Raw genomic sequence first — 55,199 nt, 5'->3', positions numbered from 1 at the left:
ACGAACCACGATTTGAATAGCGCCTGCGCCATCGCCTCCAGCGTCTCGTTCGTCCGCCGGTTCAACTCGATCTTGTCGTCGAGTGTGCCGAGGATGTGGGCGATAATCTCTTGTTCGTCCTTCGGGGGAAGGCAAACGTGAAACGCCTTCACTTCTGGGAAGTATATGGTCTGATGCGTGGTTCCGCTCGCAAACCGAAAGAATGACTCTCGCTCTGCTAACAGTACGTATTTCAGAAAATGATGGCTAATTGATTTGGAGCACACCCAGTTCACAAAATCTTGGCTGGTTGCCATAGGCCTCCCCATAACAACGACATAGCCAACAGAAGCAGTTCTTGAAAGGCACACAGTATTGGTCGGCAAAATACGGGCCGACGAATTTGAGATTCCCAGCGTATTGGTGTATTGGCTTGTGCTGTTGATTGTCCGGCCATGGTTTTCGGTCGCATCCTTGATGCCGACCCACGGAACGTCGCCGCCCCAATACTCGGGATGCTTTCGACTCGGCGTATGACCAGTTTCCAGTCGCGCCACATCGCTCAACAGCGTCCACGACCACCCGTCTGGCGCAAGTTTGTCAGGCAGCCCGACGCTGAGAGCATATTTGCCTTGAATTACTCCTGAACTCGCAGGACGCCCGCCGGTGCGCGTCATTTTTATTTCACCCGCCATACCCGAGTTCCTTCAGGTTGGCGGCAATTGCCGCGTCGAGAAACTTGGTCTCCTCCTGCTGCTCGCGCAGTGTCTTGGCGAGCCGGGCCATCTTCTCGGCGAACGGCTCGTCGTCCTCCTCGGCCGCGGCGGCGCCGACATAGCGGCCGGGCGTCAGCACATGTCCGTGCTTGCGGATTTCGTCGAGCTTGGCCGCCCTGCAGAAGCCCGGCACATCTTCATAGACGCCGGCGTCCTTGTCACCACGCCACGCATGGTAGGTCCCGGCGATCTTCTGGACGTCCGCGGCGGTCAGCTCGCGGTGTACGCGGTCGACCAGCGTTCCCAACTTCCGGGCATCGATGAACAGCGTCTCACCGCGGCGATCACGGAAGCGGCCGTTCTTCTTGGCGCGGGCCAGGAACCACAGGCAAACCGGGATCTGGGTCGAGTAGAAGAGCTGGCCCGGCAGCGCCACCATGCAGTCGACGAGGTCGGCCTCGACAATCGCCTTGCGGATCTCGCCCTCGCCGGACTGGTTCGACGACATGGAGCCGTTGGCGAGCACAAAGCCGGCGAGCCCGGTCGGCGCGAGGTGATGGATGAAGTGCTGCACCCAGGCGAAGTTTGCGTTGCCGGCCGGCGGTGTGCCGAACGCCCAGCGCTTGTCGTCCTTCAGGAGATCGCCGCGCCAGTCGGAATCATTGAACGGCGGGTTGGCCAGAACGTAGTCGGCCTTGAGGTCCGGATGCCGGTCGTTGTGGAACGTGTCGCCATGGGCGATCTGCGCTTCGATTCCGCGGATCGCGAGGTTCATCTTGGCGAGGCGCCAGGTCGTGTAGTTCGACTCCTGTCCCCACACCGAGATATCGGCGCGCGCCTTGCCGCCGTTGCCGTTCCCGTTCGCGTGCGCCCGGATGAAGGCCTCGCTCTGCACGAACATGCCGCCCGAGCCGCAGCACGGGTCGTAGACCCGCCCCTTGTAGGGCGCGAGCATCTCGACCAGCACCCGCACCACATGACCGGGTGTGTAGAACTGCCCGCCGCTCTTGCCCTCGGCGCTGGCGAAACGGGCGAGGAAATACTCGTAGACCCGGCCGAGCGTGTCCTTGGCACGGTCGGCTTCGCTGCCGAGCGCGATGTCGCTCACCAGATTGATGATCTGGCCGAGTCGCGTCTTGTCGAGCCCGGGGCGGGCGTAGTCCTTCGGCAGCACGCCCTTGAGCATCGGGTTGTCGCGCTCTATCGCCTCCATGGCGTCGTCCACGAGCTTGCCGATGGTCGGCTGCGGCGCCATGCCCTTGAGGTAGGGCCAGCGCGCCTCGGGTGGCACCCAGAAGATGGTGTCCGCGCGGTACTCGTCCGGGTCCTCGGGGTCGGCGCCCTGGTCGCGCTCCGCCTCCAGGGCCGCGTGCTTGGCCTCGAACGCATCCGAGATGTACTTCAGGAAGATCAGCCCGAGCACGATGTGCTTGTACTCGGCCGCATCCATGTTGTTGCGTAACGCATCGGCCATCTGCCAGAGCCTGGCCTCGTAGCCGAGATTCGCGCTGGTCGACTTGCCGCCGTTGGCGTTCGACGTCTTGTCCTTCTCGGACCCGTTCTTTTTCGGTCGCCCCCGCGCCATACGACTTCCGCTCCGTGTTGGAGGAGGTGGAGGCTCCATTAGGTCAGTAGCACTCCAGCTTCTTTGATCGCGCTCGAATCGGTTTCTTTCGAGCGCAAACTACCATTCAGGCGAAGTCGAGCGCCATCGCGCCTTCGAGTTGGTGATCGGCAAAGTCTAACGCTTCGGATGGAAAGAGTTGTCGCCGGCACGCTCTGCGCCGATGCGCCCGCCGCCGAGCCGCCGAGCCGCTGAGCGGACCGACGAACGAAGATGCGGCCCGTTACATGGAGGATGTTCAATGGCCGCTCGAAGCAGCGGGCTCGCGACCTGAGATCGCAATTGCCTACATCCTTGAAAACGCGAGGCATGAAGGCGATGGGCGAGTCCATCCTGGGATGGAGGATCGCGACCACGCCGGCCGGCGAGGGCGCCAGTCGTCACCTCCGGCGAAGACGATGCCTCAGCTCGGTAGCCATTGCGGATGCGGAGATGGTCGACCAATATCTCCCTCGAAGTGGAGTCCAACCCACTTCTCGGACTTCGCGCTTCCCCGGTTAGAGCTTCTTGGAGAGTGCAACCTCCATCGCCCCACCGCCACGGCCTCGCGAGAGGCTGTGGCGGGTTTGTTTGGTCGGCACGCGCGCGGTGCCGACGAGCGGGTCGGGGAGGGTGACAATCAGATGATGGACCATTGGACCGTCAACCGGGACGATGACCCGGGGCGGGTCGCACGGGGATGAGAACGACCTCCCGGGTCGACGCGACGGCCCGCATCCGAGCAGCGTGACCGTCCGAGCGACGGGGGCAGGGGAGGCGCTGCGGCACGTGCCAGACAGCCGGACCTTGCCGGCTCATCGCGTCATTGGAAGCCGTGGGGCGATGGATGATCGTCTGCCCACGTCTGCCTCGATCCACGCGCGTCTTATTTGACGGATATTACACAGGTCGCGAGCCGCCATCGATGGCGTCGGTCTAAGCTATTGTTTTTGCTGGGAAATCTGGCGCGCCCAAGGGGAATCGAACCCCTGTTTTCGCCGTGAAAGGGCGACGTCCTGGACCGCTAGACGATGGGCGCGGAGGCCGGCACGGGCGCCGACGCGGCGAGACGTATAGTGGCGTTTCGGCCGGCCGGCAAGCGAGCCGACGGGCCGTACAGGGCGCCCTGTTGCGCCCCCGGGTGCGGGCCGGCCGGCGCATCCCGGTTCGTGCCCGCTCTCTGCGCCGAGGTCTCCGCCCGCCGCACAGTGGTCCGCCGTACAGTGGTCCGTCCACGCTCAGCGAGCGGGTCGTTGCCGACCACGGCGCAGAGACGCTCCGGTCCTTGCACGGTCGCCGTCCCGGCGGCGGGCCGAGACGGCCGCGCCGCGCCGCCGAGGCGGTCCGGCAGCGCCGGGACGCGCCGCGTCGGAGACGCGCCGCGGCCGGACGACCTTACCAGTGCCCGGTGTTCGGCATCGCGCTCCACGGCTCCCGGGGCGGCTTGGCGGCACCCTTCTGCAGGAGCTCGACCGACTGCCGGTCGGGCGAGCGGACGAACGCCATCTGGCCGTCGCGCGGCGGCCGCAGGATGGTGATGCCGGCCGCCTGCAGGCGGGCGCAGGTCTCGTAGATGTCGTCGACCTCGAAGGCGAGGTGGCCGAAATAGCGCGCCTCGGCGTAGTCCTCGTCGCCGTCCCAGTTGTAGGTCAGCTCGAGCAGCGGCGCCGGACGGCCCTTGGCGCGGCTCGCGTCCACGTCGCCCTTGTCCTCGGGAGCCGCGAGGAACACCAGGGTGAAGCGGCCTTTGTCGCTCTCGGTCCGGTGCGTCTCGACCAGGCCGAGCTTGCCGCACCAGAAGTCGAGCGCGGCGTCGAGGTTGCGGACGCGGAGCATCGTGTGCAGATATCGCATGAAGTCCTCTTCGACAGACGGCGGCCGCGCGGTCGGCCCGGCCGCCCGAGCATGCATATATGATCACGACGGACGTCGAGACAGGTCGCCGCAGGCTCCTCGCGCTGATCGAGGAGGCGCGCGCCGTGCTGCCCTTCACGGGCGCCGGCATTTCCACCGAATGCGGGATCCCGGACTTCCGCTCGCCCGGCGGGGTGTGGACCAGGAACGCACCGATCGACTTCCGCGATTTCGTCGCGCGCCGCGACATGCGCGACGAGGCGTGGCGGCGCCGATTCGCGCTGGAGGAGCAGTTCGGCGCCGCACAGCCGGGGCGCGGGCACCATGCCCTCGCCAGCCTGTGGCGCGCCGGCAAGGCGCCCGCCGTCGTCACCCAGAACATCGACAACCTGCACCAGGACTCCGGCATCGCCGCGCCGGACGTCGTCGAGCTGCATGGCAACACCACCTACGCGCTCTGCCTGTCGTGTTCGGCCCGCTACGAGATCGCCTGGGTGAGGGAGCGGTTCGAGGCGACCGGCCACGCGCCGGACTGCCGATGCGGCGGGCACATCAAGACCGCGACGGTGTCGTTCGGCCAGGCGATGCCGGAGGCCGAGATGCGCCGCGCCGAGGAGCTGACGCTCGCCTGCGATCTCTTCCTCGCCATCGGCTCGTCGCTGGTGGTGTGGCCGGCGGCCGGATTCCCGCTGCTCGCCAAGCGCAACGGCGCCAAGCTGGTGATCCTCAACCGTGACGCGACCGAGTTCGACGAGATCGCCGACCTGGTCGTCCGCGCCGACATAGGAAACGTGCTAGCCCCGCTCGTTTCACATTGATTTGACTCGGCTTCCGTGCACGGTTGCCACGGTCGTGCACAGATTTAGCGCGCAGATTGCGACAAACTCATTTTCCTGTTTCCCATCCGGGGCGGCCTGGATATCTTTTGTTGAAGAGATTCGTTGAAGCGCTCCAGAAGAGGCGCCAAAAGCGGCGGCGTACGTCCTCATGGCCACGGACGAATTCGGTGCGAAGGGGCCTAGCGCGAGCTACGGCGTGAGCGAGGCGATCGGCGACTTCGTCGACGACGCGACGGCTGCGGTCGTGGAGATCAGCGGCGTCATCAAGTGGTTCGACGTCGCCAAGGGCTACGGCTTCATCGTCCCGGACAACGGCATGCCGGATGTCCTCCTGCACGTCACCTGCCTGCGGCGCGACGGCTTCCAGACCGCCTACGAAGGCGCCCGGGTGGTGTGCGAGGCGCTGGCCCGCCCGAAAGGCTTCCAGGCCTTCCGCATCGTCTCCATGGATGAATCCACGGCCGTGCATCCGGCCCAGATGCCGCCGCCCCGCACCCACGTCACGGTGACGCCGACCAGCGGGCTCGAGCGAGCCGTGGTGAAGTGGTTCAACCGGCTGCGCGGCTTCGGCTTCCTGACCCGCGGCGAGGGGACTGCCGACATCTTCGTCCACATGGAGACGCTGCGGCGGTATGGTCTCACCGAGCTGCGGCCCGGCCAGACCGTGCTGGTCCGGTTCGGACCCGGCCCGAAGGGCCTGATGGCCGCCGAGGTGCGGCCGGACGGCGGCACTCACGCGCTCGCCTCGCACTGATCCGACCACCGACACCGCGTCCGATCGATCCGACCACGGCACGAGTCTGCCTGGATGCTGATTTCGGATGGCGTGCGTTTTCGTTCCCACAGCACGACACCGAACGACAGCAGTCGTCGTACGTCGTCGCCGGTCTCGCGGGACGGGGCCCTTCAAATCCACGCACGATGAAGTAGGGTGACGCGCCGCCGGGCTGGCATGCGCATCGCGCCCGCACGGCGACGCTCGCCCGCCGGGACCCCGCGCCCCGCGGGGTGTCCGCACCAGCATGGCACATGGCCGCAAGGTTCCGCATGACCCGTCGTACCGTCCTGTCCGCCGCGCTCCGGCTCGTCGTCGCCGCGGTCGTCCCGATTCTTCTCGGCGCGCCGCTCGGCCTCTCCGGTGCCGCAGCCTTCGAGCGCCAGACGCTCGAGATCGCCACCAAGACCGGCGTTCACGTCTTCTCGGTCGAGGTCGCCACCACGGACGCCGAGCGGGCGCAGGGCCTGATGCACCGCAAGGAGCTGCCCGAGGGCACCGGCATGCTGTTCGACTTCAAACGCGACGAGCCGGTCGCGATGTGGATGAAGAACACCTATGTGTCGCTCGACATGATCTTCATCACGGCGGACGGGCGCATCCACCGCATCGCCGAGAACACGACGCCGATGTCGGAGCGCATCATCCCGTCGGGTGGCCCGGTGCGCGGCGTGCTCGAGGTGGTCGCCGGCACCGCGAAGAAGCTCGGCATCGCACCGGGCGACCGGATCGGCCACCCGATGTTCTCGGGCCGCTGACGAGACGGTCGGCGGGAGCTGCTTGCCGACGCAGAATCAGAACCGGGCTCCGCTCGTCTCCGCGAAGGCGGGGACCCAGGGCGGCTCGACGTGCGGCCCCTGGACTTACCGACTTCGCGGGAACGAGCGGCGGGTGGGCAGCGCGGCGGCAGTCGCGCTAGTCCGACAGCACGACGAGCCCGTCGGCGGCCGCGACGCCGTGTCCGGCCGGGCGGACGAACAGCGGGTTGATCTCGGCCTCCCGCAGCCGATCGCCGAGACGCATCACCATCGCAGCGAACGCCTCGATCGCGGCGACGAGCGCCGCCACGTCGGCTGCCGGTCGGCCGCGATAACCCTTCAGCAGCGGGGACAACGTGAGCTCGGCGATCATCGCCGCGGCATCGCCCGGCGCGAGCGGCAGGGGCCGCAGCGTCGTGTCTTTCAGAAGCTCGGCCGTGACGCCGCCGAAGCCGAGCAGCACGGCGGGGCCTAGCTGTGGATCGCGGGACAGGCCGAGAATCATCTCGACGCCGTCGGTGATGCGCTCCTGCACCAGGAAGCCGTCGAGCGTGCCCGCCGCGCAATCCGAAACGCGCGCCGCCATGGCGCGGCAGCAGTCGGCGACCGCTTCGGGTGCGACGCCGACCGCGACGCCGCCCAGCTCGCTCTTGTGCAGGATGTCGCGCGACAGGACCTTCACCACGACGGGCGCACCACCCAGCCGTTGTGCCGCGGCCGCGGCGTCCTCGGGCTTCGTTGCGACGATCTCGGCGACGGCCGGAATGCCGAAGCGGGCGAACAGCGCCTTGCTGTCGGCCTCGTTCAGGGCGCCGCCACCCGGAGGCGCGGCCGGCTCGCCGGCCGGCGATGCAGCCGCGGCCGTGGTTTCCATATAAGGCGCGGGCGGCGCGATCCGCAAGGCGGCGAGTGCCGCCACGCATCCTTCCGGATTGGCGAAAGCCGGGACGCCGGCGCGGTTGAGCGCGGCGACGATGTGGGGCGCCTCCGGGCTCACATAGGCGAGGATCGGCTTTTCGGTGGTATCGAGCGCCGCGATCAGCGGCTTGGCGACGAGGTCGGGCTGGCCGAGCGCGGACGAGCCGACGATCGTCACGATCGCATCGTAGCGCGGGCTCTTCGAGAGCAGTGCCAGGACGCGGGTGAACAGCTCGGGGCGCAGTCCGGCGAGCGTCACGTCCACGGGATTGCGGTCGAGTGTCGCGTCCGGAATGGCGAGTGCCGTCAGCCCCTCGGCGGTCGGCGGATCGGGATCGGGCAGCGTGAAGCCCGCGAGCCCGGCATTGTCGGCGATCAGGGTCGCGGCCCCGCCCGTGGTGGTGACGACGGCGAGTCGTGCGCCGTCGAGCCGGCGGCCGGTCGCGAGCGCGGCCGGGATGTCGAGCAGATCCGAGAAGGCGTTCGCCCGCACGATGCCGAGCTGGCGAAACAGCGCGTCGTACATCCGGTCAGAGCCGGCGAGCGCGCCGGTGTGGGACACGGCCGAGCGAGCACCGGTCTCCGACCGTCCCACCTTGTAGACGACGAGGCGCTTGCCGCGGCCGGTCGCCTTCGCGGCGGCGGCGCGGAACCGGTCGGGATGGCGCAGCCCCTCGATATAGAGCGCGATCACGGCGGTCGCGTCGTCGTCGGCCAGGTGCTCGATCATGTCGGCGATGTCGAGATCGGCCTCGTTGCCGGTGGCGACCAGCTTGGAGAATCCGATTCCTCGCGCGGCGCCGCGCGACAACAATGCGCCGAGGATGCCGCCGCTCTGCGAGACCAGTGCGACGCTGCCGGGCACGAAGCCGTCGAGCTCCATGGCGCCGCTCGCCGAGAGCATGATCCGCTCGCTGACATTGACGAGGCCGATGGTGTTGGGGCCGAGGAGCCGCATGCCGTCGGCCGCTTCGCGCAGCGCCTGCTGACGGCGACGGCCGTCCTCGCCGGCTTCGCCGAAGCCGCTCGCCAGCACCACGGCGGCGGCCGCGCCGGCGCGCGCGAGCTGCTCCACGGCGGCGACGGCGCGCTCGGCGCCGAGCAGCACGAGGCCGACATCGGGCACCTCGGGCAGCGCCGCGACGTCGGGGTAGCAGCGGCGGCTGCCGATCGTCTCGGCGCGCGGGTTCACCGGATAGATCGCACCGGCGTAGCCGTGCTTTTCCAGATAGGCGATCGGCCGGCCGGTCAGCTTGGTCGCGTCCGCCGAGGCGCCGATCACGGCGATGCTGCGTGGGCTGAACAGACGATCGAGGGTGGTCACCGCGTCGGCTCCTGCCGGTCGGTGCGCTTTCGGTCGGTGTCCTTGCGGTCGGCCTTGGACAGGAAGGCCTCGACCGACTCGCGATGCGCCGTCGTCGTGTAGCAGATCGCCTGCGCCTGACGGCCGAGCGCGAAGACCTGCTCCTCCGGCAGCTCGAAGGTGCGGTCGAGGATCGACTTGGTCAGCGCGAGCGCGACCGGCGAGCCGGCGCCGAGCTCGGCCGCCCAGTTTTGTGCGGTGGCGAGCAGCTCCGCGTCGCCCACCAGCCGGTCGGCGAGCCCGATGCGCAGCGCCTCCTCGGCCTTCACGCGCCGGCCCGAGAAGATCAGCTCCTTGGCGCGCGGCAGCCCGACCCGGCGCGGCAGGAAGTAGAGCCCGCCGCCGTCCGGCACCAGGCCGCGATGGATGAAGCTCATCGCGAACACGGCGCTGTCGGCGGCGACGATGAAGTCGCAGCACAGCGCGAGATCGCAGCCGAGCCCGACCGCAGGCCCCGCGACGGCCGCGATGGTCGGCTTGCCCATCTGATGGAGGCTCGCGATGCTGCGATGCGTCTTGCGCTGGCGGCGCCAGCCGTTGAAGGCGATCTCGCCGGCCGGCTCGGCGAGCCGCGTGCGCATGCCCGAGACGTCGCCGCCGGCGCAGAAGGCGCCCCCGTTGCCGGTGATCACCACGGCCCCCACGGCGGCGTCCTCGGCGACGCTGTCGAGCGCCGCGATCAGCTCGGCCCGCATGGCGTCGTTGATGGCATTGCGCACCTCGGGGCGGCACAGCGTCACGGTGGCGACGCCGTCATCGACCGCGAGGTCGACGAGCTGATGGGCAGGCGTGTCGGTCATCACTGGCGCTCCGTGCGGATGTTGGCGGCCTCGACCAGGCGCTTCCAGCGCTCCGCCTCGGCGCGCACGTAGCGGTCGAGGTCCGCGGGTGCGCCGGCCTCGATGGTGAGGCCCTCCATGTCCTTCAGCTTGGCGAAGGCCTCGCTCTCGGCGGCCCGCCGCGCCGCCTGGTTCAGCACCGCGACGATGTCGGGCGGCGTGCCGGCCGGCGCGTAGAGCCCGTACCAGCTCTCGGCGACGTAGCCGGCGACGCCCGCCTCGGCGACGGTCGGCAGGTCCGGATAGAGCGAGGCCCGCGCCGCCGACGTGACGGCGAGCGGCCGCAGGCGTCCGCTCTGGATGTGCGAGGCGACGCTCGCCGCGGTCGTGAACATCACCTGAATCTGGCCGCCCATCAGGTCCGTGATGGCGGGTGCGGCGCCCTGATAGGGCACGTGGGTGAGGTCGACCTGCGCGAGGTTCTTGAACAGCTCGCCGGCGAGATGCGCCGAGGTGCCGTTGCCGAACGAGCCGTAGTTGATCTTCCCGGGATCGCGCTTCGCCGCCGCGACGAGATCGGCGACCGAGCGCCACGGCAGGTCCGGATTGACGACCACGACGTTGAACGAGCGGGCGACCAGCGCCACCGGCGCGAACGCCTTGAAGGTGTCGTAGGGCAGCTTCGGGTTGAGGCTCGGATTGACGGCGTGCGCGAAGGTCGCCATCAGCAGCGTGTAGCCGTCGGGCGGGCTCGACGCGACCGCGGCCGAACCCAGGATGGTGCCGGCGCCGGGGCGGTTCTCGACGATGACGCGCTGGCCCAGGACCTTGCCCATCTCGTCGGCGAGGCGGCGGGCGATCAGATCGGTGCCGCCGCCGGCCGCGAACGGCACGACGATCCGCACCACGCGATCCGGAAACGCGGCGCGCGCCGGCGTGACGCCAGCGAGCGTGACCGCGATCAGGCCGAGAAGCGCGGCGTACAGCGTCGCCCGCAGGCTCTGGATGAATGTCGCCGCGGCGCGCGATCGCGACGTCGTGGCAGTCGTCCGGCCCGACCGATCGGCCATGGGCATGGAAGAGGGTTCGCCGTCCAGGGTGCGCATGGTTCCTCCGCGTGTTCCGGCCTTGTCGTTGCCCCCGTGAGGGGACCCGCTGACGTGGTCGCAGCGCGGCCGTGTGACGATGCTAGCCGGTGGCGGCGTTGACACAACGAAGCAAAAGGCCCAGCATCCATAACCAAATGTTGGGCAAAACCATGCGTGGCCGTCGCGTTCCCCTCAATCCGCTGCGTACCTTCGAGGTCGCGGCCCGCCATCTCAGCTTCACGGCGGCGGCCGCCGAGCTGGAGGTCACCCAGGTCGCGGTCAGCCGCCAGATCCGCGCGCTGGAAGAGTGGCTCGCGGTGTCGCTGTTCGAGCGCTCGCACCGCACGATCAGGCTGACCGAGGCCGGCCGGCGGCTGTTTCCGACCATCAATCGCGCGCTCGACGAGATCGACGGTGCCGTCGCCGGCGTCAGCGTGCGGGGGCGCCGTGACGTCCTCTCGGTGCACACCCACACGACCTTCGGCCAGCGCTGGCTGATCCCGCGGCTGCAGCGCTTCCATGATCGCTTCGCCGACATCGAGATCCGCCTCACCGCCTCGGCGCATCCGACCCTCGACGCGCGCGCCGACCGGGTCGTGATCAGGACCGGAACGGGGCACTTCGAAGGCTGCGAGGCGGAGCTTTTGGCGCCGGTCGAGCTGATGCCGGTGTGCACCGAGACGCTGGCACGCGGTTGGTCGGACCAGAGCGCGCCCGAGAACCTGGCGCGCCACACGCTGCTGCATTCGATGGCGCGGCCGAACGACTGGGCGTTGTGGCTCGCCTCCGCCGGCGTCACGGGGATCGACGCGACCCGCGGGCTGAAGTTCGAGAACTCGGTGCTGGCCTACGAGGCGGCCCTGCAGGGCATCGGGGTCGCGATGGGGGTGCGGGTGCTGGTCGCCCAGTATGTTCGGCTCGGCAGCCTCGTCGCGCCCTTCGGCCACGTGCTGCCGCTCGACCTCGGCTATTATCTGCTGGTGCCGGAGGGCCGCCGCATGAGCCGCGCCGTGAAGGCGTTTCGCGACTGGCTGCGCGACGAGATCGCCGGCGAGTTGCGGACGGGCTGAAAACGCCCGCGCGCGCCCGGCTCAGGCGCTGACGATCCGCCGATAGATCTCCTCCGCCACGCCGTCCCGCATCGGCACGATGGCGGCGACGCAGTCGTCCGGCCGCACCAGCACCACCGTGTCGGCGGGGCAGCCGAGACGCTCGAACAGGCGGTTGCCGACGTCGAGCAGGGCGCGGTCGCGCAGCCCGGAGTCGAGCGGCGCGTCCCACCGCGAGACGACGTAGTGCTTCAGGCCCGGCACGCCGGCGCGGGGGACCGCCGGCCGGCGGCGCGCGTCGGTGAAATAAAAGGCGACGAAGCTGTCGTCGATCAGGTCGTGCAGACGGTGCGGCCGTCCGTCCGGGCCGTGCAGCTCGGCGTCGGGCATGTGGTCGCCGACCTGCAGCGGACCGCGATCCATCTTCACCATCGACCACGGAGTCTTCTCGTCGACACCGATACGAATGCCGAGCAGGGTGCGGGTGGCGGCGAGCCCCCAGGCGCTGCCCGACATCAGGTCGGCGACCTCGCCTTCACCGCCCATGTACTTGCGGGCCTGCTCGGCCATCTCGCCGGAGCCGCCGACGGCGAGCGGCTGCTGCTCGCGCGCATAGCCGTCGAGGAGCGCGTCGCCGGCCCAGCCGCGCATCACCCAGGCGAGCCGCCAGGGCAGGCTGATCGCATCGAGAATGCCGGTGTTGAGACCGAGCGCCCACATCGGCGTGATCAGATGCGCGGCGTCGCCCATCAGGAACACCCGGTCGCGCCGCCATTCCGTCGCGATGCGATGATGGACCCGGTAGACGACCGTGTTGATCACCTCCATGTCGCGCACGTCGCCGATGAAGCGCCGGGCCTTGTCGGCGAGCACGTCGGGGCCGGGCGGCTCGGCGTCGGGCGGCAGCGGGAACAGCAGACGCCAGCAGTGCGGCTGCCGCACCAGGATCATCCACTCCTGCGGATCGGCGAAGTAGGCGAGATACGGGTAGTCGCGCGGGTTCGCGACGTCGAGATCGACCTTCAGGTCGACCAGCATGTAGCGCACGTCGTGCGACACGCCGTCCACCGGCACGCCGAGCTGCGTGCGCACGGTGCTGCGCCCGCCGTCGCAGGCGAGCAGATAGGCGCCCTCGACCTCGCGCTCGCCGTCGGGCGTCGCGAAGGTCGCCACGACGCCGTCGGCGGTCTGCCGGAACGACGTCAGGCGATGCCGCAGGCGGAGCGCGCCGGGGCAGCGCGCGTCGAGTTGGTCGCGTAGCACCGGTTCGAGGTGATGCTGCGGCAGGTTGATGACGAACGGATACCGGGTGTCCTCGGCCAGCACGGCGGTGCGCACCGACAGCGTCGGTGTGTTGGTCGCGCGGTCGAGCCCGCCGATCTCGTCGACCCGCAGCGCCTTCGCGAGCACCGGGTCGGCGACGCCGTAGCGGCGGAACGCCTCCAGCGTGCGGGTCAGGATCGTGCCGGCCTTGGTGTCGAGCGACAGCGAGTCGTCCTCTTCAAACACCCGCACGGGCAGGCCGTAGAAGTCGAGCCCGAGCGCGGTCGTCAGGCCGACCGGCCCGGCGCCGACGACGATGATCGGCTTTCTAATGTCGGCGCTGGTCATGTGTCGCTCGCGGCGTAGACGAAATCCCGGCTGACCAGCGAGGCCGTCATGGTCGCCGCGTCGGACAGGAGGAACATCAGCGGTCCCACGACGTCCTCGGGCGCCCCGACCCCGGTCGAGGCGCGCCAGCGCTCGTGGTCGGCGCCCTCGTTGGCGGCCCGGTATTGCGGCGTGTCGATCACGCCCGGCGCGATCAGGTTGAACTTCACCCGGTGCGGCGCGACCTCCTTGGCGGCGCTCTTCACGAAGGCGATCAGTGCGGCCTTGCTGGCCGCATAGGCCGAGGCTTCCGGCCAGCCCTGGTGCGCGAGGCCCGACGTGAAGGCGACGATGCTGCCGCGGCGCCGCCGGACCATGCCGGCGACCGCGGCCTGATAGCACCAGACGACGCCGTCGAGATTGACGCCGATGACGCGTCGCCACGCGACGGCATCCATGTCCTGAACTTGGACGCGCGGCTGCACGGCGGCGCCGCAGACCAGGCCGTCGATGCGGCCGTGCTCCGCCTCGATGGCGGTGAACGCGTCCATCACGGCATCGCGGTCGGACACGTCGAGCGAGCGCACCGCGATCGAGGGCGCTTCGCGTTGCAGGCTCGCCATCGCGTCGCGGTCGACGTCGCAGACCACGACGCGGGCGCCCGCCGCGGCGGCGGCGCGGGCGAGCGCCCGGCCGATTCCGCTCGCCCCGCCCGTGACGACGATCACGTCGCTGTCGGCCTCGAAACGCACTTTCATTCGCACAGTCTCCAGGGTGGATGCGGCGCCACCGAAACCGTCATTCGACGCGGATCTTCGCCGCCTCGACCACGCCCTTCCAGATCGTCGTCTCGGAGGCGATGCGGGCCGCGAGTGCCGCGGCGCCCGTGCCCGTCACCTCGACGCCGGCGGCGGCGAGCCGCGCCTTGGTGGCGGGATCGGCGAGCGCGGCGGCGACCGCCTTCTCGATCTCGGCGCGCCGCTCCGCCGGCACGGCCTTGCCGGTGAGGAGCGCGAACCACGCCGTCGCGGCGAAGCCCGGCAGACCCGACTCGGCGATGGTCGGCACGTCGGGCAGGCGCGGATCGCGCGCCGCCGTGGTCACGGCGATCGCCTTCAGCTTGCCGGCCTGGATCAGCGGCAGCGAGGCGGGGAGGTTGTCGAACATGAGCTGCACCTGGCCGGCGAGCAGATCGTTGAGAGCCGGGGCGCTGCCCTTGTAGGGCACGTGGAACAGCTCGATGCCGGTGCGCTGGCGGAACATCTCGCCGATCAGGTGGCCGTTGGAGCCGACGCCCTGCGAGGCGTAGCCGAGCGCGCCGGGCTTGGTCTTGGCGAGCGCGATCAGCTCGGGGACCGTCGAGGCGGCGACGCTCGGATGGGCGACCAGCACGTTCGCCACCTCGCCCGTGCCGGTGATCGGCGCGAGGTCGCGCGCGACGTCGTAGGACAGGTTCGCGTAAACGAGCGGATTGAGCGTCAGGCCGCTGGAGGCGATGGCGAGCAGCGTGTAGCCGTCCGGTGGTGCCCGCACCACCGTCATCACGCCGAGTGAGCCGTTGGCGCCGGGCTTGTTCTCCACCAGCACGGGCTGGCCCCAGATCTCCGCGAACTTCTGCGCGGTGGCGCGGGCGATGATGTCGCTCGTGCCGCCGGCCTGATAGGGCGACACGATGGTGACGGGCCGGGTCGGAAACGGCTCGGCCTCCGCCGGCGGCACGAGGACGAGAGCGAGCGCGGCGGCGAGCACGGGCAGGGCGGCGGCACGGACCATGACGTCACTCCATGTCGGGTGAGAACGACGGTGCAGCAAGACGTGTCAGTGGTGGCCCCACGGCATCAGCACGCGCTCGGCGACCACCACCAGGAAGAACAGCGCGATGCCGAGGATACTGAGCCACACCAGCGCGGCCCAGGCGAGCGGGCCGTCGAGCTGCGAGTTCGCGGACAGCAGCAGGTAGCCGAGCCCCTCGTTGGAGCCGACGAACTCGCCGATGACGGCGCCGATCACAGCGAGCGTCACGGCCACCTTGGCGCCCGAGATGATGAACGGCATGGCGGCCGGGAACTGAACCTTCCAGAAGGTCTGGCTCGGCGAGGCGCTGACCGAGCGGGCGAGCTCCAGGAGGCCGGGCGGCGTCGCCCGAAGGCCGGTCGCGGTGTCGACGACGATCGGGAAGAACGCCACCAGGAAGGCGATGACGAGCTTCGACTCCATGCCGGTGCCGAACCACACCAGGATGATCGGCGCGACCGCGACCTTGGGGATCGACTGGGTGGCGATCAGGATCGGGTAGAAGGTGAGGTTGAGGATGCGCGAGTTGGCGACGCAGACGGCGAGCGGCACGCCGATGACGACCGCGAGCGCGAAGCCGTAGACCGATTCCGCGAGCGTCGGCCAGGTCTGCTCGAGCAGCGTGTCGAAGTGGCGTATGCTCGCCTTGGTGATCGCCCACGGCCCCGGCAGCACGATGGGGTTGACTGCGAACACGGTGACATAGGCCTGCCACAGGCCGAGCACGACGACGATGCCGACGATCGGATAGGCGATCGCCTCGACGGTGCGGGCGGTGCTGCGCGGCTTCATCGCGTGATTCCTAATGCGATGCCCGCGCGGTGCTCGAACCCGGTGAAGGCCGCGTCGTAGCGCAGCGCCGGCGTGCGGGGGTAGGGCAGGTCGACCTCGATATAGTCGGCGATACGGGCCGGCCGCTTGGAGAAGGCGACGATCACGTCGGAGAGATAGACGGCCTCGCTGATCGAGTGGGTAACGAACAGGGTCGTCGCGTTGGTCACCTTGCGGATCTGCAGGAGCAGGTCGTGCATCTCCATGCGGGTCAGCTCGTCCAGCGCGCCGAACGGCTCGTCCATCAGGAGGAGCTTCGGCTCGTGCACCAGCGCGCGGCACAGCGCGGCGCGCTGTTGCATGCCGCCGGAGAGCTGCGAGGGGCGGGCGTTCTCGAAGCCCGAAAGGCCGACGAGCGCGAGCAGCTCCATGGCGCGGCGCTTCGCGGCGGCGTCCATGCGGCGCAGGATCTCCATCGGGAACAGCACGTTGTCGAGCACGGTGCGCCACGGCATCAGATTCGCCTGCTGGAACACGAAGCCGAAGTCCGGCTGCGGGCGCGTCACCTGCTGGCCGCGGATCTCGACCACCCCGTAGGTCGCCTCGGCGAGGCCGGCGACGATCTTCAGAAAGCTCGTCTTGCCGCAGCCGCTCGGACCCAGCAGGCTGACCAGGGTGCCTTCGGCGAGGTCGAACGAGATGTCCTCGATGGCGACCAGCGGACGTCCCGAGTCCTGCATGAACTCCTGATGGACGTTGCGGAAACGCCCGAACGCGCGGTTCGCGTCGGCGGTCGGCGTGCCGGGCGCGCCGGCTGTCGGTTCCGCGACCATGGCGATGGCCCCGGCGCTCACGGCGACACCGGCCGGGCCGGCAGAGGATTTGCATGCAAAGCCGGAGCGGGTGCGGCACCTGCGCGTCCGCCGGGGTCGAGCGGCGGCCCGGACGCTGCGACGGCGCCGCGCGTTGCGGGGCTCGTGCGATCGGACATCGGCTCGCTCCTCTGCTGCCGCCGGTGCGGGGGATCCGGCACGCATCCCGGGCGGGCCGCGCCGCCGTCGCGCCGGCACGAGGCGCATCGGCGGCGGGCGGGGGTCACCCGGAATGATTTTATAAGATCGCGCGTCTCTGCTCGCGTCAACACATTTTATAAAATCCATTGATTTTGGGAAATCGGTCGGCTAAGGAGGAGCATGCTCCGGCGTCGGGCCGGGCCATGCGAGACCGCCATGCCGATCAGCACCAATGCGCGTGGACGCGCCGATCTCTCCGAGCCGCAGACTCTCGGCGGGATCGCGCTCGACGTGCTGCGCGCCGACATTCTGCAGTGCCGCCTGCGGCCGGGCACGCGGCTGCGCCTCGAGGAGCTGCGCGAGCGCTACGGCATGAGCATCAGCCCGTTGCGCGAGGCGCTGATGCGGCTCGAATCGGAGGGGCTCGTCGTCCTCGCCGAGAACAAGGGGTTCCGGGTCGCGCCGGTGTCGCCCGCGCATCTCACCGACCTCACCGAGACCCGCATCGAGATCGAGACGCTGATGATCCGGCGCGCCGTCGCGTCCGGTGACGTCGCCTGGGAGGCCGACATCCTCGGCGCGTTCCACCGGCTGTCGCGCCAGCAGAAGGCCGACCCTTCTGCGCCCGGCGCGATCTCGCCGGCGTGGTCGCGCGAGCATCGCGCCTTCCATGCGAGCCTGTCGGACGCCTGTCCGTCCGAGCTGCTGCGCAACTTTCGTGATCAGCTGTTCGATCAGGCGGAGCGCTACGTGGCGCTCTCGATCGGCTTCACGGCGAAGCCGCGCGACGATATCGGCGAGCACGAAGGGCTGATGAAGGCCGTGCTGGCGCGCGACACCGAGACCGCGTGCCGCCTGTGCGCCGCCCATATCCGCCAGACGACCGAGAAGGTGCTGGCCGCGACCGATGCGCTCACCGCCGTCTGACGGCGAAGCGCGACGCGCCGCGGCGACGCGTGACAGAAGAAATGCCGAGGAGCCCCCGATGACGTCGGACGGAACGGTCGAGTTCGAAGCCGACGGGCTGATCGCCCGGGTCGCCGCGCTGTTCGCCGACGCCGGCCTGTCGGCCGCCGCGGCCGAGCGAGTCGCGACCACGCTGGTCGACGCCGAGCGCGACGGCATCGGCTCGCACGGCGTCGCCATGGCCGAGATGTATCTGGAACGCCTGCGCCGCGGCTCGGTGTCGACGCGCGAGACCGCCGAGGTGGTGAGCGATCGCGGCATCGCCGTGGTGCTCGACGCCGGCCATGCGCTCGGCCATCTCACGGCGCCGCAGGCGATGCGCATCGCGGTCGACAAGGCGAAGGCGCTCGGCGCCGGCATCGTCGCGGTGCGGCACGCCTTTCATTTCGGGGTCGCCCGCCACTACGCGGCGATCGCCGCCGAGGCCGGCTGCATCGGCTTCGTGATGTGCAACACGCGCCCGCTGATGCCGGCGCCGGGCGGCGCGGCGCGCGCCGTCGGCAACAATCCGCTCGCCATCGCGGTGCCGGTCGAAGGCGAGCCGCCGCTCGCGCTCGACATGGCGATGAGCGAGGCTGCGATGGGCAAGATCAGGCTCGCCGAGAAGAGCGGACGCGCGATCCCGCCGAGTTGGGCCGTGCGGGCCGACGGCGCGCCGACCACGGATCCGGCCGAGGCAATCGCCGGCATGCTGCTGCCCGCCGCCGGCCCGAAGGGCTTCGGCCTCGCCTTCATGATCGATCTGATGTGCGGGCTCCTCTCGGGCGGCGCCAGCGGTGACGCGGTGCGGCCGCTCTACGGCGATCTCGGCGAGCCCTACGACTGCGCGCATCTGTTCGTCGCCATCGACATCGGCCACTTCGGCGACGCGGATGCGTTCCGTCGGGCCGCCGCGGCGGCCGGAGCGCGCATCCGCGGCGCACCGCGCGCGTCCGGGGTCGAGCGGCTCTACACGCCGGGCGAGATCGAGTGGGAGCGGCGTCGCGTCGGCGGCAGCCGCATCAGGATTCCGGCGAGCGTCGCGGCGACGCTCGACCGGCTCACCGACGAGATGAACGCGGGAAGGCGGGCCGACAGCGGCCGCGCCATCGCGTGATCCGGGAGGCAGTGATCATGACCAAGCAGGAACTTTCGACCGACAAGCTGATCAAGCCGCTCGGGCATTACGCGCAGGCCGCCGTGGTCGAGGCGCGCGGCAAGATGGTGTTCGTCTCCGGCATGACGGCGCGCCGCGCCGACGGTTCGATCGCCGGCATCGGCGACATCGAGGCGCAGACCCGCCAGGTGATCGAGAACATCAAGTCGGCGCTGGAGACGGCGGGCGGGACGCTCGATCACGTCTGCCGGGTGGACGTCTATGTCCGCAACATGGAGCACTTCCAGCAGATCCACAAAGTGCGGCGCGAGTATTTCAAGCCACCGCTGCCGGCCTCCACGCTGGTCGAGGTAACCAAGCTCGCCTCGCCCGAGTATCTGATCGAGATCAACGCCATCGCGGTGGTGCCCGAGAGCGGGGCCGCGGCATGAGGATCGCCGCAGTCGCGTATCGAGACGGCGAGCGGCTCGCGCTGGTCGACGGTGACGACCTCGTCCTGCTGCGGGCCGATCTCGGCGATCTGGTCGGCATCGTGCAGAGCGGGGCGGACGGCCTCTCGCGCCTGCGCGCGGCCGCGGACCGAGCATCCGAAAGGATCCCGCTCGCCGGCGCGCGGCTGCTGCCGCCCGTTCGCCGCTTCGGCCGCGACATCCTGTGCACGGGCTGGAACTACTGGGATCACTTCGAGGAGGGGTTCGGGCGCCGCGAAGGCCAGGACGTGCCGAAGCCCGACCATCCGACCTTCTTCACCAAGCGGCCCGACGTGGTGATCGGTCCGAACGATCCGATCGCCTTCGATCCCGAACTGTCGCACCAGTGGGACTACGAGGCGGAGCTTGCCGTGATCATCGGCAGGACCGGGCGCAACATCCCGGTCGAAGCGGCGATGGATCACGTGTGGGGCTACTGCCTCGCCAACGACATCTCGCTGCGCAGCGTGCAGCGCGCCCATGGCGGCCAGTGGCTGAAGGGCAAGAGCGTCGACGCGACCATGCCGATCGGGCCATGGATCGTGACGGCCGATGCGCTCGACTATCGCGATGTGACTTTGACCTGCGTCGTCAACGGCACCACGCTGCAGGACGGCTCGACGCGGCTGATGGCCTTCGACCTGCCGACCCTGATCGCCGAAGCGTCGCGCGGCATGACGCTGCATGCCGGCGAGCTGTTTCTCACCGGCACGCCGTCCGGCGTCGGCAATGCCCGGACACCGCAGATCTTCCTGAACGCCGGCGACGAGGTGATCGTGCGCGGCACCGGGCTCGGCGAGCTGCGCAACACGATGACGCTCACGGATCTGCACTCGCCGTCGCTTTCCGCGAGGCTCGCGCTCGCCGAGGGGGCGTCATGACGGACCGCCACGGCCTCCAGCTCGCCGCCGAGCGCGGCCTGACGCTCGACGACGTCGGTTCGACGATCCTCCTCGACAATGCGCATGTGCGCATCTGGGAGGTGAAGATCGCGCCCGGCGAGACGCTCGGCTGGCACATTCATTACCACCCCTATGTCGTGATCGCCGTGACGGGCGGCAGGAACGAGATCGAGACGATCTTCGGCGAGCGGCGCGCGACCTACGAGCCGCCCGGCCATGTCGTGCTGATCGACGGCATGCGGCCGATCCATCGCCTCACCAATCGCGACAAGACGACCTATCTGGCACGGCTGATCGAACTCAAGCACATCCGCTGGATCCCCGAGACCGCACCGCTGCCGAGCCTCGAGCGACCCGACACGGAATGACCGCGAGCGCGGTGACGACGCGCCCGAGCAGGAGAGCCCATGAGCGACGTTCACGGACTGAAGAAGGCGAAGGAGCTCGGCATCAAGCTGCGCGAGATCGGCAGCCGGGTCGTGCTCGAGAACGAGCATGTGCGCATCTGGGAGGTGAAGGTCGAGCCGGGCGAGACGGTCGACTTCCACATCCACTATCATCCTTATGCGGTGATCTCGATCGACGGCGGCGAGAACGAGGTCGAGACGATCTTCGGCGACACGCGCAGCACCTTCGAGCCGCCCGGCGCCACCGTGTTCATCGACGGCATGCGACCCGTCCACAAGCTCACCAACAAGTCGAACGTGACGTATCTGTCGCGCCTGGTCGAGCTCAAGCACATCACGTTCACGCCCGAGGAGGCCCCGCTGCCGAGCACCGACGCGGCGAAGCCGGCCGAAGCGCCGTCTGCTGCCCCGGCCGGCGCCGCTCCCGCGATGCCGGCGGATGCGATGGCGGCGTTCAAGGAGATCCTGATCCAGACCGCCGACATGGAGTGGACCGCGAAGTCGCTCGCCGGCCTGACGCAGAAGATGCTTTGGCGCAACGAGGAGACCGGCGCGTCGATCGGCCTCGTGCGGTTCGAGAAGGGCTCGGGCGTGCCTGAGGCGCACGCGCACGCGTCCAATCAGTTCATGTTCTGCCTGGAGGGGAAGTATCGCTACATCCCGACCGGCACGACGCTGACGCCGGGCTGCTTCTACTGGAACCCGAAGGGCAGCGTGCACGGCCCGACGATCGCCGAGGAGACCTCGGTGCTGCTCGAGATCTACGACGGCCCGCATTACCCGGTCCGCCCCTCCTGGTACACCAACGACGACGATGCCCGATGACCACGCGTTCTGATCCCGGCGGCTGGGATGTTCACACCCACCTGATTCCGCCGGCGCTGGTCGCGGCGGCGGAGCGGGGGGCCGTGTGGGGCATGACGGCGGCCGCCGGCACCCTGAAGGTGTGCGGTCACGGCGTGCCGCTGCGGCCGATCTCGGAGGCCGGCGCGCTGGTCGAGCGGGTGCGGCGCGACGGGCTCGACGGCGCCGTCGTGTCGGTGCCGCCGCCGCTGTTCCGGCCCGACATCGCCCCGGCGGAACGGCGCGCCTATGTGGACGCCATCAACGAGGGTGTTCGCGAAGCCTGCGCGCCGCATGCGCCGACCTTGCGGCCGCTCGCCTATCTGCCGACCGAGGATCCCGGCCTCGCCGTCACGGTCGCGGAACATCTCGACGAGGGCTGGGCCGGCGTCGTCGTCGGCACGGCGCTCGGGGCGCGTTCCTATGCCGATCCTGACTACGAGTCGCTGTGGAGTCTCTTGGAGGCGCGCCGCTTCGCCGCCTTCCTGCACCCCGGCGATTGTCCCGACGATCGGCTCGACCGGCACTATCTCACGAACCTGCTCGGCAACCCTTACGAGACGACGCTCGCGGCCGCCGGTTTCGTGCTCGGCGGCGTGTTCGAGCGCCATCCGAACCTTCACGTCGTGCTGGCCCATGGCGGCGGCTGCGCCGCGACGCTCGCCGGCCGCTGGCAGCAGGGCGTTATCACGAAACGCCCCGGCGTTCCCTCGCGCGACCTGATGCCGCTCGACGCGCTGAAGCGCTTCTTCGTCGACAGCCTGGTGCATCACCCGGCCTATCTCGATTATCTGATCGCCGTCATGGGCGCCGACCGTATCGTGCTCGGCAGCGACTGGCCGTTCCCGATGGGGGCGGACTGCGCCGATTACGATCTCGGCCATCTCGCGCCCGCGCTTCGCCGAACGATCCGGCACGACAACGCGTGCGCGGCCTTCGGGGCCGATCGCCTCGCCGGCTGCGCCGGTGCCGAGCGGAGCGCGGTGCGATGAACAACCCTGTGGTCCGACTTTTGCGTCCCTGTAACGTGCGTTCACCCTGACGTGAGATGCGCGGCTCGGTCTCGTCCACGTCACCCCCGAGGCTCTGATGATCACGGAGAACCGACATGTCGACCGTCACTAAGCTGATCGGAGCCGCACTCGGCGCGGCCGTCGCGCTTTCGAGCGTGCTGACATCGAGCGCGATGGCGCAGGAGCGCGACGTCAAGTTCATCCTCGACTTCATCAGCCTCGGCCGGCACGCGCCGTGGTACGTGGCGCTCGGCAAGGGCTTCTACAAGGAGGAGGGGCTCAACGTCTCGATCATCCCCTCCAAGGGCACGGCCGACGCGATCCGCTCGGTCGTCACCGGCATCGCAGACATCGGCTTCATCGACATCCCGAGCCTGGTCGCCTCGGGCTCGGCCGCCGGCAACATGAAGATCGTCGCCGTGAACTACCAGAAGCCGCCGTACTGCGTGTTCTCGCTCGACCCCGGCGCCAACGTCACCGAGCCGAAGCAGCTCGCCAATCTGGAGTTCGGGTCGAGCACGTCGTCTTTCCTGCCGCGCATCGTGCAGGCGTTCATGGAGATGAACGGGGTCGACAGCAAGACCCTGAAGGTCGTCAACATCGACGGCTCGGCGCGCGTGCCGATGCTCGCCGCCCGCAAGGTCGCCTCGGTCGACCAGTTCATCATGAGCGAGCCGGCGATCCGCCGCGCCGTCACCGAGGCCAAGCCGAAGTGCCTGTTCCTCGGCGACTACGGGCTCGACATCTACTCGAACTCGATCGGCACCACCGAGGAGTATCTGACCAAGAACCCCGACGTCGTGAAGAAGTTCGTGCGCGCCTCGCTGCGCGGCTGGCAGTACGCCCTCGCCAACCCGAAGGAGGCGGCGCAGATCCAGATCCAGTACGTCAAGGCGCTCAATCCAGACATCGTCGCCGAGGAGGTCGAGATCCTGAAGCGCATCGCCGTTACGCCCGAGGTCGAGAAGAAGGGCTTCGGCACCGTCTCGCTCGACACGATGAAGCGCACCGTCGACTTCATGAACAAGAACGTCGACATCCCGGGCGAGAAGCTCACGGCCGAGCAGATCTGGCGCCCCGGCTTCCTGCCCGAGACTCCCGTCCTGCCGAAGTAGGGCGTTTGTCGCACTGGTCGCGTTGCGACCGGAGCATGGCCGCGCCCGCCATGGCGGCTGTGCTCCGACGACCGCGATGAGCCGGTCGGTGATGTGCGGCTGCGCAGATCCCGCGAGCCGCGACGGCCGGAACTGCGCCTACAGCCTGGCGCGAAAATAGCGTGGCGGCACGCCGAAGGTGCGCTTGAAGGCGGTGGCGAAATTCGCCGGGTTGGCATAGCCGGCCAGGAACGCCGCCTCGTTGACCGAGACGCCGTCGCGCTCCAGCGCCTCGCGGGCGCGCTCCAGCTTGCGGGCCCGGATGTGATCGACGACCGTCGTCCCGCGCGCCGCCCGGAACACCCGCTGCAGCGTCGAGACGCTCATGCCGACATGGCGGGCGACCGTGTCGAGCGTCACGGCTTCGTCCAGATGGGCATCGATGAAATCGCAGACGGCGCGGACCCGGGCATAGTCCTTCGGCCGCAGCATCGCGGCGGCGACCCTGTCCTGAGCGGCGATGTCGGCGTGCGCGACCGCGTTGAGCGCCTCGCCGACGATGTCGAGCGTCCGGCTCTCCACGTACAGGTTGCGCATCAGCGGCGCGTAGGGCGGCGGTTTGAGGATCTGCTCGACCAGCGAGACCAGCCGCGCTGACGGCGTCCAGCGCAGGCTGGCGAGATGCGAGCGGCTGAACGCCAGGACGCCGCGATGATCCTCGATGGCGTCGAGGCCGCTCTCCTCCAGCCATTGCGGCGACACCGTCACGGTGACCTTGCGGACATGGGTGCCGCAGGCCGAGACGCGGCGGAACATCTCGCGCCGTGCGCGGGCCACCACCACGGCCTCGACCGGGCCGCCCCGTGCGTCGGGACGCCCCATGGCGAAGGCGCGCTCGCCCACATGGGCCGTCACGCCGCCTTCGAGAAACAGCGAGAAGGTCAGGCCCGGCTCCTGCACGGCGCGCGTCTCGAGGTCGTGCAGGTCCCACACGTCGGTGGCGTGGAGCTGAAGGCCGGAGCGCAGCACGAGCTGGACGAAGTCGCCGCGCAGCAGCGCCGCATCGTCGTCGAGCACCGGAGCGACCAGGTGGAAGTCGGCCGCCTTGGCCCACCGCCGCAGGTCGCGATGGCGCACGAGCCGTCCGCCCGCGCCGTCCTGGCTCGCGTTCATTGTACCGCCGCTCGAGGTGTCGTCCGATCGATCACGCGAGCAACTTCGTCGAGAGCGACAGTGACGTCAACGACTCTCCAGCGATTTCGAAATGGTATAGCTCTAAACTTCGAAGTCTAGAATTGCAGCAGGGAAGCCCTTTGTCGTAGGCGTTTGGTGATTTCGCAAAGGAAATACACGCCCTGTCGAATGTACGCCTCCCCGGCCCGCGGTTAACTGTCGGGATCAATTGGGGACGGGCGTGACACGGCTACGGCCGTGAGTTCGACGACAGGGGCTGACCATGACTCACACGATATCGACCAGCGGATCCGTGCGGATCGTCGGCCTGTTGCTCGCCACGACGATGCTGACCGGCACCTTCGCCGCGACGGCCCTCGCGCAGAGCACGGCGTTGCCGACCATCCGGGTCGAGGGGGATCGCGACACCGGCGTCGGCGGCGGCGGCGAGGCGACGGCTCCCGGCGCCGGCGGTGCGGGTGGCGCCGTCACGGCGACGCGCGGCGTCGCGGCGACCTCGGGGAGCGCCGTCGGCCCGGTTGACGGCTACGTCGCCGACCGCAGCATGACCGGCACCAAGACCAACACGCCGGTGGTCGAGACGCCCGAGTCGGTGTCGATCGTCACCCGTGATCAGATGGAGGACCAGCAGGCCCAGAGCGTCAGCCAGGCGTTGCGCTACACGCCGGGCGTGCTGACCGATCTGCGGCCGGCGAGCCGCTTCGACATCATCCCGGTGCGCGGCTACGGCGGCAATCTCGGCGTGCTGCAGGGCTTCGTCGGCTTCCAGGACGGCCTCAAGCTGCAGCGCGGAATCTCGTTCGCGGTGCCGACGGTCGATCCCTACACGCTCGAGCGCATCGAGGTGCTGCGCGGCCCTTCGTCGATCCTCTATGGACAAACCAATCTGGGCGGCATGATCAACCTCGTCACCAAGCGGCCGCTCGACAAGCCGTTCCACGAGGTGCAGGTCACGGGCGGCAACTTCGAGCGCTTGCAGGGCACGTTCGACTTCTCCGGCCCGATCGACAAGGACGGCCACTGGCTCTATCGGCTGACCGCCCTCGCGCGCAACTCCGGCACCCAGGTCGACTACACCGAGGACGACCGCTACGTGCTCGCCCCGGCGCTGACCTGGAAGCCCAACAGCGACACCACCTGGACGCTGCTCGCCAACCACACCCAGGATCCGAACAGCTTCTACTCGGTGTTCCTGCCCAAGGAAGGCACCGTGATGCCGAGCCGGAGCGGCTGGATCTCGTCGAGCTTCAACGTCTCGGATCCGGGCTACGAGGTGTTCGAGCGCAAGCAGACCTCGCTCACCTCGCTGTTCGAGCATCGATTCAATGACGTCTGGACGATCCGCCAGAACACGCGGGTGATGCATCTCGAGACGAACTTCCGCGGTCTCTCTCCGACCAGCTACGCCAACGCGGCGCAGTCGATCATCAACCGGTCGAAGTCGAACGTGAAGGACGAGCTCGATTCGCTCGCCACCGACAACCAGGTGCAGGCGCAGTTCTACACCGGCGCGTTCAAGCACACGGTGCTGATGGGCCTCGACTACCAGTACGCCGATGCGAGCCGCCTGCTCGGCAGCGCCAGCACCGGCGTCGCCACCATCAACTTCCTCGCTCCGCTGTACTGGCAGAACATCCCCGTCCCGGCCTATCAGAGCGACGCGAAGCAGACCAACGACCAGCTCGGCCTCTACATCCAGGATCAGATCCGGCTCGGCAACCTGATCGGCATGTTCGGCATCCGGCGCGACCGGGCGAGTTTCGACTTCAACCAGGTCACCATCGCGTCGGGCGCCGTCACGGCGGCCTCGCAAACCGACGAGGCGACCACCTGGCGGGCCGGGCTGCTCTATCACTTCGAGAACGGTCTCGCGCCCTACATCAGCTACTCGACCTCGTTCGAGCCGGTGACCGGCTCGACGCTCGACTACTACAAGCGGCCGTTCAAGCCGACCACCGGCGAGCAGGTCGAGGCCGGCCTCAAGTATCAGCCGCCCGGCACCAACATGCTGTTCACGGCGGCCGTCTACGAGCTCACCCAGTACAACGTGCAGACGCCCGACACCGACCCGACCCACAAGGGCTGCGGCACCACGGCGACGAGCTCGTGCAGCGTGCAGAGCGGCGCGGTGCGCACCCGCGGCGTCGAGCTCGAGGCCAAGGCGAGCATCAACCGCAACATCGACCTGCTCGGCGCCTTCACCTGGCAGGACATGGTGGTGACGCAGGCGAACGACACCAGCCTCGGCAAGCGGCCCATCCAGGTGCCGGAGTATTTCGGCTCGGTGTGGGGCATGTACACGTTCCGCGACGGCCCGTTCGCGGGACTCGGTCTCGGCGCCGGCGTGCGTCACGTCTCGTCGACCTTCGGCGACGTCGCCAACACGCTCGAGGTGCCGGCCTTCACGCTGGTCGACGCCGCCGTCCATTTCGACTTCGATACCATCGAGCCAAAGCTCAAGGGGCTGCGCCTGTCGCTCAACGCCTCCAACCTGTTCGACAAGGAGTATGTCGCGTCCTGCAGCGCCGGCAGCGGCAGCTTCGACACCGGCTGCTATTTCGGCACGCGGCGCACCATCCTGGCGACGGCGAGGTATCGCTGGTGATGCGATCCTCGGGACCGGCGGTCGCGGCACGCCGCGATCGCCTCGACGCCGCCGGCAACAGCCCCCCGCCGGCGGCGTTGCCGCACACGCAGGTGCTGGCGATGCGGTCGCGCGACGGCCTGGAGCATCGCGTCTTCGTCGCGCGCCCGCACGGAAAACCGCCGTCGCCGGCCGGCTGGCCGCTGATCGTGCTGACCGACGCCAACGCCGCCTTCGCGACCTTCGCCGAGGTGGTGGCCCTGCGCTCGCGGCGGACCGAGGTGACCGGCGTGGTGCCGGCCGTGGTGGTCGGACTCGGCTATCCGACCGACGAGCCGCTCGACCTCGTCCGCCGCACCTTCGACTACACGCCGGCGCCGCGCGGGCCGCTGACGATGCCGCCGCGGCCGGACGACTCGGCTTGGCCGCCGGTCGGCGGCGCCGACGCGTTCCTTGATTTCGTCGCAGGCGACGTGCTGCCGGCGATCGGCCGCGATTTTCCGCTCGATCCGGTGCGCCGCACGCTGTTCGGCCACTCCTTCGGCGGGCTGTTCACGCTCTACACCTTGTTCACGCGGCCGGGGCTGTTCCGCACGTATGTGGCGGCGAGCCCGTCGATCTGGTTCGCCGACCGGGTGGTCCTTTCGCACGAGCGCGATTTCGTCGCGGCGCTGCGGCCCGGCAACGATCTTCGCCTGCTGATCACCATGGGCGGCTGCGAGCAGGAGCCGACCGCGGTGGAAATCGACGGGACCGACGTCGAGGTCCGCGCCGCTTGGAAGCGGCGCAACCGCATGGTCGACAATGCCCGCGAGATGGCGGCGCGCCTCGCGCCGCTCGCCGGCTGCGGGCTCACGGTCGACTACGTCGAGTTCCGCGACGAGGACCACGTGTCGGTCGTCCCGGCCGCCATCGCGCGCGCCGTCACGCTGGCGCTCGGCCGGCCGTTGCGGAGCAACCCATGACCCTCTCCCGCCGCACCCTTCTCACCACCGGCGCCGCCGCGACGGCCGGCGTGCTGCTGCCGCGCCGCGCCCGCGCGGCCCGCGACTTGATCGCAGTGACGGACATCGCCGGCCGCCGCGTCGAGATCGCCCGGCCGGTGAAGCGGATCGTGCTCGGCGAGGGGCGCCAGCTGATCACGTTGTCGCTCGTCCATCCCGATCCCGTGTCGCTGCTCGCCGGCTGGCCCGGCGATCTCGCCCGCCAGGACAAGGTGACGTACGGCCGTTATCTGGAGAAGTTCCCGGCGATCGCCGGCGTGCCGATCGTCGGCCGCGGCAGCGAGGAGACCTTCTCGATCGAGCAGGCGCTGGCGACCGGCCCCGATCTCGCGATCCTGTCCGGTGGCTACGGCCCGTCGCTGCGCTCGAAGGAGACGCTCGACCGCTTCGCCGCCGCCGGCGTGCCGGTCGTCTTCGTCGATCTGATCGCCAAGCCGCTCGACAACATCGTGCCGAGCCTGCGGCTGCTCGGCCGCGTGCTCGGCCGCGAGGATGCGGCCGAACGTGTCGTCCAGTTCCACGAGAGCCGGGCAGGGCGCATCCGCGACCGCCTCGCCGCGGCGACGCCGGTCGCCCCGACCGTGCTGATGCACGCCCATGCGGGCCTCGCCGAGTGCTGCAACGCGCCCGGCCGCGCCACCATAGGGGCCTTCATCGATCCCGCCGGCGGCACCAACATCGCGGTCGATGTGCTGAAGACGCCGTTCGGCCCGATCAGCCTCGAATACGTGATGGGGCGCGATCCCGACGTGTATGTCGGCACCGGTGGCCAGCATCTCGCCGGCACCGGCGGGCTGGTGCTCGGCCCGGGCGTCGACGCCGCCGAGTCGCGCGCCAAGCTGCAGGGCATCGTGAGGAGCCCCGGCCTCGCCGACATCGCGGCGGTGCGCAGCGGGCGCGTGCACGGGCTGTGGCACCTGTTCGGCAACTTCCCGCTCAACGTGCTGGCCCTCGAGGCGCTCGCCAAGTGGTTCCATCCGAAATTGTTCGGCGACGTCGATCCCGATGCGAGCCTGAAGATCGCCAACGAGACGCTGCTCGCCGTCCCCATGCACGGCACCTACTGGGTGTCGCTCGACGGCGGGGGGCGGTGAGGATGTGATGGTGGTCCTTGTGTTGGTCGAAATGGTCGCGGGTGTGGCTACCCCCCTCCCCAACCCTCCCCCACAAGGGGGGAGGGAGCAGGCCGAAGTGCGACGCGATGCTGTCGCGAAAAGCACGGTGGCCCGTCCGTTTGCCGAGAGGCTCCGGCTCCTGCGTTCCCTCCCCCCTTGTGGGGGAGGGACAGGGAGGGGGGTGAGCCCCGGCCTCGGAACTTTGCCGACATCCCGTGCCCGACTGGAACGCCGTCCGTGACCATGACCGGCACCGCGCCCCTTTCCGCCGTCGCCGAGGCGGCGCTGGTCGCGCATCGGCGGCGGCTGCGACGGCGGGCCCTGATCTTTCTCGCGCTGGCGCTGGCCGGCATTGCCGCCTTCGTGGTCGACCTCGGCACCGGCCCGTCGACCCTGACTGCCCTCGACGTGGTGCGCGGTCTCCTGTTTCCGGACACGCTCGGGCGCGCCGCCGCCGTGATCGTCTTCGACGTGCGGCTGCCGCAGGCCGTGATGGCGATCCTGGTCGGCACCGCACTGGCGCTCGCCGGCGCCGAGATGCAGACCGTGCTGAACAATCCGATGGCGAGCCCGTTCACGCTCGGCCTGTCGGCCGCCGCGACCTTCGGGGCGGCGCTCGCCATCGTGCTCGGCTTCGCGCTGCCCGGCGTGCCGGCGACCTGGAGCATCCCGGTCAACGCCTTCGTGTTCGCCTTCGGCTCGGCCATGCTGCTGCAGTCGCTCGGGCGGCTGCGCCGCAGCGGCGACAGCCTGGTGCTGTTCGGCATCGCGCTGTTCTTCACCTTCAACGCGCTGGTCGCCATCACCCAGTTCGTGGCGAGCGAGCAGGCCCTGCAGCAGCTCGTGTTCTGGACCATGGGCAGCCTGTCGCGGGCGACCCGGGAGAAGGTGACGATCCTCGCCCTCGTCATCGCCTGCGTGGTGCCGTTCTCGTTCCGGGCCGCCTGGACGCTCACGGCGCTGCGGCTCGGCACCGAGCGGGCGCAGAGCCTCGGCATCGACATCGCCCGGCTGCGGATGCTCTCGCTGATGCGGCTGAGCCTCTTGACCGGCGCCGCCGTCGCCTATGTCGGTGTGATCGCCTTCGTCGGCCTGGTCGGGCCGCACATCGCACGCCTGCTGATCGGCGAGGACCATCGCTTCTTCCTGCCGGCGAGCGCGCTGTGCGGCGCCGTGCTGATGTCGCTCGCCTCGGTCGCCAGCAAGGCCGCGGTGCCCGGCATCGTGCTGCCGATCGGCCTGATCACGTCGCTCGTCGGCGTGCCGATCTTCATCACTCTCGTGTTGACCCGGCGGGGGCATTGATGCGGGCCGCGCTGACGATCGAACGGCTCACGGCCGGCTATCCGCGCCGCCCGGTGCTGCGCGACCTTTCGCTGCCGCCGCTGCCGGCCGGCGCCGTGACGGCGCTCACCGGACCCAACGCGGCCGGTAAGTCGACGCTGCTGAAGGCGCTCGCCGGCCTCGTCAGGGCCGAGGGGCGGGTGATGTTCGGCGACGTCGATCTCCTGCGCCTGCCGCTCGTCGCGCGCGCCGATCTGGTCGGCTTCATGCCGCAGGCGCTGCCGCAGGGCGTTGCCCTGTCGGTGCTGGAATCGGTCGTCGCCGCCTTCGAGGCGTCGCGGCCGGACGGGCTCGCCGATGCCGACGCGACCCGCCGCGCCGTCGCGACCCTCGACCGGCTCGGCATCGTCGACCTCGCGCTCGACGGGCTCGACCAGCTCTCCGGCGGCCAGCGCCAGCTCGTCAGCCTCGCCCAGGCGCTGGTGCGCGAGCCGCGCCTGCTGCTGCTCGACGAGCCGACCAGCGCGCTCGATCTGCGCCACCAGGTCACCGTGATGGAGGCGGCCCGCTCGCTCGCCGCCGAGGGCCGCACCGTCGTCGTCGTGCTGCACGACCTCAATCTCGCAGCGCGCTGGGCCGAGCGCGTCGTCGTGCTCGACCACGGCCGCGTCGCGGCCAACGGCACGCCGGCCCAGGCGCTGACCGCCGAGACGCTCGCCTCCGTGTGGGGCGTCGCCGCCCGCATCGCGCCCGGCCCGAACGGCGTCCCGCATGTCGTCGTCGAGGGTGCGCTCGATGCGCCGCATTCCGCTGCAACGGCCGCCGGCGTCCCGCCCGAAAACTCCACCGCAGCCTGATCGCCACGAGGGACTCTCATGACCGACCCGACCATCGCCACGGCCGGCGCGCCGGCGCGCTTCCGCGGCATCCGCGTGCTCGAGGTGCTGCGCACCGAACGCGTGACGCCGCAGATGCGCCGCCTGATCCTCGGCGGGCCCGAGCTCGCCGGCTTCCGCGACGACGCGCTGAACCTCAAGATCCTGTTCGCGCCCGAGGGTGTCGACGATCCGGGCTGGCCGCTGGAAGGCCCGGGCGGCAAGCCGATCTGGCCGAAGGACCCGGTCCGCCCGATCGTGCGCACCTACACGCTGCGCTGGTTCGACACGGCGAGGGGCGAGCTCGCGGTCGACTTCGTGCTGCACGCCGACGGCGAGGCGACCCGCTTCGCGCGCCGAGCGAAGTCCGGCGACCGCGTCGGCGTCGGCGGACCCGGCGGCCGCAACATCAACCCGGCCGACTGGTATCTGTTCGCCGGCGATCACACGGCCCTGCCGGCGATCGCCGCGATCCTGGAGAAGCTGCCGGACGACGCCGTCGGCCATGCCTTCGTCGAGGTGCCGGACGCGGCCGAGGAGCAGACCTTCCGCAAGCCCACTGGAATCACGCTGACCTGGCTGCATCGGAACGGTCAGGCGCCCGGCCGCACCACGCTGCTGCGCGACGCCGTGCTGACGCTGCCGTGGCCCGAAACCGCCGTTCGGCCGTTCGCCTTCATCGCCGGCGAGTCGGCGACCGTGCGATCGCTGCGCGCCTATGTGCGCGACGAGCGCCGGATGGACCGCCGCCAGATCCACGCCATCGGCTACTGGCGCCTCGGCATGACCGAGAACGCCTATCACGACCATCACGACAACGACCGCGACGAGGACTACTTCAAGACCTGGCGCGAGGAGCTGGCCGCGCGTGGCATCCCGGCCGAGGCGGCGCATTGACGGCGGGCGGCCGGCCGTCGGCTCGTTCGTTCGCCACCGATCCGACGACAGGCGCTTCGGCGCGGCGCGTCGTTCAGGCGACCCGGCGCCCGGCGCTCCAGACGCGACGCACCGCCGCGATCCCGTCCACCCACCGGACCTGGATGAGATCGGCGCGCTTGCCCGGCGCGATCTCGCCGCGGTCGGTCAGGCCGACCGCCTCGGCCGGCGTCTTGGAGGCGGTGCGCACCGCCGTGGCGAGGTCGAGGCCGGGCACCAGCTCGGGCAGCAGCAGCGCGGCGCCGAGCAGGCTCGACGGCACGTAGTCGGAGGAGAGGATGTCGAGCACGCCAGCAGCGGCGAGGTCGGCGGTCGCCACATTGCCGGAGTGCGAGCCGCCGCGCACCAGGTTCGGCGCCCCCATCATGACCCGCACGCCGGCGGCGTGCAGGGCCATCGCCGCCTCCATGGTGGTCGGAAACTCGGCGATGGCGATGCCGTCGCGGACCGCCTCGGCGACATGATCGAGCGTGGTGTCGTCGTGGCTCGCCAGCGGCACGTCGCGGGCGCGGGCGAGGTCGACCAGCGCCCGGTAGTTGTCACCGGCATGGGCCGCCTGCAGGGCGATCCGGCGGGCGAACATCACGTCGAGCTCGGCGTCGGTGAGGCCGCCGGCCTTGCCGCGATAGTAGATGCGCAGCTTCTCCTCGTCGCGAAACTGGCGTTGGCCCGGCGTGTGGTCCATCAGCGAGATCAGCCGCACGTCTGGCCGGTCGACCAGTGATCGCGCCTCGTCGACGACATCGGGCATCGGCACCTCGCAGCGCAGATGCAGCAGGTGATCGATGCGCAGGAGCCCGGCGTCGCGCGCCGTCGAGATCGCGGCCGCCAGCGTCGTCGCCTGGCCGTCGACCGCCTCGGCGCTCTCCTCCCGCCAGACTCGCAGCGAGTCGAGCACCGTCGTGATGCCGCTCGTCGCGATCTGGCCGTCGTAGGACACGACCGCGGCGGCCGGGTTCCAGTAGACCTTCGGGCGCGGCACGTAATGCGCCTCGATGTGGTCGGTGTGCAGCTCGACCAGGCCGGGCAGCAGGAGGTCGCCGCCCAGATCGTCGCCCTTCTCGGGGGCGGCGCCGTCGCCGACCGCGACGACGCGGCCGCGCGCGATCGCCACCCAGCCGCGCTCGATCACGCGGTCGGCGAGCACGACCCGAGCGTTGGTGAGCAGCCTCTCGGTCGGGTCGCTGGCGGTCGGGTCGGTCACGGTCGGGTCGGTCATTGCGGGCGGGTTCCGGTGAAGCGGGTGACGTCGACGAGGCGGTCCGCGATGGCGTCGCGGACCTCGGCGTCGTGGGCGACGGCGACGACGGCGGTGCCGCGCGCCTTCTTGGCCCTGATCAGATCGACGACGACGGCGCGGTTGGCGGCGTCGAGCGAGGCGGTCGGCTCGTCGAGCAGCAGGAGCGGGAGGTCGGGCAAGAAGCCGCGGGCGATGTTGATGCGCTGCTGCTCGCCGCCCGAGAAGGTGGCGGGCGGCAGCGGCCACAGCCGCTCCGGGATGGCGAGGCGGCGGAGCAGATCGGCGGCCGCGGCCCGCGCCATCTCGCGGGGCTGCCGGCCGGCCGCCTCGGCGACCACGTCGATCGCCGGCACGCGCGGCACCGCGCGGAGAAACTGGCTGACATAGCCGACGACGTCGCGACGCAGCGCCAGGATCTGGCGCGGCGTCGCCCGCGCGACGTCGACCATCGTGTCGCCGACCATCGTGTCGCCGTGCCGGACCATGATGGCGCCGGCGTCGCACCGGTAGCTGCCCCAGATCATCTTCAGGACCGACGACTTGCCGGCGCCGGACGGGCCGGTGAGCACGACGCACTCGCCCGGCGCGACCTGCAGGTCGACGCCGGCGACGACGGGCAGCCGGACGCCGCCCTGCAGATGCATCGTGAAGGTCTTGGCGGCACCGGTGATCTCGAGCGCGAGCATGGCGGCCTCAGGGCGGCAGGATCGAGGCGACGAGGAGCTGGGTGTAGGCCTCGTGCGGGTCGTCGAGCACCTGGTCGGTGAGGCCGGTCTCGATCACCAGCCCGTCCTTCATCACCAGGATGCGATGCGAGAGGAGCCGCGCCACCGCGAGGTCGTGGGTGACCACCACGGCGGCGAGCCCCAGATCGGCGACGAGGCCGCGCAGCAGATCGAGCAGGCGCGCCTGAACCGACACGTCGAGCCCGCCGGTCGGCTCGTCCATGAAGACGAGGCGAGGGCCGGTGACCAGGTTGCGGGCGATCTGCAGGCGCTGCCGCATGCCGCCCGAGTAGCTGCGCGGCGTCTCGTCGATGCGGTCGGCGGCGATCTCGACGCGGTCGAGCCAGTCGACCGCGGTGTCGCGGATGCGGCCGTAGTGGCGCCAGCCGACCGCCATCAGCCGCTCGCCCACGTTCGCGCCGGCCGACACGCCCATGCGCAACCCGGCGGCCGGGTCCTGGTGCACGTAGCCCCAGTCGGTGCGGAACAGGAAGCGCCGCTCGGCCTCGGCGAGGGTCGCGAGATCGCGGGTGACGCCGTCGCGCATGCGGTAGAGCACCCGGCCGGCCTCCGGCGCCATCAGGCCGGACAGGAGCCGCAGCAGCGTCGACTTGCCGGAGCCCGACTCGCCCACCACGGCGAGCACCTCGCCCTCGTGAAGCGCGAAGGACACGTCGCGGCAGCCGAGCTGGCGGCCGTAATGCGTGGTGAGCCCCTCGGCGATCAGCAGGGGGGCGTCGTCGTCGGGCGCGGTCATGCGGACGTCTCGGCCGTGCGGGCATCTTGGTCGACCGGGGCGGGGACGACGGCGACCCGGAACGAGTAGCCATGGCGCTCGAAGCCGAGCCCCTCGTAGAAGGCGTGCGCGGCGGCGCGCCGTGCATTGGATGACAACATCAGCTTGTAGCAGCCCTTCTCGGCGGCGCGCGCGAGCGCGAAGCGCATCATCGCGGCGCCGATGCCGGTGCCTTGCCGGGCCGGATCGACCGCCACGTCCTCGACGATCGCCGAGGGGGCGCCGCGGTGGCCGATATTGTCCATCACGAGAAGCGCGAACGTGCCGACGACGTGATCATTTTCGCATGCGACATGGAGCGTGTAGTCGGGATAGCGCGCGAACTTTTTCAGCAGCGCCTCCGCCTGGGGAAGCGGCAACACGTCGCCGGCGTCGAAGTCCGGCTGGGCGTAGAGGGCGAGAACGCCGGGGAGATCCGCCGCGGTGGCGGGGCGGATCACGAGGTCCGGCGCAGGAGCGGCGAGCGGCGTCTCAGCCATGGGTCGCCTCCTCGACCTGCCCGGCGCGCGCCGCGGCCGCCTCGCGCCTTCCTTCGCAGTAGTCGGTGTCGGAGCAGACATACATGCGGGTGCCGCGGTCGTCGGTGACGACCTCGTCGAGGAACGAGTCGGTCGCGCCGCACAGGGCACAGCAGCCGGGGTGGCGATAGGGCTCGAACGGATGATCCTCGAAGTCGAGCGAGACGACGCGGGTGTGCGGCGGGATCGCGTAGATGCGCTTTTCACGCCCGGCGCCGAACAGCTGGAGGGCCGGACAGTCGTCGAGCTTCGGGTTGTCGAAGCGCGGGATCGGCGAGGGGTCCATCACGTAGCGGTCGGCGACCTTGGCCGGGTAGGCGTAGGTGGTGGCGATGTGCCCGTGGCGGGCGATGTCCTCGTAGAGCTTCACGTGCATGACGCCGTAGTCGGCGAGCGCGTGCATGCGTCGCGTCTCGGTCTCGCGCGGCTCGAGGAAGCGCAGCGGCTCGGGGATCGGCACCTGGAAGACGAGGATCTGCCCCGCGCGCAGCGGCGTCTCCGGCACGCGGTGACGGGTCTGGATCACGGTCGCCTCTCTGGTGCGCGTCGTCGTCCGCACGCCGGCCGTGCGGGCGAAGAATTTCCGGATCGACACCGCGTTGGTGGTGTCGTCGGAGCCCTGGTCGATCACCTTCAGCACGTCGTCGCGGCCGAGCACGGCGGCTGTCACCTGCACGCCGCCGGTGCCCCAGCCGTAGGGCATCGGCATCTCGCGGCTGGCGAACGGCACCTGATAGCCGGGGATCGCGATCGCCTTGAGGATGGCGCGGCGGATCATCCGCTTGGTCTGCTCGTCCAGATAGGCGAAGTTGTAGGTCGGCGCGGTCATTCGGCCGCCTCCTTCAGGTCGTCGTCCTTCGGCTCGTCTGGCGTCGCGTGGTCGCCCTGCGCGTCGCCGCTGTCGCGGCGTTGCGCGAAGAACGCCGCCCGCATCTTGCGCACCAGGCCGAGCTCGGCCTGGAAGTCGACATAGTGCGGCAGCTTGAGGTGCTCGACGAAGCCGGTCGCCTGCACGTTGTCGGAGTGCGCCAGCACGAACTCCTCGTCCTGGGCCGGCGCCGTCGGTTCCTCGCCGAGCTCGCCGGCGCGCAGCGCGCGGTCGACCAGCGCCATGCTCATCGCCTTGCGCTCGCCGTGCCCGAAGACGAGCCCGTAACCGCGGGTGAAGCGCGGCGGCTCGTTCGCCGAGCCCTTGAACTGGTTGATGGTCTGGCACTCCGTCACGGTGATGCGGCCGATCGGCAGGGCGAAGCCGGCCTCCTCGGCAAAGACCTCCACCGCCACCTCGCCCATGCGGATCTCGCCGGCGAACGGATGGGTGCGGCCGTAGCCGCGCTGGGTCGAGTAGCCGAGCGCGAGCAGGAAGCCTTCGTCGCCGCGGGCGAGATTCTGCAGGCGCAGGTCGCGCTCGGCCGGGAAGGCGAGCGCGTCGCGGGTGAGATCGCCCGGCGGCGTGGCATCGGCCGGCGGCGGCGCGGGCTCGACCAGGTCGTCGGCGGCGAGCAGATCGGTGACGCGCGGCATCGCGCCGGGCAGGGGCTCCGCGGCGGCCGGTTCGGCGGCCACCGTGCCGTCGTCCGGCTCCAGCAGGCGATGCGTGTAGTCGAAGGTCGGCCCGAGCACCTGGCCGCCCGGAAGGTCCTTGAAGGTCGCCGAGATGCGCCGTCGCACCCGCATCGCGCCGGTGTCGAGCGGCCGGGTCGTGCCGAGCCGCGGCAGCGTCGCCCGGAACGCGCGCAGCAGGAAGATCGCCTCGATCAGGTCGCCATGCGCCTGCTTGATAGCCCTTGCAGCGAGCGCGCGGTCGTAGAGGGAGCCCTCGGTCATCACCCGGTCGACCGCGAGCGTGAGCTGACCGGTGATCTGATCGAGCGTCAGCTCGGGCACGGCGGGATCGCCGCGCCGCGCATGGGCGAGCAGCCGGTGGGCGTTCTCGATGGCGCGCTCGCCGCCCTTCACCGCGACATACATGTCAGGTCCCCTCGCCGAGCGTCACCGAGCGCGGCAGCGCCGCGACGGCCGTGTCGGTCGCCAGCACGAGGTCGATGCCGCACGGGAACAGCGCCCGGTTGGCGACGAGGCGCGCGGCGATGTCGTCGGGCAGCGGCGTCGCCTGCAGGGTGCGGCAGCCCGGGATGCCGGGGCCGGCGAGAATCAGCGGCGGACCGTGCGCGAAATCGTCGACCTGCAGGATCACGGTCGCCGAGCGGTCCGGATAGTCGGGCGTGCCCGGCGCGAAGGAGCCGAACGAGGGCATCGCCGTCGGGTCCGACACGAAGGCGAACGACGCCGCGGCCGGATCGTCGACCACCGGCGCGCCGGTGTGGAAGCGCAGCCACGCGGCGACGGCGGGCGCGGCGGCGAGCGGCGGGTCGAGCCACGCCGGCGTGTCCTGGTCGAAGAGCGTCAGCGCGACTGCGGCCGCACCGGCGCGCAGCGGTGCCGGCGGGGCGAGGGCCGCGAACTCACCGAGCGGCACGACCGCGCCGGGCCGCGCCAGCGCATCCATCACGGCACGGAACACCGCGTGGGCGGCGTTCACCGGATCGCGAAAGCCGGGCGACAGGCGCGCGTCCATCTCAGTCCTCCCCGCGCACGAGCGTGAAGAAGTCGACGCGCGTCGCCGCCGTCCGGGCCGCCTCGGTCCGCTCCGCCGCCTCGAGCGTTTCGCGCAACGGTGCGACGACCCGCGTCTCGACGGCGGTACGCCAAAGGTCGCTCTGCATCAGCGCATCGCACAGCGCGACGAGCCGCGCCTTGGCGCCGTCCCGGCCGAGCACGCAGGAAAAGCCGACCTCGCCGCCGGCGAGCCGGACCGCGGTGCGCGTCACCGTCGCCTCGCCGAGATTGAAGGCGCGTCCGTCGCCGCCGATGCGGCCCTGCACCATCACGAGGCCCGCCTCGGGCCGGCGGATGTCGTCGTGCGCCGGCAGCGGGCCGAGCGTGTCGAGACGTGCGGCGATGTCGGCGGCCTCAGCCTCGACCAGCACGGCCATGGCGGCACGACGCGCCTCGATCGAGACGGTACCGCGGTCCAGGGTCCGGCCCGCGGTCTGGCTCGCATCGGTCGTGCCGCGCGACGGTGTCGCATCGAGGGGGGTGGTGGTCACGTCGGGATCCGGTGGCGTCGCCGAGTTGTCTATGCTAATAGACAACTCCTAATCCGCAAGCGCGACCGTTTGATGACGACCGCTCCCGTTCCCCCGTCGACGACCCGCACCCGCGGCGGCACCGGCGCGCGCCGGACCGACGAGGACGGCCTCGCGTTGTGGCGCCGGGTGGCCGACCATCTCGCCGGCGCGATCGCCCGCGGCATCTATCCGGCCGGCACGCAGCTGCCGACCGAGGCTGCGATCGCGGCGCAGTTCGGCGTCAACCGCCACACCGTGCGCCGCGCGCTGGCGGCGCTGCGCGCGCGCGGGCTGGTTCGCGCGACGCGCGGCAGCGGCACCTTCGTCGAATCGACGCGGCTGGCCTATCCGATCCGGCCGCGCACGCGGTTTTCCGAGAACGTCGGGGCGAGCGGCCGCCAGCCCGGCGGCCGGCTGATCGCCACGACGACGGAGCCGGCCTCCGCCGACGTGGCGCGCCGTCTCGGCCTCGCCGCCGGCGCGCCGGTCGTGCGCCTCGAGCTGTCGCGCCACGCCGACGGCGTCGTCCTGTGCGTCGCCACGTCGTGGCTGCCGGCGGCGCGCTGTCCCGCGGCCGGCGCCGTCTACGCCGCGAAACGATCGATGACCCGCACGCTGGCGCATTTCGGGGTCGGCGACTATCGCCGTGCCAGCACGCGGGTGACGGCCGGGGAGGCCGACCTTCACGACGCCGTCCATCTCGACCTCGCGGCCGGACGGCCCGTGCTGGTGGTCGACAGCGTCGACGTCGACGCCGAGGGCACGCCCGTCGTCGTCACCCGCACGCGCTTCGCGGCCGAGCGGGTCGAGCTGGTGATCGAGAGCTGACGGCGGACTGATCAACCGGATCGAGGCTCAGTCGATCACCATGGCGCTGCGGCCGATGATCGCGAAGCGCAGCCGGCTCGACACCGCGTCGATGGCCGCGACCGTGACCAGGATCATCAGCACCAGGAACGCCACCTTGTTCCATTCCAGAACCCGGATCTGCTCGGCGAGATGGAGGCCGATGCCGCCGGCGCCGACGATGCCGATGATGGTGGCGGAGCGGGTGTTGGATTCGAAGTAGTAGAGCACCTGGCTCGCCATCACGGGCAGCACCTGCGGCAGGAGCCCGTACCTCACTGCCAGCACGGGCGAGGCGCCGGTAGAGACGACCCCGTCGACCGGCTTGCGGTCGGCGTTCTCGATCGCCTCGGAGAACAGCTTGGCGAGCGAGCCGGTGTCCGACATGGCGATGGCCAGAATGCCGGCGAACGGCCCGAGGCCGACGACGTTGATGAAGATCAGCGCCCAGATCAGCACGTCGACGCCGCGGATGGTGTCGAGCCCGCGCCGCACGGCGAAATGCGCGAAGACGTTGGGGATGACGTTCTTGGCGGCGAGGAAGCCGAGCGGGGCGGCGAGCACGGCGCCGCCGAGCGTCCCGAGCAGCGCGATCGCCAGCGTCTCGGCCAGCGCGTGAAGGAACACGGCGAGGTGCGGTCCGGGGCTCGGCGGAAACATCGCCCCGAGAATGCCGACGATCTGCACGAGGCCCGATCCGAGCCGCGCCACCGAGATGTCGAGGCGCCAGATCGCGACCGCGGTCACGGCGAGAATCACGACGAGCACGGCGGCGCCCGTCGGGGTCCACACGCCCGCCGGCGCGAACGCCCGGGGATGCCGTCGGCGCAGCGCGGCGAGGTCGGCGGTGGCGGCGCGGGGCGGCAGATCCACCGGGTTCATGCGCGCCGCTCCCAGCCGATCAGCCGGTGACGCAGCCGCTCGGTGACGAGATCGATGATCATCACGGTGGCGATGATCAGCACCAGGATGGCGGAGACGTCGGTGTAGTAGAACTTGCGGATCGCCACCATCAGGTCCTGGCCGATGCCGCCGGCGCCGACGAAGCCCATCACGGCGGCGCTCCGCACGTTGATCTCGAAGCGCAGCAGCGCGTAGGAGGCGAAGCTCGACAGCACCTGGGGCAGCACGGCGAGCCGAATGGCGGCGATCCGCGTGGCCCCGGCCGCCGTCGCGCCCTCCACCGGCTTCATGTCGATGTTCTCCACCACGTCGGCGAACAGCTTGCCGAGCGCGCCGGTCGAATGGATCGCGAGCGCCAGCACGCCGGGCAGGGCGCCGAGCCCGAAGGCGATCACGAACAGGAGCGCGAACACCATCTCGGGGACGGTGCGGCAGAACTCAAGAAGCCGCCGGGTGACGACCCGAACGATCCCGCGCCGCTCGAGATTCGCGGCGGCGAGGAAGCAGAGCACGAAGGCTCCGATGCCGCCGGCGAGCGTGCCCAGCCAGGCGATCAGCAGCGTGTCGACGAGCAGCCCGAGCCAGCCGTCGAGGTTCCAGAACCACTCGGCGAGATCGGCGCCGAGATTGCGCCAGGTCAGCGGCGGCACCAAGTTCCAGACATAAGCCGGCAGGCGATGGGCGTTGGCCGCGAGCTTGGCGGGATCGACCTCGCCGGCCATGGCCGCGAGCCCGATCGCGACTGTCAGGATCGCGAGGCCGAGAAGGGTCCGCAGACGCCGCGCCGCGACGGCGGCGCGGTACTGCGCCGCCGCCCGTTCGAGCTGCTCGGAACCGAGGATGACGACGGCGGAGACCATGGCGGGACGTTTCGGGATCGAGGCCGTCCGGGGACGGCCCCGGTCCGCGGATCAGGAGGCTTTCTTCTTCTTGCGCAGGTCGTCGACGAACCGCACCAGCTCGATCACCGGCTCGTAGTCCTTGTGGCTGACCGCCTGGAACGGGAGCTGCTTGCCGTCGTAGATGGCGTCGAAGGCGGCCTTGTCCTTGGTCGCGACATTGAGCACGGCGTCGCGGATCGCCGTCTTGAGGCTCGCCGGCAGCGCCGTCAGATAGGCCATCGGCGAGTTCACGATCAGATCCGACTTGAAGACGATGCGGAAGTCCTCGGCCTTAGCCATGCCCTTGCGGGCCATGCGGTTGAGGTTCGACTCGGTCTCGTCGTTCCACCAGTTGAAGGCGGCGTCGCAGGTACCCTGCTGCACGCCGATCACCGCGTTCTCGTGGCTGCCGGCATAGACGACCTTGGCGAAGAAGCTGTCGGGGTCGAGCCCCATCTTGTGCATGGCGTAGCGCGGCACGTTGTTGCCGGAGGTCGAGTTCGGGTCGACCAGGCAGAGGTTCTTGCCCTTCAGATCCTGGATGCTCTTGTACGGGGACTCGGCCTTCACGTAGAGCACCGAATAGTAGCCCTTGGTGCCGTCGGCGCTGACCTCGATGGCGAAGGGCTCGATCTGGGCCCCGGTGATGACGGCGCGCGCATACGAGGCCGGGCCGTACATCGCGATGTGGATGTTGCCGGCGCGCTGCCCCTCGACCACGGCGGCGTAGTCGTTGGCGATGCGCAGCGTCACCTTCACGCCGAGCTCCTTGGCGAGATAGTTGACGAACGGCGTCCAGCGGTCGGTGGTGCCGGAGGCGTTCTCGTCCGGGACCTTGGCGAAGATCAACTCCGGAACCTGCGCCTTGTAGTCCTGCGCCAGCGCCGCGGGTGCGGCGAGCGCGGCGGCGAGCGCGCCGGCGAGAACGATGCGACGGTCGAGCATGCGACGTCTCCTGTGGTCGTCGTCAGGGGAAGAAACGGGAGGGGGTCAGGCCGCGGCGGCTTCGCCGACCGGTGCTCCGGGGCGCACCGGATCGAGCCCGGGCGCGTGATCGATCACGTCGGCGGCCTCGAGACCGTAGATCTCCCGTGCCAGCGCGTCGGTGAGCTGCGCCGGCGCGCCGTCGAACACGACGGCACCGGCCGCCATGCCGATCAGCCGGTCGCAATAGTCGCGGGCGATGTCGAGCGAGTGCAGGTTGCACAGCACCGTGATGCCGAGATGCTTGTTGATGCGCAGCAGCGCGTCCATCACGACGCGGGTGTTGCGGGGGTCGAGCGAGGCGATCGGCTCGTCGGCGAGAATCAGCTCCGGCTCCTGCACCAGGGCGCGGGCGATCGCGACGCGCTGCTGCTGGCCGCCCGACAACGTCTCGGTGCGCTGCGCCGCGAGGCCGGCGATGTCGAACTGTTCCAGCGCAGAGAGGGCGATCGCCTTGTCGGCGTCCGGCCAGGCGCCGACCACGGCGCGCCACGACGGCACCGTGGCGACGCGCCCCATCAGAACGTTGGTCAGCACGTCGAGCCGGCCGACCAGATTGAACTGCTGGAAGATCATCGCGGCGCGGCGGCGCCACAGGCGCAGGTCGCGCCCCGACAACGCCGTCACCTCGACGCCGTCGAACACGATGCGGCCCTCGCTCGGATCGATCAGCCGGTTGATCATCCGCAGCAGCGTCGACTTTCCGGCGCCCGAGCGGCCGATCACGCCGACGAACGCGCCGCGCTCGATCTCGAACGACGCGTCCGCCACCGCGGTGTGGACGCCGAAACGACGGGACAGGCCTTCGACGACGAGCATCAGCGACCCCTTCGTGCGCCGGCCCATCGATGGGAGGTTCGATGGGACGGCCGATGCATGCGGCGGATGATCGGCTCTCGATATGACAGGCGTGCGTCGCTGCGGGGAGACGATGTCGCGTGCCGCCTCGCGGACGGCCTTGCGGACCGGGTGGGATCGGGGACGGTCAGCGTTCCGTCATCGCGCCGACATCGGCTTGTCACGACGGCGTGTCCAGCGTTCCGGCCGCCCGGGCGAAAAGGATTCCACCATGAGCAAGACGCTGTCTCCGGTTCCGCTGATCGACCCGAGCGCCGACGTGCGCGACAGCCGGCTCGGTCGCTTCACCGAGGTCGGCGCCCGGACGAAACTGCTGGAGGCGGAGCTTGGCGACTACTCCTACGTCGTCAACGACAGCGACATCGCCTACACGACGATCGGCAAGTTCTGCTCGGTCGCGGCGATGACCCGGATCAATCCCGGCAACCACCCGATGCAGCGCGCCAGCCAGTCGCACTTCACCTATCGGGCCAGCGCCTACTTTCCCGGCGAGACCGACGAGGCGGCGTTCTTCGCCTGGCGGCGCAGCCGTCACGTCACCATCGGGCACGACGTGTGGATCGGCCACGGTGCCGTCGTCCTGGCCGGCCGCCGCATCGGCACCGGTGCGGTGGTCGCGGCCAATGCCGTGGTCAGCAAGGACGTGCCCGATTACGCGATCGTCGTCGGCAATCCGGCCCGGATCGTGCGCCGGCGGTTCGAGGACGACATCGCGGCGAGGCTGATCAGGCTCGCCTGGTGGGACTGGAGTCACGAGGCGCTGCATCTCGCGCTGCCGGATTTTCGGGCGCTGTCGATCGAAGCCTTCCTCGACACGTACGAGAGCCGGTCCCTCGCGGAGCTGCGGGCGGTCATGATCGGCAGCGACGACGATCAGGGCGGCCGCGGCGAGCGCGAGGTGACGGCGTGACGGGCGGGGCGTTTCGAGAGCGTGACGACGCGGGTGCCGCCCTCGTCGTCACGGGCGGCGCCGTCCTGATCGACGGGCGCTTCACCGACGCCACCGTGGCGGTCATGGCGGACGGATCGATCGCCGCGGCCGCGCGTGACGCGGCCGCACGCGACGCCGGCGGACCGATCCTCGACGCGACCGGGCTCCTGGTCCTGCCCGGCATCGTCGACATTCACGGCGATGCCTTCGAGCGGCAGATCATGCCGCGGCCGGGCGTCGACTTTCCGCTCGACGTCGCCCTGCACGAGACCGACCGGCAGGTCGTCGCCAACGGAATCACCACGGTGTTCCACGGCGTCACCTGGTCGTGGGAGCCGGGGCTGCGCGGGGCCGACAATGCGCGGCGGCTCGTCGCCGCCATCGAGGACCTGCGTCCGGGGCTCGCCGCCGACACCCGCCTGCACCTGCGGCACGAGACGTTCAATCTCGACGCCGAAGCGGAGATCGCCGACTGGCTCGCGGCCCGCCGGATCGACATCCTCGCCTTCAACGACCACATGACCCTGACCGTGGAGGCGACCGGCCGCGCCGCCAAGCTCGCCCGCATGGTCGAGCGTTCCGGCCTGTCGCACGAGGCGTTCATGCAGCTCGTCGCGCGCGTCGTGGCGCGGCGCCACGAGGTCTCCGGCGCGATCGAACGCCTGGCCGGCGTCGCGCTCGCGCACGGCGTACCGCTGCTGTCGCACGACGACACCAGCCCGGAGCAGCGTGCGTGGTATCGCGCGCTCGGCTGCCGGGTCGCCGAGTTCCCGACCACCGTGGAGGCGGCCGCCGAGGCCGCGGCGCACGGCGACGAGATCGTGTTCGGCGCCCCCAACGTGGTCCGGGGCGGCAGCCACACCGGCTGGACCAGCGCGACCGAGATGATCCGGCTCGGCCTCTGCACCGTGCTCGCCTCCGACTACTATCATCCGGCGCCGCTGCTGGCGGCGTTCCGCCTCGATGCCTCCGGCACGCTGCCGCTCGCCGCCGCCTGGTCGCTGATCGCCGAGGCGCCGGCCCGCGCGGCGGGCCTCGCCGACCGCGGCCGCATCGCTGCGGGCTGCCGCGGCGACCTCGTCCTGATCGACCGGCGCCATGCGGCGGCGCCCCGGGTGGTCGCGACCGTCGTGGCGGGCCGCGTCGTCCATCTCGCCGAGCCCGGTCGGTTCCGGCATGCTGTCGCCTCGCCGCACCGCATCGGGACCTGCGCATGACCCCGTCCGTCCGAGACCCACGTCAGGACCGCTCGCCCCGCTGGGCGATCTATTTCGTGCCGTCCGCCGACAGCCCGCTGTTTCGCCTGGGTAGCGCGCTGCTCGGCTACGACTGCCGCAGCGGCGACGATCTCGCGCCGCCCAGCGGCGTCGACCTGCCGGCCGACTGGGCCGCGCTCGTCGCGCCGGCGCGGCGTTACGGCTTTCACGCCACCCTCAAGGCGCCGTTCCGTCTCGCCCCCGGATGCGGCGAGGAGGGGCTCGTGCGGGCCGTCGACGCGCTGGCGCGGGAGCCGCGCGCGCCCGTGGTAATCCGTCCGGTGGTGCGCGCGCTGGGCGACTTCGTCGCCGTCGTGCCGGCGGTCCGCGACGCCGCGCTCGACCGGCTCGCCGCCGACTGCGTGACCCGGCTCGACGCTTTTCGCGCGCCCCTGAGCGATGCCGACCGGGCCCGTCGGCTCGCGGCGCCGCTGTCGCCGCGCGAGCGCGAGCATCTCGATCGCTGGGGCTATCCCTACGTCTTCGACGACTTCCGCTTCCACATGACGCTCACCGGCCCGATCGCGGCGGAGCGCCGCGACGCCGTCGTCGCGAAGCTGGCGGCGCTGCTCGCCCCGGTGACCGAGGCCGGAGCGCTGACCATCGACCGCATCGTGCTGTCGCGTCAGGAGGGGGCCGACGCGCCGTTCCGGGTCGTCCACGATGCCGTGCTGTCGGGCGGGCACACGGATGCTGCGCGGGGCACGATCCCGCATGTCGGAGCGCATACGTCATGACGAAGATCATCGCGACGGTCGCCGAGCTCGAGGCGTTGTACGGAACGCCGGGCGAGACCTCGACCGCCAAGGAGGTCGACCACATCACCCCGGAGTATCGGCAGCTGATCGCCGCGTCGCCCTTCGTGGTGCTCGCCACGGTCGGTCCCGAAGGCGCCGACTGCTCGCCGCGCGGCGACCGCGCCGGCGAGGTGGTCCGCATCCACGACGCGCGCACGCTGATGCTGCCCGACCGCCGCGGCAACGACCGCATCGACTCGCTGCGCAACGTGGTGCGCGACCCGCGGGTCGGGCTCCTGTTCCTGATCCCGGGCTTCGGCAACACGCTGCGGGTGAACGGCCGCGCCCGCCTCACGGCGGATCCGGCGCTGCTCGCGTCCTTCGCGGTCGGCGGCAAGCCGCCCCGCACCGTGATGATCGTCGACGTCGAGACGGTGTTCTTCCAGTGCGCGCGGGCGATCGTTCGCTCGGCGCTGTGGGATCCGGCCGCGCAGGTGGATCCGGCGACGCTGCCGTCCCCCGGGCGCATCCTCGCCGTGCTCAGCGAGCAGCGCGTCGGCGGCGACGCCTACGACCAGGCCTGGCCCGAGCGGGCCAAGGCCTCGCTCTGGTGAGAGCCGTCCCGGCTCCGTCGCGCGGCGCGCCGAATCGAGCCGAAGGGCCGGGTTCAGAGCCGAGAGATGCGGGCGCCGAGCGCGATCGCCTGCATTCGGCTCTTCAGGTCGAGGCGGCGCAGGATCGCCGAGACGTGGAGCTTGACCGTGTTCATCGAGATGCCGAGCTGCTCGGCGATCTCGGCGTTGGACTGTCCGATCCCCATGAGGCGGAGGATCTCGCGTTGCCGCGGGGTCAGGAACCTCAGGATCGCCACGTGAGTGTCGTCGGCGCCGGCGGGCGACGCGGGGACGGGGCAGGCGTCCGCCCGTACGGTGCGCGAGCCGATGGCGGTCTGGATCGTGTCCTCGATGGTGCGCACGAGCAGATCCATCACGAAGCGTGGCTCCGGGATGCTGGCGGACCCCAAATCGCCGCCGAGCGGATCGATCGGCAGCAGGCCCTGCATGCTCAGGCGGAGCAGGGTGAGGGCATGGGGCGGCTCCGTGCCCCGCGGCATCGCGACCAGCAAGGTCCGGCCCGCCGTGGCGTGATCGTCCTGGAGGCAGGTGAACAGCTTGCAGCGGCCGGCGATCACGTCGCGGAGGTGGAGCGCCTGATCGATCCAGGTGCTCCGCAGAAAGGCGGAGTCGCCGCCGATGGCCGAGCCGTCGCGGCCGGGCGCGAGGTCCATGCTCCGCCATGCCGCGTTCCGCTCGACGAACGTGCCCTCCGGCGTCAGCACGGCGATGCCGACGACCAGCGTCTCGGGCGGTAATCGGACTCTCGCGTCCCCACTCATGGCCAGCTCCGGAGATGCTGGACCGAGCCTTCGAACAGACCCGGATCCTGCATCGTCGTGCAGCCGACAATACGGGTTGGGGCCAGGGGGAGTAGGGACCTCCGCCCTTACTCCTACAGGGCGGGTGCGCCTACCGCGTGGGACTATTCAGGGCCGGGGCGGGGCCGATCGCAGCGGCACGCGGGCGAACAGGGTGCTGCCGCGCCCGCGCTTCGATTCGATCTCCAGCGATCCGCCGACCAGCGAGAGTCGCTCGCGGATCCCGAGCAGGCCGAGGCGCCGCGACGATGCGCCGGCCTGCGCCGCATCCTCGGTCGGGAACCCGCGGCCATCGTCCTCGACGATCAGCCGGACCTCCTCGGTCGTTGCGTCGAGAATGATGCCGATCCGGCTCGCCCCGGCATGCCGCACCACGTTGGTGATCGCCTCCTGGACGACGCGGTAGAGCGTGGTCTCCACCTCGGGGGGGAGGCGCCGGTCGAGGGCGAGGTGCGTCTCGAAGGCGAGGTCGCAGCGCGACTGCCACTCGGCCGGCACCTGGCGGATCGCCTCCTGCAGGCCGAGATCGTCGAGCGCGGTCGGACGGATCTCCCAGGCGAGCCGGTTCACGTCCTCGCTGACCCGGACGCTGAGCTCCCGCAGCGAGGCGATCTCGCGGCGGATGTCGCCGTCGCCGGCGAGCGTCCGCGCCATCGCGTCGAGGCCGAGCTGAAGGAGCGTCAGCGACTGGCCGAGGCTGTCGTGCAGCTCGCGCGCGAGCCGTCGCCGTTCGGTCTCCTGGTCGTCGACGATCCGGCGCAGCACCTCGGACAGCTCGGCTTCGGCGCGGGCCCGCCGCTCGGTCTGCACCTTCAGCGCGCGGGTCGCCCGCTCGCTCTCGGCGAGGCGACGGTCGAGCTCGATGAGGTCGCGTGCGTTGCGCTCGGCGTAGCGGATCGTGCGCTCCAGCAGCGCGTGGTCGAACTCGCCCTTGACCAGGTAGTCGTTGGCGCCGGCCTCGGTGGCGGCGCGGTCGACCTCGTCGCTGGCGAATCCGGTCAGCACGATCATCGGCTTGAGGATGCCGCGCCGGCGCGCTTCGCGGATCAGGCCGAGGCCGCTCTCCGGGCCGAGCCGGATGTCGACGAAGTAGAGGTCGTGCGCGTCCTGCTCGACGGCGGCGAGCCCGGCCGCGTAGCTCGCGACCCAGTCGAGCGCGCGCCGCCGTCCCGGCAGCCGGCGCAGCATGCGCTCGAGCGTGAGAAACTCGATCTCCGCGTCGTCGACCAGCAGGGCGCGGCCCGACGTCGTCACGGCCGGCCCTCGACGGCGGGGAGCGAGGCGGCCGACATCCAGAAGCCCCAGAGCGAGGAGATCTTGGCGACGTAGTCGGGAATGTTGGCGGGCTTGACCAGATAGGCGTTGATGCCGCTCGCATAGGCCTCGGTGATGTGCTTCGGGCTTTCCGAGGTCGACAGCGCGATGACGGGCAGGTGGCGCAGGCTCTCGTCGGCGCGGACGAGCCGGATGACCTTGCGACCGTCCAGCCGCGGCATGTTGAGGTCGAGCAGCACGAGGCTCGGCGGTGGCGCGGCGCCCGGCGCCGCGAAGGCGCCGCGCCGGTGCAGGTAGTCGAGCATCTGCTCGCCGTCGCTGACGAAGCGCAGGTCGGCCCGCACGCCGGCGCGCGAGAAGACCTCCTGGAGGATGAACTTGTCGTGGTTGTGGTCCTCGGCGACCAGCACGGTCGGCGGGTTGCCCTCGCGGCACGTCACGGTCGGTCTCCGTCGTCGAGGCTGCGGATCGGCAGCGTGAACGTGAAGGTCGCGCCGGTGCCGGCGACGCTCTCGGCCGAGATCGCGCCGCCGTGGCGCTGGACGATCTTGCGGCAGATGGCGAGCCCGATGCCGGTCCCCTCGTACTCGTCGGGACCGTGCAGCCGCTGGAACGGCTCGAAGATCTGCTCGCGATACTTTTCGTCGAAGCCGATGCCGTTGTCCGTCACGGCGATCCGCACGTGCCGGTCCGGCTCGCCGGATGCCGGACGATCATGGTCGACCGCCGCGCCGGCCTCGATCGCCCCGCTCACCGCGACCGCGGGCGCGCGCTCCGGATGGCGATACTTGAGGGCGTTGGAGATCAGGTTCTGCAGGACCTGCCGAATCTGGCTGCGATCGCACAGCACCACCGGCAGGCTGGTTGCCGTGACGCGCGCACCGGTCTCCTCCAGCACCGGGCGAAGGTCGGCCAGCACGTCGGCCAGCACTTCGTCGAGCGGCACCGCGGCGAGCGGCCGCGCCTGCCGTCCGACCCGCGAATACTCGGCGAGGTCGTTGATGAGGGCGCGCAGGCGGCGCGACGAGGTCTCGATGCCGCTCACCATGGCGCCGAGCCGTCCTTCCGAGTCCGGCGGCAGCGACTCCTTCAACAGGCCCGCGAAGGCCTCGATGTGGCGCAGCGGCTCCTTGAGGTCGTGCGACGCCACATAGGCGAAGGACTCGAGCTCGTCGTTGCTGCGGGCGAGCTGGCGATTGACGCCTTCGAGCTCCTCGGCCTTGCTGAGGATCACGTCGACGACGAGGTCGCGGATCTCGATGGCGGCGACGATCTCGTGCGGTTGCCACGGGCGCGACCGGCCCCGCACCACCTCGCGCCATGCATCGAAGGAGGCACGGGTCTGCAGCCGTCCGCCGAGCGGCCCGATGCGCACCGGCTTGTGCGGGTCGCCGCCCCAGGTGACCGTCTGGGCCACCTCCGGCCGGAACCAGAGCATGTAGTAGGTCGAGGCGCGGCCGAGCGGCACCGCGAGCACCCCGCTCACCCGCGTCGGGTCGGCCGCCACGGCCGGGATGCTGGCGCCAAGGCAATCGGTCTCGAACATGTCGCGGGCCTCGCCGCGCGACAGCGCGCCGATCAGCGTCGTGATCTCGGTCCGGGAGAGGGTCTGCCCGTGCGTGGTGACGCCGTCGAAGCCGGACAGGGCGAAGCCGGCGGCGTTCATCAGCGACAGCATCTCGTCGGCGCCGCGGGCGAGACCGGCGGCCAGATCCTTCTGGCTGCCGAGCCCGTGCAGCAGGCGCTGCTGGACGGCGCGCACCCGCACGCTGTGATGGACGATCGCCGCCTCCTCGAGGACGGCGATCTGCCAGGTCAGCACCTGGGCGATCAGCTCGCAGGCCTGGCGGACCTCGTAGGCGACGAAGCGCGGCCGCGTGTTGTGGCACGAGATCAGCCCCCACAGCCGTCCCTCGCGCAGGATCGACACCGACATGGCGCCATGCACGGCCATGTTCATCATGTACTCGATATGGACGGGCGAGACGCTGCGCAGCACCGCGTAGCTGAGATCGATCGGCCCGCCGGTGAGCGGGTTGCGGTCGGGCAGCAGCGGCGCCGGCGCGTAGCCGATGTCGGGGATGATGCGCACCGGATTGGACGCGTAGAGGGCGCGCGACTGGGCCGGGATGTCGGAGGCCGGGAAGTGGAAGTCGAACAGCGACGGAATGCTGTCGGCCCGATCCTCGGCGATCACCTGGCCGCTCCAGTCGGCGGCGAATCGGTAGATCTTCACCCGGTCGAAGCCGGTGATCCGGCGCACCTCCTCGGCCGCGATGGCGCAGACCGTCGCGAGGTCCGTGGCGGTCTGCAGCCGTCGGATCGCCGCCCGGATGCCGCGGAAGAACGCGCTCGACGGGCGGGGCGTCGCGTCGCGCGGCTCGAGCTCCAGGATGGTGAGCCCGTCGTGGCGATGCACGATGCCGTCGACGTCACGCTCGCCGTCCGCCGTGCGCATCGCCATGGCGATCGGGTTGGCGGCGGCCGGGTCGTCGCCGGCCAGCACGGCGCCGAGGCGATCGAGGCTCGGCGCGGTCAGGCAGGCCGCGAGCGGCGCGTCGCGCACCGCCTCGACCGGCAGCCCGGCGAATCTCTCGACATTGGCGCTCACCGCCACCGGGCGCAGCGTCGGTTCGACGAAGGCGAGCAGGACGCCGTGCGGCTGGATGCGGCCCGGGATGTGGATCGGCTCGCGGTCGCAGCTCGTCAGATCGACGGCCGGCGACGCATCGGCTTCGGGTGTCGGACGATCGTCCATGGTCACACCTGGTCGATGCCGGACGACGCGCCCGGCGAGGTCGGGACTCCGTCCCGGCCGGTGGCGAGCGGCAGCGAGAACCAGAAGGTCGCGCCCGCGCCGGGGGCGGTCTCGACCCCGACCTTGCCGCCGTGCCGCTGGATGATCTTGCGGCAGATCGCGAGCCCGATGCCGCTGCCCTCGTACTCGTCGGGTCCGTGCAGGCGCTGGAACGGCTCGAACACCTGCTCGGCGTATTTCGGATCGAAGCCGATGCCGTTGTCGGCGACGAGCACCCGAACGAAGGCGTCGGCGTCGCGATGCGGCCCCTCGGTCTCGACCTCGGCGACGATCCGGATCGTGCAGGGGCGGTCGGGATGCCGGTACTTCAGCGCGTTGGCGAGCAGGTTCTGCAGCACCTGGCGAACCTGGTTGCGATCGCACTGCACGGTCGGCAGCGGCGCGCAGGTGACGGTCGCCCGGGTCTCGTCGATCCGTTGGCGCAGGTCGTCCATGACCTCGCGCACGATCTCGTCGAGGGCGGTCGGGGCGGGCGGCTGGGCCTGGCGGCCGAGCCGCGAGAACTCGGCGAGGTCGTTGATCAGGTTGCGCAGCCGCCGCGACGAGCTCTCGATGCCGCCGACCATGGCGCCGAGCCGCGTGTCGCCGCTCCGGCCGATCGATTCGCTCAGCAGGCCGGCGAAGGCCTCGATGTGGCGCAGCGGCTCCTTCAGGTCGTGCGACGCCACATAGGCGAAGGATTCGAGCTCCTCGTTGCTGCGGGCAAGCTGGACGTTGACGCTCTCCAGCTCCTCGGCCTTGCGCAGGATCACGTCGATGACGAGCTCGCGCAGCTCCACGGCGGCGACGATCTCGTGCGGCTGCCACGGGATCGAGCGTCCGCGCGACTCCTCGGTCCACGCCGCGAACGACTTGCGCGGCTGCAGGCGGGCGCCGTCCGGGCCCGGCTCGACGGCCTTCTCCGGGTTGCCGCCCCAGCGCACCGTCTGAGCGACCTCCGGGCGGAACCACAGCATGACCCGGTGCGGCGGCGAGCGCGACAGCGGCACCGCGAGCACGCCGGCGGCGACGTCCACGTAGTCCTGCGCCTCCGGGAACAGCAGCGGCAGGCGGTCGGTCTGGAACAGCTCGGCGCCCTCCGCCCGGATCGCCCAATCGACGATCCGCTCGATCACGGCGGTCGGCGGCGTCCGCCCGATCGTCGTCACGCCGTCGCGGCCGTAGAGGCAGAGGCCGGAGGCGCCCATCAGCTCGAGGAGCGCCTCGCTGTTGCCGATCAGGCCGGCGCGGTGGTCGCGCAGCTCCTCGATGTCGCTGAGCAGCCGGCGCTGGATCGCCTTGCCCTTGAGGCTGTGGCGGGTGACGGCGTCCTCCTCCATCACGCCGATCTGCCAGGCGAGCACCTGGGCGACCATCTCGCAGGCCTGGCGCGCGTCGTGGCCGACATGGCGCGGCAGCCGGTTGTGGCAGGCGATCAGGCCCCACAGCCGGTCGCCGCGCAGGATCGACACCGACATGGTCCCGCGGATGCCCATGTTCCGCATGTATTCGAGATGGATCGGCGAGACGCTGCGCAGCACCGCGAACGAGAGGTCGATCGGCCGTCCGGTCGAGGGATGGCGGTTCGGCGCCATCGGGGCGGGCCGATAGGCGATGTCCGGAATGATGCGGACCGGATTGAGGGCGTAGAGGGCGCGCGCCTGGGCCGGGATGTCGGAGGGCGGGAAGTGCAGCCCGAGAAACGACTCGATCGCCTCGTCGCGGCTCTCGGCGATCACCTCGCCGCTGAAGTCGGCGGCGAAGCGGTAGACCTTCACGCGGTCGAAGCCGGTGATCTGGCGGACCTCGCGGGCCGCCGCCGCGCAGGCGTCGGCGAGCGTGCGGGCCGCCTGCAGGCGGCGGATCGCCCCGCTGGTGCGCCGGAAGAAGGCGTGAGCGCCGTCGCTCGGCTCGCCGCGCGGCTCGAACTCCAGGAGCACCAGGCCGTCGTGCCGGTGGACGACGCCGTCGAACGCGAACGGGCCTCCGGTGCGGAGCGGCATGGCGACCGGGACGCCGGCGGGGCCCTCGCTCTGGCGCAGCGCGACCCGGAGTTGCTCGACGCTCGCCGGCTCGAAGGTCGCCTCGATCGGCCGGTCGAGCACAGTCTCGGCGGGGAGGCCGAGCAGATCCTGCAGGTTGGCGCTGACGCTGATGGTCCGCAGGTCGCCTTCCGCGAAGGCGAACAGCAGACCGTGCGGCTGGATCGCCCCCGGCACGTGAATGGGCTCGCGATCGCAGCTCGCGAGATCCGCGGCCCCGGTGTCGTCCGGCCCGCCCAGGGCACGCGCGTCCTTCATGGTGATCCTTCGAACGCTCCGCCGACCTGGCGGATCGCCATGATTAGGCCCGGCCCGGCGGCGCGTCCATCCGGCCGAACCCGACGCCTCGCGCGACCGGCGCGCGGACCCGGATCGTCTCGGACCGCGTCAGTCCTCGGACAGCCAGTTCCGGCCGAGCGCATAGCGGACGATCTCGACCCGGGTGTGGAAGCCGAGCTTGGCCATGGCCCGCGTCTTGTAGGTCTCGACCGTCTTGACCGCGATCTGGAGCTTGTCGGCGATGGTCTTGTTGCTGTAGCCGGCGGCGGTCAGCCGGAGCACGCGGATTTCGCGCTCGCTCAGATCCGCGTCCGGCAGCCCCGGCGGGCTCGCCGGGCTCGCCGGCTTGGGCGTGCCCTGGCCGGTGACGCGGGCGCGGAGCGCCGGATCGACATAGACGCCGCCGGCCGCCACCGCGGCGATCGCCCGCATCAGCTCCTCGCTCGCCGAGCGCTTGAGGACGTAGCCGACCCCGCCGACCTCGAGCCACTGGCGCAGATAGGCGCCGTCCTCGTGCACCGTGAGGGCGACGACCTTGCAGCTCGGGCGGAGCGCCCGGATGTTCCGCGCCAGCTCGATCCCGTTCAGTCCCGGCATCGACAGGTCGATGACGGCGATGTCCGGGGTGCGCTCGACCGCCATGGCGAGCGCAGCGCGCCCGTTGCGGGCCTCGCCGACGATCTCCAGGCCCGGATCCTCGACCAGCAACGCCTTGATGCCGGCCAGGACGACCGGGTGGTCGTCGGCGAGCAGGATGCGCAGCGTCGATGCGGACACGCCGGTCTCCCTCGTGCAGGGCCGCCATGGTACTGCGGAAGCGCCCCGATAGGCGAGCCTCCGCCACGCGACCCCGCCTCCCGCGAATCCGCACCGTCGGCGGCCGGCTCAGGCCC

General features: G+C 70.6%; 53 protein-coding genes, 1 tRNA gene and 1 pseudogene (1 of these 55 running past the window's edge). 24 read left to right on the top strand and 31 right to left on the bottom strand.

Features of this window, described 5'->3' with window-relative positions; all coding sequences use genetic code 11:
• The 4 genes from CCR97_RS09365 to CCR97_RS09345 all read right to left on the bottom strand — a co-directional run.
• On the bottom strand, positions 1-656 hold the 5' portion of the coding sequence (locus CCR97_RS09365; RefSeq protein ID WP_201159450.1) for a restriction endonuclease subunit S. Its footprint begins 652 nt before the window's first position; the window shows 656 of its 1,308 coding nt (coding positions 1-656); the start codon lies at positions 654-656; the stop codon falls past the left edge of the window.
• Between the two features lie 7 nt (positions 657-663).
• Positions 664-2,280 (bottom strand): class I SAM-dependent DNA methyltransferase, encoded by a 1,617-nt coding sequence (locus tag CCR97_RS09360; RefSeq protein WP_111356671.1) that lies wholly within the window; start codon positions 2,278-2,280, stop codon positions 664-666.
• A gap of 981 nt (positions 2,281-3,261) precedes the next feature.
• Positions 3,262-3,337, bottom strand: a tRNA-Glu gene (locus tag CCR97_RS09350).
• A 356-nt stretch (positions 3,338-3,693) separates the two neighbouring features.
• The gene (locus CCR97_RS09345; protein WP_111356675.1) at positions 3,694-4,152 is read right to left on the bottom strand and encodes a VOC family protein; all 459 of its coding nucleotides are present in this window, start codon (positions 4,150-4,152) and stop codon (positions 3,694-3,696) included.
• A gap of 59 nt (positions 4,153-4,211) precedes the next feature.
• Between CCR97_RS09345 and CCR97_RS09340 the strand changes: the two genes are divergently transcribed.
• From CCR97_RS09340 to CCR97_RS09330, 3 genes are all read left to right on the top strand, one after another.
• Positions 4,212-4,970, top strand: coding sequence for an SIR2 family NAD-dependent protein deacylase (locus tag CCR97_RS09340; RefSeq protein ID WP_201159448.1), 759 nt, complete (start codon positions 4,212-4,214; stop codon positions 4,968-4,970).
• Between the two features lie 169 nt (positions 4,971-5,139).
• A complete protein-coding gene (locus tag CCR97_RS09335) occupies positions 5,140-5,745 on the top strand; it encodes a cold-shock protein (protein ID WP_111356673.1) in 606 nt (201 codons plus the stop codon).
• A gap of 293 nt (positions 5,746-6,038) precedes the next feature.
• Positions 6,039-6,524, top strand: coding sequence for a DUF192 domain-containing protein (locus CCR97_RS09330; RefSeq protein WP_111356674.1), 486 nt, complete (start codon positions 6,039-6,041; stop codon positions 6,522-6,524).
• Positions 6,525-6,681: 157 nt separating this feature from the next.
• Here the strand turns inward: CCR97_RS09330 and CCR97_RS09325 are convergent, their stop codons facing one another.
• The 3 genes from CCR97_RS09325 to CCR97_RS09315 are packed head-to-tail and all read right to left on the bottom strand — an operon-like array spanning position 6,682 to position 10,690.
• Positions 6,682-8,766, bottom strand: a complete 2,085-nt coding sequence (locus tag CCR97_RS09325; RefSeq protein ID WP_201159447.1) for an acetate--CoA ligase family protein — start codon at positions 8,764-8,766, stop codon at positions 6,682-6,684.
• The gene (locus CCR97_RS09320) at positions 8,763-9,605 is read right to left on the bottom strand and encodes an enoyl-CoA hydratase/isomerase family protein (protein ID WP_111356887.1); all 843 of its coding nucleotides are present in this window, start codon (positions 9,603-9,605) and stop codon (positions 8,763-8,765) included. Before CCR97_RS09320 ends, CCR97_RS09325 begins: the two co-directional genes overlap by 4 nt.
• A complete protein-coding gene (locus CCR97_RS09315; RefSeq protein ID WP_244670339.1) occupies positions 9,605-10,690 on the bottom strand; it encodes a tripartite tricarboxylate transporter substrate binding protein in 1,086 nt (361 codons plus the stop codon). Before CCR97_RS09315 ends, CCR97_RS09320 begins: the two co-directional genes overlap by 1 nt.
• A gap of 152 nt (positions 10,691-10,842) precedes the next feature.
• Here CCR97_RS09315 and CCR97_RS09310 point away from each other — a divergent pair, with 152 nt between their 5' ends.
• Positions 10,843-11,742, top strand: a complete 900-nt coding sequence (locus CCR97_RS09310; RefSeq protein ID WP_111356890.1) for a LysR substrate-binding domain-containing protein — start codon at positions 10,843-10,845, stop codon at positions 11,740-11,742.
• A 21-nt stretch (positions 11,743-11,763) separates the two neighbouring features.
• Here CCR97_RS09310 and CCR97_RS09305 read toward each other — a convergent pair whose 3' ends face one another.
• On the bottom strand, positions 11,764-13,332 hold the full coding sequence (locus tag CCR97_RS09305; protein ID WP_111356885.1) for an FAD-dependent monooxygenase: 1,569 nt from the start codon (positions 13,330-13,332) through the stop codon (positions 11,764-11,766).
• Here CCR97_RS09305 and CCR97_RS32515 point away from each other — a divergent pair.
• Positions 13,316-13,366 (top strand): hypothetical protein, encoded by a 51-nt coding sequence (locus CCR97_RS32515; RefSeq protein WP_420826066.1) that lies wholly within the window; start codon positions 13,316-13,318, stop codon positions 13,364-13,366. The genes CCR97_RS09305 and CCR97_RS32515 overlap by 17 nt on opposite strands.
• Positions 13,367-13,388: 22 nt before the next feature.
• Here the strand turns inward: CCR97_RS32515 and CCR97_RS09300 are convergent.
• The 4 genes and pseudogenes from CCR97_RS09300 to CCR97_RS09285 form a co-directional block, all read right to left on the bottom strand.
• A pseudogene (locus CCR97_RS09300) lies at positions 13,389-14,069 on the bottom strand (SDR family NAD(P)-dependent oxidoreductase); the annotation flags it as partial.
• A gap of 40 nt (positions 14,070-14,109) precedes the next feature.
• Entirely contained in the window at positions 14,110-15,084 is a 975-nt protein-coding gene (locus tag CCR97_RS09295) for a Bug family tripartite tricarboxylate transporter substrate binding protein (RefSeq protein WP_111356883.1), read from the bottom strand.
• A 45-nt stretch (positions 15,085-15,129) separates the two neighbouring features.
• A complete protein-coding gene (locus tag CCR97_RS09290) occupies positions 15,130-15,897 on the bottom strand; it encodes an ABC transporter permease (RefSeq protein WP_111356882.1) in 768 nt (255 codons plus the stop codon).
• Entirely contained in the window at positions 15,894-16,730 is an 837-nt protein-coding gene (locus tag CCR97_RS09285) for an ABC transporter ATP-binding protein (protein ID WP_245428813.1), read from the bottom strand. Before CCR97_RS09285 ends, CCR97_RS09290 begins: the two co-directional genes overlap by 4 nt.
• A gap of 375 nt (positions 16,731-17,105) precedes the next feature.
• Between CCR97_RS09285 and CCR97_RS09280 the strand changes: the two genes are divergently transcribed.
• The 8 genes from CCR97_RS09280 (at position 17,106) to CCR97_RS09245 (ending at position 23,701) form a co-directional block, all read left to right on the top strand.
• Positions 17,106-17,816, top strand: a complete 711-nt coding sequence (locus CCR97_RS09280; protein WP_170145793.1) for a GntR family transcriptional regulator — start codon at positions 17,106-17,108, stop codon at positions 17,814-17,816.
• A 58-nt stretch (positions 17,817-17,874) separates the two neighbouring features.
• On the top strand, positions 17,875-18,951 hold the full coding sequence (locus CCR97_RS09275; RefSeq protein WP_111356880.1) for an Ldh family oxidoreductase: 1,077 nt from the start codon (positions 17,875-17,877) through the stop codon (positions 18,949-18,951).
• 17 nt (positions 18,952-18,968) lie between these two features.
• The gene (locus CCR97_RS09270) at positions 18,969-19,382 is read left to right on the top strand and encodes a RidA family protein (protein ID WP_111356879.1); all 414 of its coding nucleotides are present in this window, start codon (positions 18,969-18,971) and stop codon (positions 19,380-19,382) included.
• Positions 19,379-20,302, top strand: a complete 924-nt coding sequence (locus CCR97_RS09265) for a fumarylacetoacetate hydrolase family protein (protein ID WP_111356878.1) — start codon at positions 19,379-19,381, stop codon at positions 20,300-20,302. The genes CCR97_RS09270 and CCR97_RS09265 overlap by 4 nt, the downstream gene beginning before the upstream one ends.
• Positions 20,299-20,691: a cupin domain-containing protein gene (locus tag CCR97_RS09260; RefSeq protein WP_111356877.1), complete on the top strand. Its 393-nt coding sequence runs from the start codon at positions 20,299-20,301 to the stop codon at positions 20,689-20,691. Before CCR97_RS09265 ends, CCR97_RS09260 begins: the two co-directional genes overlap by 4 nt.
• 39 nt (positions 20,692-20,730) lie before the next feature.
• A complete protein-coding gene (locus CCR97_RS31585) occupies positions 20,731-21,555 on the top strand; it encodes a cupin domain-containing protein (RefSeq protein WP_244670338.1) in 825 nt (274 codons plus the stop codon).
• A complete protein-coding gene (locus tag CCR97_RS09250; RefSeq protein WP_111356876.1) occupies positions 21,552-22,565 on the top strand; it encodes an amidohydrolase family protein in 1,014 nt (337 codons plus the stop codon). Before CCR97_RS31585 ends, CCR97_RS09250 begins: the two co-directional genes overlap by 4 nt.
• Before the next feature lie 116 nt (positions 22,566-22,681).
• On the top strand, positions 22,682-23,701 hold the full coding sequence (locus CCR97_RS09245; protein ID WP_111356875.1) for an ABC transporter substrate-binding protein: 1,020 nt from the start codon (positions 22,682-22,684) through the stop codon (positions 23,699-23,701).
• A 138-nt stretch (positions 23,702-23,839) separates the two neighbouring features.
• Here CCR97_RS09245 and CCR97_RS09240 read toward each other — a convergent pair whose 3' ends face one another.
• Positions 23,840-24,853 carry a helix-turn-helix transcriptional regulator gene (locus CCR97_RS09240; RefSeq protein WP_111356874.1) on the bottom strand — a complete coding sequence of 338 codons (1,014 nt, stop codon included), beginning with the start codon at positions 24,851-24,853 and terminating at the stop codon, positions 23,840-23,842.
• Positions 24,854-25,136: 283 nt separating this feature from the next.
• Between CCR97_RS09240 and CCR97_RS09235 the strand changes: the two genes are divergently transcribed.
• From CCR97_RS09235 to CCR97_RS09210, 6 genes are all read left to right on the top strand, one after another.
• The gene (locus tag CCR97_RS09235; RefSeq protein WP_201159446.1) at positions 25,137-27,479 is read left to right on the top strand and encodes a TonB-dependent siderophore receptor; all 2,343 of its coding nucleotides are present in this window, start codon (positions 25,137-25,139) and stop codon (positions 27,477-27,479) included.
• A complete protein-coding gene (locus tag CCR97_RS09230) occupies positions 27,479-28,423 on the top strand; it encodes an alpha/beta hydrolase (RefSeq protein WP_244670342.1) in 945 nt (314 codons plus the stop codon). Before CCR97_RS09235 ends, CCR97_RS09230 begins: the two co-directional genes overlap by 1 nt.
• Positions 28,420-29,556 (top strand): ABC transporter substrate-binding protein, encoded by a 1,137-nt coding sequence (locus CCR97_RS09225; RefSeq protein ID WP_201159444.1) that lies wholly within the window; start codon positions 28,420-28,422, stop codon positions 29,554-29,556. The genes CCR97_RS09230 and CCR97_RS09225 overlap by 4 nt, the downstream gene beginning before the upstream one ends.
• 264 nt (positions 29,557-29,820) lie before the next feature.
• Positions 29,821-30,882, top strand: coding sequence for a FecCD family ABC transporter permease (locus tag CCR97_RS09220; protein WP_111358627.1), 1,062 nt, complete (start codon positions 29,821-29,823; stop codon positions 30,880-30,882).
• The gene (locus tag CCR97_RS09215; protein WP_111358630.1) at positions 30,882-31,718 is read left to right on the top strand and encodes an ABC transporter ATP-binding protein; all 837 of its coding nucleotides are present in this window, start codon (positions 30,882-30,884) and stop codon (positions 31,716-31,718) included. The genes CCR97_RS09220 and CCR97_RS09215 overlap by 1 nt, the downstream gene beginning before the upstream one ends.
• Positions 31,719-31,736: 18 nt before the next feature.
• Positions 31,737-32,633, top strand: coding sequence for a siderophore-interacting protein (locus CCR97_RS09210; protein WP_111358628.1), 897 nt, complete (start codon positions 31,737-31,739; stop codon positions 32,631-32,633).
• Between the two features lie 73 nt (positions 32,634-32,706).
• Here the strand turns inward: CCR97_RS09210 and CCR97_RS09205 are convergent, their stop codons facing one another.
• The 8 genes from CCR97_RS09205 to phnG are packed head-to-tail and all read right to left on the bottom strand — an operon-like array spanning position 32,707 to position 38,947.
• A complete protein-coding gene (locus tag CCR97_RS09205; protein WP_111358629.1) occupies positions 32,707-33,891 on the bottom strand; it encodes an alpha-D-ribose 1-methylphosphonate 5-triphosphate diphosphatase in 1,185 nt (394 codons plus the stop codon).
• Positions 33,888-34,598 carry a phosphonate C-P lyase system protein PhnL gene (gene phnL / locus CCR97_RS09200; RefSeq protein ID WP_201159443.1) on the bottom strand — a complete coding sequence of 237 codons (711 nt, stop codon included), beginning with the start codon at positions 34,596-34,598 and terminating at the stop codon, positions 33,888-33,890. The genes CCR97_RS09205 and phnL overlap by 4 nt, the downstream gene beginning before the upstream one ends.
• Positions 34,599-34,605: 7 nt before the next feature.
• Positions 34,606-35,394, bottom strand: coding sequence for a phosphonate C-P lyase system protein PhnK (phnK, locus tag CCR97_RS09195; RefSeq protein WP_111359884.1), 789 nt, complete (start codon positions 35,392-35,394; stop codon positions 34,606-34,608).
• A complete protein-coding gene (locus tag CCR97_RS09190; protein ID WP_111359885.1) occupies positions 35,391-35,912 on the bottom strand; it encodes a GNAT family N-acetyltransferase in 522 nt (173 codons plus the stop codon). Before CCR97_RS09190 ends, phnK begins: the two co-directional genes overlap by 4 nt.
• The gene (locus tag CCR97_RS09185) at positions 35,905-36,780 is read right to left on the bottom strand and encodes an alpha-D-ribose 1-methylphosphonate 5-phosphate C-P-lyase PhnJ (protein WP_111359886.1); all 876 of its coding nucleotides are present in this window, start codon (positions 36,778-36,780) and stop codon (positions 35,905-35,907) included. Before CCR97_RS09185 ends, CCR97_RS09190 begins: the two co-directional genes overlap by 8 nt.
• Entirely contained in the window at positions 36,777-37,922 is a 1,146-nt protein-coding gene (locus CCR97_RS09180) for a carbon-phosphorus lyase complex subunit (protein ID WP_111359887.1), read from the bottom strand. Before CCR97_RS09180 ends, CCR97_RS09185 begins: the two co-directional genes overlap by 4 nt.
• Before the next feature lies 1 nt (position 37,923).
• Positions 37,924-38,529 carry a phosphonate C-P lyase system protein PhnH gene (gene phnH / locus CCR97_RS09175; protein WP_201159442.1) on the bottom strand — a complete coding sequence of 202 codons (606 nt, stop codon included), beginning with the start codon at positions 38,527-38,529 and terminating at the stop codon, positions 37,924-37,926.
• 1 nt (position 38,530) lies between these two features.
• Positions 38,531-38,947, bottom strand: coding sequence for a phosphonate C-P lyase system protein PhnG (gene phnG, locus CCR97_RS09170; protein ID WP_111360711.1), 417 nt, complete (start codon positions 38,945-38,947; stop codon positions 38,531-38,533).
• Positions 38,948-39,133: 186 nt separating this feature from the next.
• On the opposite strand from phnG, the gene phnF reads away from it, so the two are divergent.
• Complete coding sequence (phnF, locus tag CCR97_RS09165; protein ID WP_201159441.1) at positions 39,134-39,910, top strand: phosphonate metabolism transcriptional regulator PhnF; 777 nt, start codon at positions 39,134-39,136, stop codon at positions 39,908-39,910.
• 27 nt (positions 39,911-39,937) lie between these two features.
• On the opposite strand, the gene phnE (CCR97_RS09160) is transcribed toward phnF, so the two are convergent.
• From phnE (CCR97_RS09160) to phnC, 4 genes are read right to left on the bottom strand one after another with little or no spacing between them, the layout of a single operon-like run.
• Positions 39,938-40,810, bottom strand: coding sequence for a phosphonate ABC transporter, permease protein PhnE (gene phnE / locus CCR97_RS09160; protein ID WP_111359176.1), 873 nt, complete (start codon positions 40,808-40,810; stop codon positions 39,938-39,940).
• Complete coding sequence (phnE, locus tag CCR97_RS09155) at positions 40,807-41,691, bottom strand: phosphonate ABC transporter, permease protein PhnE (RefSeq protein ID WP_111359175.1); 885 nt, start codon at positions 41,689-41,691, stop codon at positions 40,807-40,809. Before phnE (CCR97_RS09155) ends, phnE (CCR97_RS09160) begins: the two co-directional genes overlap by 4 nt.
• 51 nt (positions 41,692-41,742) lie before the next feature.
• Positions 41,743-42,657 (bottom strand): phosphonate ABC transporter substrate-binding protein, encoded by a 915-nt coding sequence (phnD, locus tag CCR97_RS09150; protein ID WP_111359174.1) that lies wholly within the window; start codon positions 42,655-42,657, stop codon positions 41,743-41,745.
• Between the two features lie 45 nt (positions 42,658-42,702).
• The gene (gene phnC / locus CCR97_RS09145) at positions 42,703-43,515 is read right to left on the bottom strand and encodes a phosphonate ABC transporter ATP-binding protein (RefSeq protein WP_111359177.1); all 813 of its coding nucleotides are present in this window, start codon (positions 43,513-43,515) and stop codon (positions 42,703-42,705) included.
• A 250-nt stretch (positions 43,516-43,765) separates the two neighbouring features.
• Here phnC and CCR97_RS09140 point away from each other — a divergent pair, with 250 nt between their 5' ends.
• The 4 genes from CCR97_RS09140 to CCR97_RS09125 are packed head-to-tail and all read left to right on the top strand — an operon-like array spanning position 43,766 to position 47,092.
• Positions 43,766-44,464 (top strand): LbetaH domain-containing protein, encoded by a 699-nt coding sequence (locus CCR97_RS09140; protein ID WP_111359173.1) that lies wholly within the window; start codon positions 43,766-43,768, stop codon positions 44,462-44,464.
• A complete protein-coding gene (locus CCR97_RS09135) occupies positions 44,461-45,702 on the top strand; it encodes an alpha-D-ribose 1-methylphosphonate 5-triphosphate diphosphatase (protein WP_111359172.1) in 1,242 nt (413 codons plus the stop codon). Before CCR97_RS09140 ends, CCR97_RS09135 begins: the two co-directional genes overlap by 4 nt.
• Positions 45,699-46,478 (top strand): DUF1045 domain-containing protein, encoded by a 780-nt coding sequence (locus tag CCR97_RS09130; protein WP_201159440.1) that lies wholly within the window; start codon positions 45,699-45,701, stop codon positions 46,476-46,478. The genes CCR97_RS09135 and CCR97_RS09130 overlap by 4 nt, the downstream gene beginning before the upstream one ends.
• Positions 46,475-47,092, top strand: a complete 618-nt coding sequence (locus CCR97_RS09125) for a pyridoxamine 5'-phosphate oxidase family protein (RefSeq protein ID WP_111358372.1) — start codon at positions 46,475-46,477, stop codon at positions 47,090-47,092. Before CCR97_RS09130 ends, CCR97_RS09125 begins: the two co-directional genes overlap by 4 nt.
• A gap of 53 nt (positions 47,093-47,145) precedes the next feature.
• Here CCR97_RS09125 and CCR97_RS09120 read toward each other — a convergent pair whose 3' ends face one another.
• The 6 genes from CCR97_RS09120 to CCR97_RS09095 form a co-directional block, all read right to left on the bottom strand.
• Entirely contained in the window at positions 47,146-47,874 is a 729-nt protein-coding gene (locus CCR97_RS09120; protein ID WP_244670337.1) for a helix-turn-helix transcriptional regulator, read from the bottom strand.
• Positions 47,875-48,021: 147 nt separating this feature from the next.
• Entirely contained in the window at positions 48,022-49,167 is a 1,146-nt protein-coding gene (locus CCR97_RS09115; protein WP_245429002.1) for a hybrid sensor histidine kinase/response regulator, read from the bottom strand.
• Positions 49,164-49,628 carry a response regulator gene (locus CCR97_RS09110; protein ID WP_111358373.1) on the bottom strand — a complete coding sequence of 155 codons (465 nt, stop codon included), beginning with the start codon at positions 49,626-49,628 and terminating at the stop codon, positions 49,164-49,166. Before CCR97_RS09110 ends, CCR97_RS09115 begins: the two co-directional genes overlap by 4 nt.
• Complete coding sequence (locus CCR97_RS09105; protein WP_111358374.1) at positions 49,625-51,946, bottom strand: ATP-binding protein; 2,322 nt, start codon at positions 51,944-51,946, stop codon at positions 49,625-49,627. Before CCR97_RS09105 ends, CCR97_RS09110 begins: the two co-directional genes overlap by 4 nt.
• Positions 51,947-51,948: 2 nt before the next feature.
• On the bottom strand, positions 51,949-54,285 hold the full coding sequence (locus CCR97_RS09100; protein ID WP_111358375.1) for an ATP-binding protein: 2,337 nt from the start codon (positions 54,283-54,285) through the stop codon (positions 51,949-51,951).
• A 129-nt stretch (positions 54,286-54,414) separates the two neighbouring features.
• Entirely contained in the window at positions 54,415-55,083 is a 669-nt protein-coding gene (locus tag CCR97_RS09095; RefSeq protein ID WP_111358376.1) for a response regulator, read from the bottom strand.
• Between the last annotated feature and the right edge of the window lie 116 nt (positions 55,084-55,199).

Origin of the sequence: Rhodoplanes elegans (assembly GCF_016653355.1) — a bacterium.
Lineage (GTDB): Bacteria > Pseudomonadota > Alphaproteobacteria > Rhizobiales > Xanthobacteraceae > Rhodoplanes > Rhodoplanes elegans.
This window is presented reverse-complemented; position numbering and strand designations above follow the sequence as displayed.

Bases quoted from the DNA above. Each gene is read 5' to 3' on its own strand.
- CCR97_RS09265 (WP_111356878.1), top strand. From the start codon at position 19,379: ATGAGGATCGCCGCAGTCGCGTATCGAGACGGCGAGCGGCTCGCGCTG.
- CCR97_RS09320 (WP_111356887.1), bottom strand. From the start codon at position 9,605: ATGACCGACACGCCTGCCCATCAGCTCGTCGACCTCGCGGTCGATGAC.
- phnL (WP_201159443.1), bottom strand. From the start codon at position 34,598: ATGCTCGCGCTCGAGATCACCGGTGCCGCCAAGACCTTCACGATGCAT.
- CCR97_RS09305 (WP_111356885.1), bottom strand. From the start codon at position 13,332: ATGACCAGCGCCGACATTAGAAAGCCGATCATCGTCGTCGGCGCCGGG.
- CCR97_RS09280 (WP_170145793.1), top strand. From the start codon at position 17,106: ATGCCGATCAGCACCAATGCGCGTGGACGCGCCGATCTCTCCGAGCCG.
- CCR97_RS09225 (WP_201159444.1), top strand. From the start codon at position 28,420: ATGACCCTCTCCCGCCGCACCCTTCTCACCACCGGCGCCGCCGCGACG.
- CCR97_RS09180 (WP_111359887.1), bottom strand. From the start codon at position 37,922: ATGTATGTCGCGGTGAAGGGCGGCGAGCGCGCCATCGAGAACGCCCAC.
- phnH (WP_201159442.1), bottom strand. From the start codon at position 38,529: ATGGACGCGCGCCTGTCGCCCGGCTTTCGCGATCCGGTGAACGCCGCC.
- CCR97_RS09310 (WP_111356890.1), top strand. From the start codon at position 10,843: ATGCGTGGCCGTCGCGTTCCCCTCAATCCGCTGCGTACCTTCGAGGTC.
- CCR97_RS09120 (WP_244670337.1), bottom strand. From the start codon at position 47,874: ATGAGTGGGGACGCGAGAGTCCGATTACCGCCCGAGACGCTGGTCGTC.
- CCR97_RS09185 (WP_111359886.1), bottom strand. From the start codon at position 36,780: ATGACCGCGCCGACCTACAACTTCGCCTATCTGGACGAGCAGACCAAG.
- CCR97_RS09295 (WP_111356883.1), bottom strand. From the start codon at position 15,084: ATGGTCCGTGCCGCCGCCCTGCCCGTGCTCGCCGCCGCGCTCGCTCTC.
- phnC (WP_111359177.1), bottom strand. From the start codon at position 43,515: ATGCTCGTCGTCGAAGGCCTGTCCCGTCGTTTCGGCGTCCACACCGCG.
- CCR97_RS09345 (WP_111356675.1), bottom strand. From the start codon at position 4,152: ATGCGATATCTGCACACGATGCTCCGCGTCCGCAACCTCGACGCCGCG.
- CCR97_RS09360 (WP_111356671.1), bottom strand. From the start codon at position 2,280: ATGGCGCGGGGGCGACCGAAAAAGAACGGGTCCGAGAAGGACAAGACG.
- CCR97_RS09205 (WP_111358629.1), bottom strand. From the start codon at position 33,891: ATGACCGACCCGACCGTGACCGACCCGACCGCCAGCGACCCGACCGAG.
- phnF (WP_201159441.1), top strand. From the start codon at position 39,134: ATGACGACCGCTCCCGTTCCCCCGTCGACGACCCGCACCCGCGGCGGC.
- phnE (WP_111359176.1), bottom strand. From the start codon at position 40,810: ATGAACCCGGTGGATCTGCCGCCCCGCGCCGCCACCGCCGACCTCGCC.
- CCR97_RS09250 (WP_111356876.1), top strand. From the start codon at position 21,552: ATGACCACGCGTTCTGATCCCGGCGGCTGGGATGTTCACACCCACCTG.
- CCR97_RS09210 (WP_111358628.1), top strand. From the start codon at position 31,737: ATGACCGACCCGACCATCGCCACGGCCGGCGCGCCGGCGCGCTTCCGC.
- CCR97_RS09260 (WP_111356877.1), top strand. From the start codon at position 20,299: ATGACGGACCGCCACGGCCTCCAGCTCGCCGCCGAGCGCGGCCTGACG.
- CCR97_RS09235 (WP_201159446.1), top strand. From the start codon at position 25,137: ATGACTCACACGATATCGACCAGCGGATCCGTGCGGATCGTCGGCCTG.
- phnG (WP_111360711.1), bottom strand. From the start codon at position 38,947: ATGGCCGTGCTGGTCGAGGCTGAGGCCGCCGACATCGCCGCACGTCTC.
- CCR97_RS09100 (WP_111358375.1), bottom strand. From the start codon at position 54,285: ATGAAGGACGCGCGTGCCCTGGGCGGGCCGGACGACACCGGGGCCGCG.
- phnD (WP_111359174.1), bottom strand. From the start codon at position 42,657: ATGCTCGACCGTCGCATCGTTCTCGCCGGCGCGCTCGCCGCCGCGCTC.
- CCR97_RS09230 (WP_244670342.1), top strand. From the start codon at position 27,479: ATGCGATCCTCGGGACCGGCGGTCGCGGCACGCCGCGATCGCCTCGAC.
- CCR97_RS09240 (WP_111356874.1), bottom strand. From the start codon at position 24,853: ATGAACGCGAGCCAGGACGGCGCGGGCGGACGGCTCGTGCGCCATCGC.
- CCR97_RS09275 (WP_111356880.1), top strand. From the start codon at position 17,875: ATGACGTCGGACGGAACGGTCGAGTTCGAAGCCGACGGGCTGATCGCC.
- CCR97_RS09125 (WP_111358372.1), top strand. From the start codon at position 46,475: ATGACGAAGATCATCGCGACGGTCGCCGAGCTCGAGGCGTTGTACGGA.
- CCR97_RS09330 (WP_111356674.1), top strand. From the start codon at position 6,039: ATGACCCGTCGTACCGTCCTGTCCGCCGCGCTCCGGCTCGTCGTCGCC.
- CCR97_RS09140 (WP_111359173.1), top strand. From the start codon at position 43,766: ATGAGCAAGACGCTGTCTCCGGTTCCGCTGATCGACCCGAGCGCCGAC.
- CCR97_RS09190 (WP_111359885.1), bottom strand. From the start codon at position 35,912: ATGGCTGAGACGCCGCTCGCCGCTCCTGCGCCGGACCTCGTGATCCGC.
- CCR97_RS09270 (WP_111356879.1), top strand. From the start codon at position 18,969: ATGACCAAGCAGGAACTTTCGACCGACAAGCTGATCAAGCCGCTCGGG.
- CCR97_RS09315 (WP_244670339.1), bottom strand. From the start codon at position 10,690: ATGCGCACCCTGGACGGCGAACCCTCTTCCATGCCCATGGCCGATCGG.
- CCR97_RS09130 (WP_201159440.1), top strand. From the start codon at position 45,699: ATGACCCCGTCCGTCCGAGACCCACGTCAGGACCGCTCGCCCCGCTGG.
- phnE (WP_111359175.1), bottom strand. From the start codon at position 41,691: ATGGTCTCCGCCGTCGTCATCCTCGGTTCCGAGCAGCTCGAACGGGCG.
- phnK (WP_111359884.1), bottom strand. From the start codon at position 35,394: ATGACCGCGCCCGACGACGACGCCCCCCTGCTGATCGCCGAGGGGCTC.
- CCR97_RS09335 (WP_111356673.1), top strand. From the start codon at position 5,140: ATGGCCACGGACGAATTCGGTGCGAAGGGGCCTAGCGCGAGCTACGGC.
- CCR97_RS09220 (WP_111358627.1), top strand. From the start codon at position 29,821: ATGACCGGCACCGCGCCCCTTTCCGCCGTCGCCGAGGCGGCGCTGGTC.
- CCR97_RS09105 (WP_111358374.1), bottom strand. From the start codon at position 51,946: ATGGACGATCGTCCGACACCCGAAGCCGATGCGTCGCCGGCCGTCGAT.
- CCR97_RS31585 (WP_244670338.1), top strand. From the start codon at position 20,731: ATGAGCGACGTTCACGGACTGAAGAAGGCGAAGGAGCTCGGCATCAAG.
- CCR97_RS09215 (WP_111358630.1), top strand. From the start codon at position 30,882: ATGCGGGCCGCGCTGACGATCGAACGGCTCACGGCCGGCTATCCGCGC.
- CCR97_RS09340 (WP_201159448.1), top strand. From the start codon at position 4,212: ATGATCACGACGGACGTCGAGACAGGTCGCCGCAGGCTCCTCGCGCTG.
- CCR97_RS09290 (WP_111356882.1), bottom strand. From the start codon at position 15,897: ATGAAGCCGCGCAGCACCGCCCGCACCGTCGAGGCGATCGCCTATCCG.
- CCR97_RS09245 (WP_111356875.1), top strand. From the start codon at position 22,682: ATGTCGACCGTCACTAAGCTGATCGGAGCCGCACTCGGCGCGGCCGTC.